Genomic DNA, 49,181 nt, shown 5'->3' with positions numbered 1-49,181 from the left:
GTAAACAATTTCAAGCTATAAACTGTAAATTATCAATACCATTACAGACATCCTTAAAACTTTAAGGTTTAGCGATCGCCTAATTTATGAAAAATACAGCTCATACAGTTACTTTTATATTACATTGCAAATATCTATGTAACATGTAAAGATGCCAGCGCTCATTGCTATATAGGCGTGAAAAAGATATAGACTTTTTGCACATAGCAGGCAACAGGCAACAGCTCCGGAAAGCAACAGGGAATAGATTTTTAGGAAAAAGGTACGAAATAGTAGGGGTTAACGGCCGTTAACCCTTACAAATGGTGTATAATTTCGTCTGCGTGCGTCAGCCCTGTTTCTAATCATTTTTTGTACAACAAAGCTATTGTCAAACTAACTTTTTACCAACATTTTTAACTCTTTTTCAAACACCGAATTGCCTCCAACAAACCTCTAGCTTTATTAATACTTTCCTCATACTCTGTTTCCGGCACAGAATCCGCAACCAAACCAGCTCCCGCTTGCACAGTTACCGTGTGTTTACCATCATTTTTCGGCCGAACAACCATAGTTCTAATCGTAATAGCACTATTCAACTGACCCTCAAAATCATAATATCCATAAACCCCAGAATAAGCACCCCGGCGACAAGACTCTAATTCATTAATAATTTCCATCGCCCGAATTTTTGGCGCACCGCTAACAGTACCCGCTGGAAAACAAGCCTTCAATAAATCCCAAACAGTTTTCTCATCTGCCAATTCTCCCACCACATTACTAACAATGTGCATCACATGAGAATAACGTTCAATTATCATTAATTCATCAACTTTTACTGTTCCCACTCGGCAAACACGCCCCAAATCATTCCGACCTAGATCGACTAGCATAATATGTTCTGCTCTTTCTTTCGGGTCTTGCAACAACTCCTCAGCTAAAGCATTATCTTCTGCATAAGTTTTACCACGGGGACGAGTTCCGGCAATTGGTCTCACCGTAGCAAGACGTTTGCCATCAGGGGTATTTTCTGCTTTTACCATAACTTCCGGACTCGAACCAATGATTTGCCAATCACCAAAATTAAAATAAGCCATGTACGGAGAAGGGTTTATTAGTCGCAGGGAACGATAAAGAGCAAATGGCTCCCCTGTATATTCCGTTGAAAGTTGTTGCGAAATAACTACCTGAAAAATATCTCCTGCTTTGATGTAGTCTTTAGCTTTTTCAACGTTGGCACAAAATTGTTCGCGGGGTGTATTACTACTATAGATATCTCCAACTTCTCGACTTTTTCCAGCAGGTGGTTGCCATTCTAGTAAAGTATCTTGTTGTGATAGAGGAGATTGCAATTTATCTACTAACTGAGAAACGCGATCGCACGCTTGTTGATAAGCTGCCTTTAAATCTACCTCTGGAGAGCGGAGGTCTGCATAGGCGATCGCCCAAATCTTCCGTTTTACCTGGTCAAAAACCAAAAGATTATCGACCTGCATCCACAAACCATCAGGCAAATCATTTTCAGTATATGGGTAAACAGGTACACGAGGTTCGATCCACCGAATCAACTCATAACCCCAAAAACCAAATAAGCCACCAATATCAGGTGGTAGTTGAGGTAGTTTGACAGGTTGATATTTTTGCAGACAGTTATCTAGAGTTTCAAAGGGGTCTCCCTCAAAAGTTTTAACTGTGCCATCGCGGTAAGTTTGGGTAGTATGTTCCCCTCTTACTTCCAATGTCCACAATGGGTCACAGCCAAGAAAACTATAGCGTCCGATTTTCTCCCCACCTTCAACTGATTCTAGTAAAAAATTGTATGGTTGACCCGCGCATACACGATACCAAGCAGAAACAGGAGTATCGAGGTCTGCTACCCATTCTTGGTAGACAGGAACAAAGTTACCTTGTTTTGCTAGTTGGGAAAATTTGGAGAAGTCTGGGAATATCATAAATTTTGAGGTTTTAGATTTGAGATTCAGCAGCGACTCTAATAAAATTAAAACCTCAGCTTCAGATGAGATATCTGGAAGCCAAGGTGATGATAGAAATTGACACTCTCGCCGTTAAATCACATGATTATAACGGAAAATTATTATTTTGCTGACGCAACGCTGCGCATTTAATGTCGCCGAGCTAAACACAGACTCTCAGCCTAGATATACAAATCAAACAAGTTGAGTTGCATCTCATATAAACAATCGACCCAAGCTTTTTTGCTCCGTCTTTACGCTGAGGAAGCCATTGACTAGCAAGCGGTGCGCTTTTATCTACTGATTAATCACAACCTATGAGTCGTATGGTTTCTTACCAGTAAACTTGAGAGCAGCAGGTTCTGGGTTACGACCAATGTTACGGTCGATCTTACCTGCATAAGGACGTCCTTCATTAACCTTTTCAGGGAAGACTCCATCTTTCGGATGTAGATACTCAGTAGAACCATCAGGGAAAACCCGATAGATTTTGAAGTCCTCAATTTTGGGCCTAAATTTAGTCCTTAGTTGAGTGCCGAGGGCCAAGCATTGCTCTTTGCGAGCTAAGTATAGTAGGTTTTCACCTTCATTCATAATAGCTGCACCACCTGTAGGCATCTCAAATACCTGCTCTTTTGAGCTAGTCCAGGTAATAGCGTACTTTTCTTCAACTTCGGCCTTGGTCAGTAAGCCACCAGTACTGCCACCGAAAATAGGGGGTTGACCTGTTAGTTCGTCTGCCATAGATTTTTTATATGAACCTTTTTATGGAATCCTATCACCACAGTTACCCAGGTTTAAGAAATTGTAAGGTTCTGTTACAAAAGGATATTTTAGGACTCTGGCCAGACTTGAGGCCATTAATTACTAATTGCCATCGACTAAAGATAGTATCATTCTTTTTTTTCGGTTATGGTTGAAGTTAAAAAAGAGGGTAATTGCAATAGTCCTCTTGAATTTTACTATGACTTGATTTTAGTCTAGATAAAGAATCGAATAATAAAACTATATTGTTAATTACTGTCAATAGAGTAATCCTAAATTATTTGTGAGAAATTAGCGACTTTCGACTCCTAGTTAACCTGTTCTCTAAAAGTCTACAATATCTTACAACTCAAATAAGATTGCTACATATAGCATTTTTTGAGTATTGTTACTTTTTGCTTTTTTCAGAATATTTTGACATAACCTAAAGAAAATTGCTATAGATATTTTTTCTCGAATAAAAAACGCAATTTTTTTTTTGTTTACTGGAAATACTATAGTAACTAACTTTTGGTTAAAGCCGATCATTACCCTTGATTATATTTATTACCTTTATTAGGCATTTTTAACACTATATAAGGAACAGCTATTTTTCACCTTCACTTATTGAATTATATCGGACTATATGGAAGCAATTTTATTTCGCCCTCAAGGCAACTTAGATTTAAAGAGAAGTCATCAACTCAAGCAAATAGTAGACAAACTAATCGACAAAACACGAAATTTATACTGGATAATAGATATGGGATTAGTAAACCAAATTAATAATTTGGGATTAACTACTTTAGTTATTATCCGAAAAATTTCTGAAAAAAGAGGATGTCTATTATATCTGTTCAATATCCAAGATGATATTCAATTGGTTTTTCAATTAACTGGATTGGACCAAGAATTTCATTTTTTAGAAGATGAATCATTTCTCTATTCATTAAAACCTAAACTACTACTTTGCTAGCTGCTAAGTTTATGAATTAGATTCCTTTCTTCTTGTTTGATTTTCCCTCTCCATTTTTTCACTATTACTAACAATTGGAATTGTAAAGTGAAACTTACTACCCCGATTTTTACCCGCTGACTCTGCCCAAATTTTTCCTCCCAAGCGAGTAATAATCTGCCGACAAATGGCTAAACCTAAACCTGTACCACCAACACTGCGCCGTAAAGCACCTTCCTCTTGATAAAAACGATCAAATACAGCTTCTAAGCGCTTAGGTTCAATCCCACGACCAGTATCAGAGACTGTCACTTCCAACATATTATCTCCATTAGAAGTAGCTCTAATCATTACTGTTCCTTCAGACTGAGTAAACTTACAAGCATTATCAAGGAGTTTTGACAATACCTCCACTAACCATTCTCCATCAGCTAAAACTAAAGGTAGTTCTGTCGATACCTCAGTAGTAATATTCGGTAAATCTCTTTGTAAATGATGGGCACGAATACTACTCAGAGCCAAATCAACACATTCTAATAGAGGCAGATATTCTACATTCCACTCAACCGTACCACTTTCTAAATGAGACAATGTTAAGAAATCTTGCACAAGATTACGCATTCTATCTGCATCTGCTAATGCAGTTTCCAACATAACTTGACGTAACTCTGCAGGCATATCTGGTTCTTGACTCAAACTTTCAAGGCAAACTTGAATAGTTGATAAAGGTGTCCGTAGCTCGTGGCCAGTAATTGCAATTAAATTACTACGAGTCCGGTCCAGAGCTTCTAATTGTTGATTTAATTCTTCTAAGTGGGCATAAGTTTCCGCCTGGATCAAAGTTATACCTAATTGAGTAGCGATCGCTTCTACCAAATCTATTTTGTCATCAGACCAATTATGGGGACACGATCCACAGTGGTGTAACTCCACCATACCTAAAAGTCTTCCTTGATAAAGCAAAGGTACCATTAACCAGCTCTTAATTTTCCATTGAGATATTAATGTTTCGATACAGTTTTTGGCCTGAACTTTAGAGCTTTGTGGTGTTTCTGTCAAACAATAATTAGGCAGTAAGCTTGTATCTTCTATAGAGACTTGCTCTTGAGTTTGAACAACCCTTTGAAATAAAGGATTATCTTGTAAAGGCCATTCTTGATTAACCACAGATGTAACTGACGAACTTAAATATTCATGCGTAATAGTTGCTGTGACATCTAAAGCTCGACATTGATAAATTAAGCATCGGCAAGCTAAAAGTGCTTCTCCCAATTCTTGCACTGCTACTTTGATAATCTCATCAGAGTCTAGCGATCGCCTCATGGCATTAGAAATAATATTAATCAGGCGCTGTTTTTGTTCCTGAACAGCGATCGAGCGATATGTTTTAAGTAACTTATATTGACTTGCTTGCAAATAAGTCACCAAACGTTGGGCAAAAGGATCGTTAAATTGAGGATTTTGAGTAACTACTTCTGAAGCTTTTTTTAGGTAACGACGATTAGAGCTAGATTTTCTTTTTGCAGATTTTCTTCCCATCTCTACATCAAGATTGATGCTATAAACTTCTCGTGCTGCTTGTACTTTTTCTTCTAACTGTGGCCTATATCTGAGTATTCTATTCAGTAATAATTCAGCAGCTTGGACACATACTTGACGGTCAAAAGTCCAGATACCTTCAAATCGACGTGCCTGATCCATGGCAATCAACTTAGATGTTTCATCACTTTTACCAGAATTAAAACGCTCATTACAAATCAAACAACTTGAATACTGTTGACCAAGTACCAGTAAATTCCATTCCTTACTTAGAGTCTCTTTAGTATTAAAAGCTATTGTTTCGTAATACTCAGAAGAATTTTTAAATGCTGTTTCTGGTGCTGCTAGTACATATACTTGGGATGTTAGGTTAGCAATTCGTCTATAACGATGAGCTTCCTGACGATAAAAACGCTCTTGCTGAAAAGTTGCAATTACCAGAGGTTGATCAGAGCTTGCTAAAACCTGGTCTTCCATTGCATGAGATAGAGCAGTCAGGGATGACTTAAAGTAAATTTGTGGTCTCAACTGCGGAATCTCTTGCACCAGTTCTGCCAATACGGACTTAGGGATGGTCATCTGGCGGTTAATCTTTACCCTACTGCACTACTAATATTAAATATACATTGTTAGTGTGAACACTGCAGAGGCTTTTATTCTTTAGTTTTGTCTGATCCCTGATTTATAACCGGGTGTTTGGTATAAGTATAAATTATTTTATCTCAAATATTTGGCATTTTAAAGTTATAAAAATAACTTGCTATTATCAGTTTTTTTGAAACAAAGCAATAGCAAGTTTTTAAGTTTTTATCAATTTTCTGCTACAGCAATTATGAATTTGATTGTACAGAAAATACCTGATAATTAGAGAATTAAAGACTTTAGACTTTTTATCATTTTCTTTGTGGGTTTAATACCCCACCGTCTACACGGTGTTCAAAATTATTTGGGGTGAGAATCCCCATGTAATTTTCCGACTATCTCCTGTCTCCTGTCTCCTGTCTCCTTCTTCAAGTATATCTTGTAATTTTTACAAATCTTGCATTATTTGTTGTAGTCTTTATTTATCCTTCTCGTCTCTAGTTTCACTACTAGATTCAAGCTCAGAATTATAAATAGCATCCAACTGTTGACGAGCTTCTTGTACATTAACGGAACGCATCACCAACAAAGGTTCATCAATAAAATTCCCAGATTCATCTAATAGTTCCGGATGTGGAATTCTACGAGACTTAGAATAAGAATCACCAGAAGACCATTCTCGGTTTGAGGGTAAAGATTGAGACTCAAGGCCCACAGTTAATAGACTACGGATTAAATTACGAACAGCCAAAACGGCAACAGTAGTAAAGGCTAGGATATAAAGCAGATGTAACATGGTTTTCTCCAGGGCCATATAGGCACTCAGCAAATTTTAAAAAAGTTTAAACAGTTTTTCTTATTTTATATCTACTTAACTCTGGATGAGTTTTATCCCCATAAATTATCTGGGTCAGTCATCATCAATTTCCAGAGAAGATAGTGCTTTTATCGAAAAATTAATAGTTATCAATTCCAAAACTGTTATAGTTAAAAGTTAACTAAATTTAATTTTTTGATTTATTGCTTGATACTTAAGTTTGAGCGTAATGAGCAATTCTATCTAGATTGTTCTTTGCGAAATCGCATTGAAACTTGCCAGCATTCCGTTAGTAAGTGATGCCAGGGCATAAGCACTGTAGTTTCTACCCCAACTTGACCTTCAGTTGCATGAAAAAGAGTTTGTGCTGTACTCACTTCCTGTTGAGCTTGCTTAACTCTGTTAAGTAGGTCGAATTGTTCAGTGCTACTCAGAAAAGGAATTTTTTCTCTCTCCAATAACTGACGGGAACGCTCAAAGCAATACTGAAAATCCTCTAACAAGGGTTTCAGCACTGCTTTAAGTAAATCTGGTTCGGGCAGTCTTGGATTTAGCATTTTTCTAAATTAATTTCTTATTCTAGATTTGATCTTAACACTCTTTACATTTTTTTACATTTTACTTAATAAATGTTTTCTAAGGGAGCTTGAGATTTGAAAACTAAAGGAGTAAGGATTTTAGAGCCAAAGCCAGTCACCTTTGATACTTATTTTATACCAAAAATATGATTAATTTATACATATTAAAAGTACAAAAAATGCTAAGGCTGACAAAAATTATTAGACATCTCCAGAAAAGAGGGAACAGAAAAGAGGGAACAGGGAACAGGGAGAAATAATTGATTTGATTTTTGATTTTTGGAGATGTCTATAAGTAATAACAAGTGCGAAAAAAGAATATTACAAATAATTTGAGTGAATCAAGAGATATTTACCGCTCAACTAAACTTACTCAAACTTACTCAAAAGCCTGAAAGCTTAGTTGAACGCAAGTGGATCGACCACTACAGGGTTAAACGGCAAACCCCAAGAAATACTTAAACACTATTCCTCCTGACTCTTGGCGAAACTGGAAGTATAGCAATGTGCGCTGGGATATTTACAAATTGCAGGAAGTGTCCAATAGCTATAAAGTCTTATATGATTCCTACGAAATGCTTGCGCAAACAGCTTTTTATTCCCCCTTCCGGAGCTGTTGCCTATTGCCTGTTGCCTGCGCGCAGCGCTATATTTGTAGCATTTTTAAAATTGGTCTTTCTTTCCTCGTAAACGGGCAAAAGTTTGTACTGGATCTTGGCTTTTAACCGCTAACTGTAGATTAGGTCGATCCCAACCCAGAAAAGGATTTGTGCGTTTTTCTATACCAATCATTGATGGTACAGTAGGCTTATTCCGACTGCGTGCTGCTTTAACCTCAGCAAAACGAGCTTGTAGGTCCAAATTTTGCTCATCGACTGTTATAGCAAACTGCAAATTCTTCAAAGTGTACTCATGGGCACACCATATTCGTGTCCTGTCAGGCAAATTACGCAATTTGCTCAAAGACTGTACCATCTGGGCTGGTGTTCCTTCAAATAAGCGGCCACAACCACCAGCAAATAAAGTATCACCACAAAATAATTCCCCCGGTTCTCCAGCAACTAGAGGAGGAAAGTAATAAGCAATATGGCCACTTGTATGACCAGGTACAAATAAAATCTCTCCTTCTCGGTCAGAAAATTGGACTCGATCGCCTTCCTGTAAAAATACCTTTTGTCCAGGAATTCTACCTCGGTCTTCAACTCCGGCATACACTGTGAGTTGAGGAAACTTCTGAATTAACTTTTGATTAGCTCCTACATGGTCTGAATGGTGATGAGTGTTGAAAATAGCCACCAACTGAGAACCCAATGATTCTAGTTTTTCAGTTACTGGCCTAACTTCTGCTGGATCGACTACAGCCGCAATCTTTTGATTTGGGTCATGTAGTAAAAAGATATAGTTGTCTGAAAGTGCTGGCAGTCGATAAATCTTCATAGAAACTAAATTAATGTTTTATATACAAAATTTTCACTTAGGGATATTATTGCCCTCTTAACTATTAAAATAACTTAGGAATGAGAACAAAGGTAATATTTATTTCTGAGACTACTTTGATCGGGTATATTACTGAACATATAATCAATATCAAAAGTTATATAGAGGATATCAAAGATTATGTTATGGAGTGAGCAAAATAAACCAAATGTGACAATTAATCAAATGGTGAACCGAGTTATTACATCAGGCAAACTTAGTCGCCGGGAACACCTACAACTTACTTCGGCAATATTATGTGGTAAAAACATAACAGATGAAGAACAACATCAAATTAATCAGATATTTGACTTTCTTCAAATTCGTAAAATTAAGTTAGTTGATGATAATTATTATTCATAGATATTTAAGAGTAAAAAATATTAGTAAATACTTGATAGCGTTTATTTCTTGGATTAAGTACAAAATTTAAAATTATAGGGAATAGACAACATGAAAAAGAAAATATAATGTATCAAAAAATGTAGCTATACTTAGGACATAAAATTATTCATATTCTTTGGTTTTTCCTGCGGAGTGCTACGCAAACAACTATTTCATAAGTCTTAGCAATAATTGTGAATGAGATATTTTACCTGCATTCAAATATTATATTTTTTTGAAATTAAAAATAGTCTCAATATTGCATTAATAGCTAAAGAAAGATATACACTGGCAAATTAAATTAATAAAGTACAGTAAGTAATAATTGGCAACTTGATATACAGCATATTTCATATCAGTGAGGTACATCTGTGGTGGGTAAGATGCCCTACCATGGTGGGCAAGATGCCCGCATTGGATCTTTAAAATTTGCACCTCATATACTACTGAATCTGCTGTAAATATAAACCTGACTATATTCTGATTTCTGTTAAACCCACAATTAACTAATACCTCAGATAGAGAAAATTGATAATGAGTGCAACTAAACCAAATTCATTACTAACAGTACCAACAGGTTTATTACAAGTTCCTGCTGTAGTAAAAAATACGATAAAACCAGATAGTCCAGAAATAAAACTTTCTCTGGTTATTCCCACATTTCAAGAAAGTCAAAATATCCCAAAGATTGTCCAAAGACTAACTCAGTTACTAGATACTCAAATTCCCGATGCTTATGAATTAATTGTGGTAGATGACAATAGTCCCGACTTAACTTGGGAGACAGCTCAGAATATGACACCAGAATATCCTCAACTCCAGGTAATGCGTAGGGAAAAAGAAAGAGGACTTTCCACTGCAGTCATTCGTGGTTGGCAAGTAGCAAAAGGAGAAATATTGGGAGTAATAGATGCAGATTTACAACATCCTCCAGAAACTCTCTTAAAACTATTGACAAAAATGGAGCAAGGTGCTGACTTAGCAGTGGCTAGTCGTCACTTTGAGGAAGGAGGTGTCAGTGAGTGGAATATTATTAGAAGATTATTGTCTCGTGGCGCTCAAGTTTTGGGATTAATTATTTTACCTGGAGTCGTAGGGAGAGTCTCAGATCCCATGAGTGGCTATTTTATGGTCCGCCGAAAGGCGATCGCAGAAAAAATTCTTAGGCCAGTAGGGTACAAAATTTTGATTGAAGTTTTGGGCCGAGGCAGTATTTGTTGGGTGGGAGAAGTGGGGTATGTATTTAATGAACGTTTAGAAGGGGAAAGTAAAGTTACCTGGAAACAATATATAGAATATTTACACCACCTACTAAATTTAAGGTTGGCTAGATGGCCTAGTCGATTTATCTGTTTCGGTACAGTTGGTTTTATTGTTTTTAATATATTCTCGCTGTGAAGCATATTAGTCTAAGACCAAATATCACGCATTTTTGTTACATTTTCTTGAAAGCAGAGAGTAAGGAGTAGGTAAATAACGAATAAGATATATTTACTTCATACAAATAATTGCTAAAAACATTACTGAACGTGACTTATTACTTAATAACTGAAGTATTCAATAACCATGGGATGATTTTTAGGAATTGTTATCAGACTACTTCAAAAATTAATAATTAATTATTAACAATGACCTTTACTTGAAAAGAATGAGGATTGATGAAAAGGAAAAATTTTTCTTGTTTGGTGCTTGTAGGGCGACAGTCCGTGGCGCAGTCAATCAGAGACTTTAAACCTTAATTATTAGGTAACATATATATATAAGTTAGAACTTACGCATTGCATTTTTTAGTTATGAACATTGTATTTAGTATAGCACTATAGTTTAACTAAATTTATGTAATGTTTTTGCGTAAGTTCTATAAGTAAAAGAAATTTATAAATTATTCATACTCCTTGTTGCCTCCCTTGATTACTAACAGACTTTAAAACAGATGTAGTATAAGTAGTTTTTCATCCCTGAAAGACAGGGCATTCAAATTCCCAATTACTCTTGGGCAATGATTTTTGGTAGTCCCACCATACCACATAAGACTTTTCTTCTAAGTCTTTAATTTGATCAATAGATACCAACATTGAATCACTCAAACGCACTACCATCTCTCCATTCAAAAGCGCCTGTCGCCATTGTTTTCCTGTCTTCCAAGCATAATATTTGACTCCACTCCAACGAGGATTAACTGGGTATCCGGCAAACCCAGAACGCAATGCAGGAATATAAGCGCTTCTGAGTTGAGTATGAACCAATATTCCTTCCTCTAGTTTAACTACTTTCAGATTTTGATGATCTTGCTTAAACACGGGACTCACCTCCTGCTTGAGAATATGCTTAATTTTTCTTAACTTATCAGACTACAGCCATTATATCACTGAGAATTTCAGATTTTTGATATTGAGGAAAATCTATCTACACAACTATACAAGTAATAATAATTTCCCACTTTCTCAGCCTTAGCATTTTTTGATTGAATAGTATTACACAAATTTAACTCTTATAGATGTAAATTTCATTCACCTTGATACTAATTCAGGAAAATAATGCCTCAATTTATAAGGGGGGATTGTTTATCTTTTTCTTTTAGGTTGAATACACCGCCGTCTATACGGTGTTTACAATTGGTTGGGGTTTGAGTCCCCATCCACTTTTTCCTTTTTCCTTCTTCCTTCTTCAATAAGTGGCGATCATCCACTCCTACGAAACAAAATAAATTTTTTATATTAGTCAGGAAAAAATAGTGATAGTATCATCAATAACTAGCAATAATTCACAGATTTGCGATTGAATATTAGGGAAAGATATGATTAATCAAAAATGGATTCAAGATCAGATTAAGCTACTAAGTAGGAATGTAACTCAATCTTTATTTTCCACTGTAGAGAAGTTAAATTTAACTATTATACATTTGTACAAAAATTGCTTTTTAATTAATTTTTTACCAAAGTGGATAAGTAAACTTGTATACCTTTCACTAATATTTATCGTCAGTTTAGGTTTGACTGCTGCAGCTATTAAATCTCCGACTGTCAAAATTCCGATTTTTGGTTTCCATGACATTATTGATTTACAGAATAAAGCTGATTTACCACCATATCGCCCTCTTTATGGTATGGATTATACTAAGCAAGATTTAGAAAAGTTTGTAGAGTATTTAGTACAGAAAAATTACTGGTTTTTATCCTCTCAAGATTTATTCGTATATTTTATTAATAAATCTCAACCTATACCAAGTAAACATATAGGTCAAAAACCTGTAATGCTTACTTTTGATGATGGCTATGAAGGAGTGCATAAAAATGGAATGCCCATCTTAGAAAGGATGGAAGAAAAATATGGTGAAAAAGTAAGATTTGTTCTGTTTATTAATCCTAAAACTCTGGGAGTTAATAATGGAAAAGATTTACCACATCTTAGTTGTCAAAATTTAATAGAAGGATATCAGAAAGATTTTTATGATATTCAATCTCATGGATTTACTCATAAAAATTTAACAAAAATTAGCTCCAAGGAATTAGAAGTAGAACTATATTTTGCGAAGTTAGCTTTGAGAAAATGTACTAATGATTTAGATAGGAATAAAATTGTCGCTGCTCATATTGCTTATCCCTATGGTGCCATCAATACAAAGGTGGAAAAAAAGTTACCTAAATATCATCTAACTGGATTTATTTATGATGATAATTTTTTGAAAGTAAATTATCTGAAAAATAAGTTCCGCATTTCTCGAATTACAGTTGGTAGTCGCACATCTCCTTATAAGTTAATCCGGTTAGCAACTCGAGCTTCAACACTCAAAAAAATTTCTAATGAACGAAGGAAGAAGGAAGAGGGAAGAAGGAAGAGGCAGGAAGGTTGAATATCAAGTCTCATTAACAGAACTTACGCACGGATACTAAATCCAGTGAGGGCGCAATTCGGAGCTTTGCGCCCCTAAATATGGCGTTTTAAAGGTGAATTTGCGTAAGTCCTGATTAAATTAGCAATAATAAAAATGTGTTCCCTAGACATCTCCAATAATAAAAAATAAAATCAATTATCGTAGATAAATCATCAATTCTTTTCCTTTACTCTGTAGGGACGTTCCATGCAACGTCCCTACTGCCTCACTACCCCTTGGGACAATTCTTACTCCTACCTCCTCTAAATTCCCCTAACTCCTATCTCCTGTCTCCTACCACTACTAAAAGACTTTTTCAGCAGACCCTATTTACGAGCGATCGCATAATAGCGCCAAGGTGCAGGATAACCTTCAACTGTCAACGAAGGGTCTTCAGGATTCAGAAATTCTGACAAACTATCAATATTTGCCCAAGAAGTGCGCCGTTGTTCTGCCACTGACAAAGGTTCGGCAAAAAAACAATTAATATCACTAAACCCCGCTCGCCCTATCCAACTCTCTAAACAGGACTGAGTGGGGAGAAACCAAATACCTCGTGCTTGAGCATAACGTTTCCGAGGTGTTAGAGCTACTGGTAAATCTCCTGGAATGCCTTGACAGTCAATAATAATTTCCCCCTTGGGCGCTAAAGCTTCTCGCATTTTGCGTAGTAAAGCAATAGGGTCAGTGTGATGATAGAGAATACCCAAGCAGAAAATGGTGTCAAAAAATTGAGGGTAATAGTGAATGTGTTCAACTCCCAACAGTTCAAATATCAGCATTTTTTGTTGCACAATATTTTGAATAAGTTGAAAATTCCAAAAATGTTTTGCGTAGGGTTCAAAACCAATAACTAACTCGGGTTGTTGAGCTGCCATGCGGAACATAAAATAACCATTGTGGCAGCCAATATCGGCGACTCTACGATTTTTCAGAGAACTAATATGTGGCAAAATGCGTTCCCATTTCCAATCAGAACGCCATTCAGCATCAATGTTTATACCAAATAGTTCAAACGGACCTTTTTTCCAAGGACAAAATGTTTGCAAACTGTTCCGGAACAGTTGTTGTTGCTCTGGGGAGAGTTCCTCAGCACGACCGACTTTTATTGCTGCGCAGGAAAAGTCGAAAAAATGACTTTTGATATCTGCAACTGTTTGTACTGCTTCGTAATACTTTTGAGTAGAGGTTTCAAATAATTTTTTGTGTTTTTCTTGACGGGTTTTTAATATTGCTTCTGTATTGATCGGGATGTCATATTTATATAAATAATCTGAGGGAATATGGCCGATACTATTATTAAACATGAGACTAAATTTAGAGTTGGTGATGGATCTACAAGCAGAGCCTTTAGTTATAACGATGCCTGATATCGAAGATGAGCGTTATTATACTGCCCAATTGGTTGACCTTTACACCTTCAACTTTGATTACCTTGGCACTCGGGTTGAGGGTAATGATGGAGGAAACTACCTCATCGCAGGTCCAGATTGGAGTGGAGAGCAACCCGAAGGAATTAAGCGAGTAATTCCGTCAGAAACAAATTTAGCTTACTCACTATTACGCACCCAGCTTTTTAATCCTGACGATATTGATAACGTTAATGCAATTCAGGAAAAATATAAGGCTCAACCCTTGAGCGAGTTCCTGGATACTCAGCGGCCAGAAGCTCCCCCAGAAATTGACTATCCTCCAATCTCTTCTGAAACCTTGAACGATCATTTCTTTGAGTATGTCAATTTCTTACTTCAATTTGCTCCTACCCATCCCACTGAAGTAGAACTGCGCGACGAGTTTAAGACAATTGGCGTGGAACCTGGAGCAGTATTTCCGCCAGAAGGTGTTTCTCAAGAGTGGCTTGATGCGATCGCATCCGGTCAACAGGCAGGAATAGACACTATTGATGAAACTGCCCAGGAAACTACATCATCCGCTGGCGTATTTGGAACGCGAGAAGAACTCAATAATGATTATCTCAAACGTGCAGTTGGATCCCTACTGGGTATCTACGGGAACTCAATAGCTGAGGCATTTTACCCAGGTTACATAGTAGATGAAAATGGAGAATTGCTTAATAGCGGGAACTATAATTATGTGTTACAGATTCCCCCAGAAGGCATACCTGCCCAAGCATTCTGGTCGGTGACCATATATGATGGAGTAACTCGTTATTTAATTCACAACCCGCTCGATCGTTACTTGATTAATTCACCGATGCTAGAAGAACTAGAAGAGAATGCAGACGGAAGCATCACCCTATATCTACAATACGAATCTCCTGGGACAGAAAAAGAATCAAACTGGCTTCCGGCACCGGATGGACCTATGTATGTTATCATGCGCATTTACATACCAGAAGAATATGTAATCAACGGTAGTTGGGAAGCTCCACCAATAGAAGCTGAGTAAAAATGTGTAGGAGCTATTTGACGGGAATATTCAGACCAGTTCGGATTTCTCCCTAGTAAACATTTTTGCTGCTGTCCATCCCAAAGCTAGCTTTATCGCCCTTTGGGATATGGCCTGAGATTGTGTTGTTAACCCATTTGATGAGGTTTTACCCATGTTCTTTAACCGTATTTTGAACCGGATGACGCTCTTGCACTTTCTTTTTCAGAAAAATCCACTTGTTAAGAAGGCTAAAGAGCTAATCCTTTCTCTGTCGATAGCCATCCTTTGCTTGGCGATCGTTGCGCCCTCTGTCGCCCTGGCGGATGCCAGCGTTATCGGCTCAAATCCATTTATTGGTGACGTTGAAACCCATATTGGAACGCTTGAGTTCGAGTCAAATGGTTATCCAACTTCAGAAACCATTACCAAGCTCTAGGATGAGATGGACTTCCAGCGAGCTACCCAACTGTATTTGTGGTCTTTGCCTATGGTGAGTATGGCTGAATGGCAAGCTGCCCACGAAGAGACTTTTGGGGTAGAAACGGGTGAAATTAAGGTGACGGAAAACTAAAGAATTTCAAAGTATTAAAAACGCTGAAGACGTAAGGCTGTTGCGAGTCCTCAATGACTTTGTAAAAGTTGACGGAAGACTCTAAATTCCTCAGTTGACTGAAATTCTCTCTGGGAAAAGCTTTTAGGTCAAAAGTGCAAAATTAATAGAACATGAGTTAGACGATTTTGAAACGCTGGAAGCTTTAACTGACAAAGATTATGTAGTCAAGCTTCCAGCTTTTTTGGCAATAGGGGAATTACTTCCGCACAGTAGGCGCCCCGTAGGAAACCTCGCCAATTAGCACTCGCTTTTAAAGGCATGACTTTTAACTTCCGGGTAGCGGCACTAGAACTTCACCCCTCACCCCCGAAAGTTGGCGGCAGCAGCAGGCCAGTTTTCATTGGCGCGGGCAATATTGCCTGGAATATCACGTTCCCAGCGATCGCGAACCCTTAAACTGAAATTGAGATATAGCCTCCCTTCGACAATGCTCCAGGCTTCTGGAACAATAGGAGCTGTGTATCCATTGGCAACGGCAAAAGCACAGAAACCGCCATACTGCGGGGCATATTCCTCTGGGTTTGCTGCAAACAAGTCGCGATTTTTGGCACTGGAAAACCACCAGTTGACACCCATCCAGTTGTGAGTAAATTGTTTATTTCCTTGGACAGGTTTACCTACTTGAAAATACGCAACTGGGTCAGCACCTCGAATGGCAACTCCGTTTTCCGCAAAAATCGGCTCTGTGACATTGGCGATTTGAGATTCATCAGCCTTGTTGGACGATACGGCAATAGCAGACGGTACAGGATCGGTGGATAGTTCTACTGATGGCTGAGGGGAATCTTTCGTTTGTAGGGAAGCACACCCTATGACCAACCCGAAACTAACTGAAGACAAGACAAAATATCGACGTTTCATTTAACTTTTTCTCAAAAGGATTTTGGGATTGCAGGATCGACATCCTCAACTTAAGCTAGTCAACTGAGCAGACTGTGAGAAATTCCTGAAACTCTTTTCATATTGATACTCCCCGCTCTAAAGATACGGAGATTCTTAAGCAATCCAAAACTGGATTCTTAAAGGCATTATCAAACTACCTCTACTGACTCCTTCGAGAGAAAACTCCAAAGTTGTCGCTACTTTTTTGAGAATATTAGCTGCTCCATTCACATCAGCATTTAGTGACAAACCGTTTTTGGTTTGATATAAACCTCTCTGTACTCGTTTTCCTGACGGCTTCCACCTCTCGGGTTTTTCACCGTAGTTTGGCAGGAAATCATCATCCAAAAAGCTTACTTGCGAGGTGTAAGATTCTTCAGTTGCAATAAAATCTATGCCGTACAATTCCCATAACTTACTAATTCGTTCTTTGAGTTTAGCTGTGGGAATTTGCACAAATTTTTGATTGTTTTTGGCTCCAATGTTAATAGCATTTTTTTGCCCCTTATTCCATCCAAAAACAATCCTACCAATACCATTTTCTAAGCAGTTATTTATAACTAATCTGGTCGCTTTATTCACAGCATCGCGCATTTTTCTGTTGCGTTTTTCAGTTATATTGGCTAACTTTTTTGACCAGAATCCTTGAGGTTTGTTATCTTTAATTGTTGCTATTTGTTTGTGATACCACTGGTTAACTGATTTTAAATATTTGCCATCTACAATCAAGCTTGTTCCTACATTGCTAACCCAAGTTAACCAATTACCAACTCCGTGGTCAATACCGAGAACTTTATCCCTGTCAAGTTCAGGTTAATCGACCTCTAACTGATAAACCCACTCAACATAAAAGCAACCATTACGAGGTAGAATCTTTATTTCTCGAATTTTTTTAAACTCAAGATTGCTGGGAAAATTTAGCCAAAAACTATCAATTTTAAAAGCAGCTTTAACTTTTTTCCCCAGAGGTACTCTCACCTGGTTTCCTTTCAGTCTCAAAGCTTGTTTTGGATAAGTTATAACTCCTAGTCCTCCCTTTTTTCGATATTTGGGAAGTTGAGGTTTATTTTTCAGTTTTTCTAGATAGTGTTTGTAGGAAAGCTCCTTGTAGGACTTAAAAGACTCTGTTACTCCTCTCAAGGTTTGCTGTGCTGCTTGAGAATGAAGAAATTGATAATTATGATTTGAGTTTAATTGCTTCTCTAAGTCGTGTTTTCCCGTGATGTATCCCTACTTAAAATACCATTGTCTAGCCAAATATAGCGCTGTGCGCAGGCAACAGGCAACAGCTCATCTGGGGGAATAAAAGACCGATAATACAAGACTTTTAGCTATTGGACAGTTCTTGTAATTTGTAAATATGCCAGCGCACATTGCTATAAATCCCACAATTAATAAGTCGGTTAACCGTGGTACATAAGGTAAGCATTCAGCCGTCAGCAATCAGCTATCAGAAGAGTGCTTTTAGTTGATGATCAAAGCAATATTTAATTCTCTTACTAAAAAAGTTAGCTCTCTTACCTTTAAAGTCTATATTAATTTAAATACTTTCCTATATGAGAGAGTCTTGTTGCATTAAGCAAACAGCTATTAGCTGTCAGTTAGAGCACAAAAAAAGGGGGTTTAAATGAATATAGACTTTGGAGCTGACTTTTGTAGTCATATTTTTCTAGCTCAATTAATAAAACTTTTATCACCTACTAAAAGAAATCGCTGATAGCTGACGGCTGAATGCTTACTTAAAAAGACGTGGCTTTCAAACTCTCGTCCTTCTTCCGTAATGTTCTGAGTTAAATGAAAGAAGAAATTAGAAACTTGACTCATTATAATTGGTTGAATTTTCTTTGATTGATTAAGGGGGGTATGGCAACCGAATTTAGAATAAATTATCGGATTCTTTCAGTATTTCATTTTTGATTTCAGACTTAATTCGGTAACTTCTAGCCTCTAACTTCTGACTTCAACTATAATCCCCACCAGAACCATATTGCCATTGTTCAATCAAACGGCGATAATAATAATTTTGCACCAGAGGAATTTTTGTCACTAAAAACCCCATCATATTTCCTATAGGAGATAATAAACTAAAAATTCCCAAATTAAAATAATGTCTCATCCAATCTAATAAATTTCCAATGCCAACTTGAGGAATAATTTTAATTACTAAACCTGGTTGCTTTAAAGAAGTCATGAATAAAGTTTGTGCTAAAGCGGGAAACTGCACCACATCTTGTAGAAAAGGTGTAAGTACAAATTCCCCTAATCTATCCATTACCTGAAATACACCTGCCAATAGTTGATTAATTTGATTTGGTTCAACTTTTTGGTCTACCCCTACACTCATAGAACGTTGAAACAACCAAGTGACTGATATACTAGGCTGATAAGGTTGCAAAAGTGCTAGAGCATTTGAAGAAAGATTGTCAGTTTTAAGAGCTTCATCAATACCCCCGGTTAGACGTTTCAAGTGACGTACCATAGCTCCAAAACCGCCAAAACTTAGAGGAGACTGACTCCCGCTACTATCTCCCACTGGCAAAATACGATTCCAAGGAGTTTGAAGGGGACTTTGACGATAACAAGGAAAAAAACCAAATAGCGCGCGTTGGAATGTAAGTTGACTAAGCTCCACTTTTTGATATTCAGGTAATAAGCGGAGGTATTCTTCAAAGAATGATTCTAGGGAAATTCTATCTGGATGAGCATCTAAGTAGGTAAATAGATAAGTAGTTCGTCCATCTCTAGCGGGAAATGCTTCCCAAAAGTATTGACATTGGTTTTGTATAGGAGTGAATGAGGCAAAAATGTCTCCTGTATCGTTTTTTGGGTATCCAGTGGCACAGGTACCAACTACTAGACACACTGCATCTGGTTTTTTGCCTTGGCGTGCTTGTTTCACAATAGGAGAAAAATGTCCCATTGCATCCAGAAGCAGTCGAGCTTTTAATGATTGGCCATTACTAACCTGGATATTTATCCCATCTGGATGAATGGTTGCTGCTTCGTAAGCTGTATTTTCAAATAGTTGACCACCTGCTTCAAGGAAACGCTGTTTGAGAGTTTCTAGGAGGTACACTGGATCTACACCTATATTGAGGACATCTTTTACCCAAATATCCTTGCTGTCTGGAAAGCTAATTCTCGCAGGGTTGTATTCAGTGGCGATCGCTGTTTCTAATTCTTCTGAGGAGAGAAGGTTTAATTCTATAAATGTTTCTAGTTCTTTGCGGGATATGTTCCATTCTTGTTTCCTACCTTTGAGGATACCTCGTTCTAACAGAGCTACCCGCCAACCTTTTTTTGCTAAGGTTGCTCCAATAAGTATACCCAGAGTTCCACCACAAATTACTACATCCCAGTCTAAAGTGTTTAATAATTGAGTTTCTTTTTTCACAGTAGTAGGAATAGAAATATTGTCTTCTCGAAGGTTTTGCCAAACCTGGTCAGCTTTCCGCAGACCTTGTAAAGGAGTTCCCGGAATTTGGGAGAGAATTTGTTCTGTTAAGGACATAATTTTTTTGATTAATTTTTGCCGTAATTATTTTATTGCTGATTTTTAAATATTCATTCAAATTATAAGCAATTTTGACGTTGCTGATTTGAGGTATTAAATCCTACTTTAGGTAAATTTTCAGCCAAAATAATAGTGCAAATTATACCTATTTCTTCCTATTTAGTCTCCGAAAAACTCTTTTCTATCTACTGAATTGCTCCTGATGAATCCTGTTAAATCATACATTTATTCACCAACGCCGTAATTTCATATTACAATTTCAATATAATTGTCATCTTTGTTATGAGTTTAAATAATTACAAAACAGATTTTTAGTTTGGAAGGCTTTTTTAGTAATTTGAAGTATTATAAGATTTTGCTTAACTATATTTAATATAACTATAACCATTTTTATTAATTGGTTAAGAAGCGTTGCACAGTAGACATCTCCAAAAATCAAAAATAAAATCAATTCTCACACATAAATTATCAATTCTTTCCCCTCCTGGGAGGGGGAGGGGCGAGGGGTGGGTTCCCTACTGCCTACAGCAAAGCTGCCTACTGCCTCTTTTCTGGAGATGTCTAGTGACGAATGATTTTAGATTTTTGATTGAATTAGATTTTGAATTTGAGAATTGCTAGAATTATTAATATTAGGTTTTTTTTAGTCAAACTCTAAACTAATTTTTGGCAATATTATTCCATAATTTGCAACCTCGTTAAGATAATTATATTGATACTATAGCAATCCTAAATTGGTTGTGACAATTTTTATAATAGCTAATTTGAACTGAAAACTTTTAAAATTATGACTCTTGACTCCTGAATCCTGTAGGGGCGAATGGCCATTCGCCCCTACCACCAAAATATTACAAGTTAAATAGGATTGCTATATTTATGATTATTTTTAATAATTATTCAATTTCATCTAAGGTAACTTATAACATTTCTCCAAAGTAATACTATAGTTTATCACTATTGCCTCTACTTCATATAGGGATTATTTCAGATATTTACACCTAAATCTCGAAGTAAATTCAACCCTATTTTTGTTATTTTTACCCACTTAACTTTTAAAATAGATGTAAAGAAACTCAATTTTTTTGCATTGTACACCTAATTTAATTAGATTATCTCATCATTACTATCTTATAACTGAGAGCAAATAACAGTTTCAATCCTAAGACAATTCAGTTGTTTCTAATCGCTCTTAACTTACTTAAAACCGATCAAAATTATACCTGACAAAGTTAAAAATAGGTTCACCCATATTTAGGTATTTTTGAAGATAAAAATACTCAAATTTGTCAACTTGTCTTTCAAAGTCTATTTGCTGCCAAAAACTAGGTTTCAAATACTGTAGATGACTCTAGTTTTTTGCAGCACTTTGGAATACCTAGATGATGATAATCGCAGATTTTAGAGACCATTACGATTACTACAAAATTTATCTATTCTTCCTCATTATTTTCATCTTCTTTTTCTACTTCTATATTAATCTGCCTAAGATGAATATGTTTATGTCCTAACTGGATAATAAATTCATCCCCTGGTTTTAATCCCATTTCTTGTGTATAGTTAGCGCCTATTACTAACTGTCCATTTCTATGAACACAAGCACGGTAAGTAGCAGCACGCCCTCTTCCATCTTTAACATTGTTATCATCTAAATTTAGCCCCTTTGCCTGTAAAACTGCATCGTAGAACTTAGCAAGATTTACTCGTTTCTGCTTATCTTTTGTATTTGAATAATATCCGCAAGCAATAGCAGTATCTTTCTTTGACTTGTGCGAGAGTTCTTTGACTTTCTTCAACAATGCTTTACCAGTCAGTGGAGTATTTGATTGTTCTGAAGTATTTAATTTTTCTGTTGTTGTTTTAGCCATCTTCTCCATCTACTTAAAATATTCTTCCATAAACTTTAACACTTACGTCGTCTAATATCAAGCCTATTTAACGTTTTCTTTGAGGATATTATCTAATCTCAACTTCAGCGGAGCAACCAACCCCTAAAATCAGACAGTTTTAAGATGTAAAAAAAACTAATGATTAATAGTTATGTACTACTTACCAAATAATTAAGTTTTAAAGACTCCGATTTCAATAATAAATAAATCAAAAAAATCATGTTCGCCAATCATATCCATTTTCAGGAGAGGTAATTATTAATTATTAATTGTTAATTGTTAATTATTTACAGTTAACTGTTCGATGATTTTTGCCTTTGTATAAATGGTGATTTAAATAATTCAAATTTATTTTTTCCCCAGCAATATATCCAAAAGAAAAACCTAAATCATTATTAACGGCAGTCGATTTCTGAACTTTACATTTTACACCTTCTTGCTTTAAATATACTTGAATAGCTAAAGAATATTTTTCAAACATTGAGCGTACAACCATAGCAGATGCCGAATTTCGATCGTCACTACTAGCAATACCTTTTTCCTCCATGGATTTTCGTCTTTGCTCTAATCTCTGTCTTAATCTAGTCGCACAACCAACTCGAAAAGCATTAATAAAAGTTCTTCCTTTACCCCTATGTTGTTTTACTAAACTGTCAACTACAGCAGTTAAATATTCATAAAGTGATTTAGAAACTGTAATATTAGTTTCTGTTCCTACTAATCTCATTTCACCACTGTAAGTAGAACGCATTGCTTGACATCCATTAGCATTAGCAATTCCTGCTAAAATCCACATTTTCCAGGTAACATAACGACCTGTTCTATCAATAATACCCTTAGTAATATCTTCATCCTTTTCTTTTCCTAAATCTGCTACAGATAAATTATGTTGAGCTAATAATTCTGCTGCCTTCTCAGCCGCTAATGCAGCTTCATGTTCATTAGGTGAATTGGCAAGAGCTAGGAGTTTACTAATCTTTTCCAGGAGATTCTTATTGACCATTTCTCTCAGCTTATTTCTAATGCTTTATTATAAATTTTTTATTATGCAACTATACTTACTCAATGTAATATTTATGGTGTTGCTGATGCGTAGGTATGATTTGTATTTGTTGGCGATAATGCTCTGCATAGCTACCGCGAACGCTAAACTATTAAATGACAAATACTTGAGATTATTCAGTTTTTATTTTCATACCTTGATTCAGCAATGGGATATTTACTAGATATTATGGTTTGTTTCAGAATAATTTTTTTTGATTATATTTAATTTTTCACAATTATTCTGTAGTGAATATCATATAGATTATAATAGTAATTAGCTTTGATGTAATCCTATATAATCAAAATTTATCAAGCTATAAATAACTTTATTGAATTACAAAATGCTATAGCTTCATAACTATCAAACTTTCAAAAATGTGTTTTACTATAATTCAACAAATGCTATTTTACTATAGTGCTTAAAACAGTGTTTTATTGAGTGATACATATCCAAATTTATTGTCTATTTTTTGTCCTCTAAATCTCAATTTTTTATCTCATCCAACTGATAAAAGCTATAGGTGGTGCTACATTGTAATGGTCGTGCATTGTCGGCAATTTTTGTTACGAGGCACGGCAGTGGGAGTCTCTTGCTGCCGTACCTGGTATTTCTGTTTGCTGTATACCACTACGCTCCGCAGGACTACCAAGCTATAAACTAGATTTAATTTTGCTTCGAGCGATGCTTGATCGCTTATACCGTTTCACTAAAGTCAGAAGTCAGAAGTGATATTTTAGGTATTTAAAACCTCTACTCTACAGTAATTTCTGTTTATTATTTGACTTCATCAGTTACCAACTATTGGTGAAATTATTTTAAGTGAATTGGTATGACAACATCACTTCCTGATATTTTGAATAACTCTATGGTAAATTTTATCCAGAAAAGTTTTGAATTATATAAAAGCTGAAAGATAATTTTCTTCCAGCTCTATACTTATATCAATTAATTATAACAGATAAAATCTATATCCTTTAAACTTAGTCAGCATTTTCTCGATACCATTCAATTGTATTCTTCAGTCCTTGCTTAAAATCTACATTAGCAACAAAACCAAACTTTTCTTTTGCTTTTTGTGTATCTAAACATCGCCTAGGTTGACCATTAGGTTTATCAGTTTCCCAAACTAATTCTCCCTTGAAATCCATTAATTCACAAATTAACTCTACTAAATCACGAATCTTTACTTCATGATTAGTTCCTAAATTAATAGGATCAGATTCATTGTAAAATTGAGTTGCCATAACAATTGCTCTTGCAGCATCTGTAGAGTATAAAAATTCACGACTAGGACTACCATCACCCCAAACAGGCAATTTTTTATCTCCTCTAACTTGAGCTTCATGTACTTTCCGAATTAAAGCAGGAATTACATGGGAACTCTTAGGATCGAAATTATCTTCAGGTCCGTACAAGTTAACAGGTAACAGATAAACACCATTAAAACCATACTGTTGACGATAAGCATCCAGTTGAACTAAAAGAGCTTTCTTGGCAATACCATAAGGAGCATTAGTTTCTTCTGGATAACCATTCCAAAGGTCTTCTTCTTTAAAAGGAACCGGAGTAAATTTAGGATAAGCACATATCGAACCCACACAAACAAATTTTTCTACATTTGCTTTATAAGCACAATCAATTAATTGCACTCCCATCATCAAATTATCGTAAAATAACTCACCAGGTTTTTCCTTATTCAGGCCAATACCCCCTACATGAGCAGCAAGGTGAATTATAATATCCTGTTCTTGGACAGCTTTTTGGCAAGCTTCCAGAGTCCTAAGGTCATAATCACGCGATCGCGGTACAGTAATCTTATCAGGATTAGCTCCTGCTTTATGAAGTTGATCTATAACTTGGCGTCCAAGAAAACCCGATCCACCTGTTACCAAAATTCTCTTGTTTTCTAACTCTAATTTACTCATTAAAAACCTCCAACATTGATACTAATTAGACTTTAGCTTTAAGGTATTGTGGATTAAAATCAGCCCAATAAAAATACGGTTATACTATAGGTCTTAGAGATAGAAAAATCTCTTATTTCCTATTACTGGGATTTAATTGCTACTCAAGATTTTTCCAGCTTTAGGGTGTAGAAGAAATTTTGGCTTTCCTGAGATGATATATAGCGGTGAAGTCAAAAGTTATAAGGTAATATCTGAGAGAGTTTTCGATGCCCAAATGCTTCCCTAGGGGATGCTACCCATTCATGTCGCGCAGCGTATCAAACCATTTTGCTCTGCAACATGAAAAGCGTTTGCGGAGCATGACCTAGGAAAGCTTTGCGCCAGCAAAAAAGCAAACAGGATTTACCAATATCCAAGTCCTATATGCATAGTGCTATAGAAGAAAATTTGACAATTTAAATTTCACCAAAAATTTAGGAATTATATCCAGCATTTGTACAGTCATAATCTCATAGACCTTAACTGTTAATTTTTAGTTTAACTAAACTTCTCACATTCTGCATTAGTAAACAGCTATTTATGATTGCTATAGTAGCATCTAAAAACAATCAATTCCTACTAGGACTGTAGCTAAATATCATCTTATATTGATGCCAGCTTTTTACTTCATACTTATTCTAGTGCTAGAAATATTTTTTCTTGAATTACTCTCTACTTTTACTCATTATATTATCTAGATACACCTGATAATTCTCTCTTTCTTTTTAGCTACTTTTTCATCATCAAGTTTATTTAATTTTGATAGTGCCAAAAGACCAATAAAAGCACTATCACCTCAAAAAAATTAAGGATTACCTCAAGAGTTAAATCCTCTTAATAACTTAGCCAAAAAATTTTAATCAAAACCATTGCTCATGGTAGTAGTTTTTTCCAAAGCTTTAATATCAGAATCAACCATTAAATTTACCAACTCTGTAAATGTAACTGATGGTTTCCAACCTAACTTTTCTTGTGCTTTTGTACAATCACCAATTAACAAATCAACCTCCGCTGGACGTAAATAACGGGGGTCAAACTCCACATAATCTTGCCAATTTAAGTTTACATAAGTAAATGCTATTTCTAGAAATTCTTTAATAGAATGAGTTTCATTAGTAGCAATTACATAATCATCTGCTTGCTCCTGTTGTAGCATCATCCACATAGCTCTAACATAATCCTTTGCATATCCCCAATCTCGTTTAGCATCCAAGTTACCAAGATAGAGTTTCTTCTGTTTACCCGCTACAATTCTAGCTACAGCACGAGTAATTTTACGAGTTACAAAAGTCTCACCTCGACGAGGACTTTCATGGTTGAATAATATACCATTACAAGCAAAGAGATTATATGATTCTCGATAATTTATTGTTTGCCAGTGGGCATAAACTTTAGCACAAGAATAAGGACTACGGGGGTAAAAAGGTGTAGTTTCTTTCTGAGGTACTTCTTGGACTTTGCCAAACATTTCCGAAGAACCAGCTTGATAAAAACGAACTTCAATTCCAGTACGTTGTTGATAGTCTCGAATTGCTTCGAGTAAACGTAGAGCGCCCATTCCCACGGCATCTACTGTATACTCTGGAGAATCAAAACTAACCCTTACATGGGACTGGGCACCCAAGTTGTATATTTCTACAGGTTTAACTTCTTCCAGAATTCGACGTAGAGTAGTCCCATCAGTTAAGTCTCCATAATGTAGAAATAATCTAGCATCAGGATTATGAGAATCTTCATATATATGGTCTATCCTATCTGTATTGAAGCTAGAACTACGTCTAATAATACCATGAACTTCATAGTCCTTCTCTAACAAAAGTTCGCTCAAGTATGAACCATCTTGACCTGTAATACCAGTAATTAGTGCTCGTTTCTTTTCAGTCATTGGAGTTAATATTTACTAAGGTAATAAATTGTCAGGGGAATGTCCATAATAATTAGCTCAATCGCTACAGTGCAAAAAAATAAATATATATATATTTTTTTGTTTGCTTATATAGTTTGGTTATACTCTCTACCATCCCCAGATTTCTAGACTAACCTAAAATTGTTCTCATAACCAAGTATTTTGAGTTAATATTTATCAACTTTACTCCTTGAAAAACACTATTTCTCTCAAGCAACTAAAACAGATGTTATTTAAGCTGATCAATTTTGGTTAGTAGGTTAGAAAGATAATAGTTGGAAAAATACTATCAACCTCTAACCCCGTAATAACTTCAATTGATTTTAAATCACTTAGTCATTAATGACAAGCCTTAGTAAGCACCATTGTTTTTTGGGAAAACAACAATACCAACTGTTTTAAACATGATCCATATATCTATCCAAAAATTTCTGAAGTTTACATAAAAAAGGTCAATTTGAACTCTCTTAGGATATGGAATATCATTGCGACCAGAAACTTGCCATAAACCTGTAATTCCCGGTTTGATTGTCAGAATTTTATCCATGTGATGACCATATTTTGGTAGTTCTTCAACCACTAATGGTCTAGGCCCTACAACGCTCATATCACCTTTCAAAACATTCCAGAATTGGGGAAATTCATCTAAACTCGTCACCCTAAGAAATTTACCTATCCATGTAATTCTAGGGTCATGTTTTAATTTAAAACTTTCTTGAAATTCTTGGCGCAGATGAGGATATGTTTCCATAATTTCTCCTAACATCTCATCTGCATTTTTCACCATAGTTCTAAACTTCAAACAACGGAAAAGCTTTCGATTTTTACCCACTCTTTCTTGAACATAAAAAACAGATCCTGGTGAGCTAAAGACAATTAGTAAAGCTATAAACAGGTAAACGGGGGCAAACAATATGAGAACCGACAGAGAAAACAGGATATCAAATAATCGTTTATAAAATCCTACCTCTAGGCCCTCTAGAAATCGACTTTTTTGTCTATCTCTGGGGAGGAAAGGTTGAAAACCATGTCCTGTAAACCCTCTAATTACCTTGCCAGAGATGAATTGGCTATCGGCAGTCATCTTACTCCTTCACTTCACACCACACACAGTCCTGATCATAAAGCTTATAGCGAAATAGAGGGCAAATTTAGTTACGAAAAAGATGACTAATTTTGGAAAAGGACAATTATTTGGCTCTCGCTTCGGATACTTGGGTGCCTCTATTGATAGATTTTATACAAATCTTTGATTTGTATTAATCTCAAGATTAACCATGAGGATTATGATAGTCCCATATTTATATGAAATACTAAAATTTTTGCTACAAATATAGCAATGTTCGCTGGCATATTTACAAATTCCAGGAGGTGTTCAATAGCTCAAAGTCTTATCTGACAAGCTTTTTCTTCCCCCAAATGAGGTGTTCCCTATTGCCTGTTCCCTGGGCGCAGCGCTATAATTAAGCTCTTTCAATGAGTCAGGAGGCATGATTTAGAAGTCAGGAGTCAGGAGGAATAGCCTACATATCATGTATTAGAGTAAAACTCTGTTTTTAGTCAAATCGACATTTCTGGGTAAAGTTTTTTAACCAGTTAAATTATTCGTATCATTCTTTTTTATATTTCATATGAAATATGAGATATTTACTATACCTACTTAGTTAATATTAGCCTATACCACCAGTCAATCGGCAATTATAAATAGTCAGTAGTTAAAATTCAAGTTGAATCTATTGCAATATGAAAGTATAGCAGTACGTTCTTTGGTTAGGACAATAAATTTAAGTGAAAAGGGAATAGGGAGCAGGGAGTTGGGAGTTGAGAATAGGGAGACTGTAGTAAAAAACATCTGAAAAATAGCCTCAAAAGCTTACGTAGCAATAATTTAACGTCAAATTAGCTTATTTGTCGATCTATCTAGGTTTTCCTCGGTCATGCTACCCAAAGAGGAATTTTGAGCCTATTGATGTATTTCCTTTGTCCTGTAAGGGTTTGAACTATTTTTACCCTCAAAAATATCAAAGTACCTATAGGAAATAGGAGAATCTCCGCACCCTATTTGCGTAGTGCTATAGTGTTATATTCTACATCTGGCATAGGTTAAACACTAACAGTCGTAGGATTAGCAGTCTCAATAATTATATTCTCAATTGCCTCAGCAGATAAACTAGGATTAGCCTGTTTAATTAAAGCTGCTACACCTGCAACATGGGGTGTTGCCATAGAAGTGCCAGCAAAAAAACTGTATAAGTTACCTGTTATTGAAGGAGCTACAGGTCCATAAATATCTCCTGCATCTTCAGGAAAACCATCTCCTCCTGGGGCCACAACATAATCCAGTTCACCTCCAGCTTTATTAGAAAAAGAAGAAAATTGGGCATTTCGATCTACTGACCCAACTGCAATTCCATATTCATTAGCTAATCTTGCTGGATAATCAGGACTGCTTAAACTACCATTACCTGCCGCAGAAACAAATACAACACCTCTATCAGCAGCATAACGAATAGCATCGAGTTCACTGGGGACTAAATTTCTCCCACCAGAACTAAAGTTAATTACATCTGCTCCATTGTTAACAGCATAGAGAATGGCTGATATTCCATCGCTAACCTTACCCACCCCTTCATCATTTAGTACCCGGAGAGACATAATTTTAGCATTTGGAGCTACTCCAGTTGTTCCTACTCCATCTCTCTTCGCAGCAATTGTACCTGCGATATGAGTTCCATGACTTTCTTCATCCATTGGGTCACTATCATTACTTACAAAATCCCAACCCCAGGTATCATCTATATAACCATTGTCATCATCGTCAATACCATTATTGGGAATTTCACCGCTATTGCTCCACATTTGGCCTGTTAATTCAGGATGGGTATTATCTACACCACTATCAATGACAGCTACCACAATACCTTCTCCCTGAAAACCTTGATTCCAAACTTCTGGTGCTTTGACTAAATCTAGTCCCCACTGATTTCCGCCGATATCTGGAATATCTGGAAAAGGGGCAGCTCCAGTAGCACTGGCCACTGCTGCTGAGGCATCAACTAAACCATATCCAAAAGTACTGTTAAAGCTTGACTGTATAGAACTAGCTGTTTGTGGAACTTCATTTATACTTATAGTATTATCAAAAATCAAGCGACTTTCAACAAGTTGTGTGTCAGATATTGCTTTAATTCTTGCTAAAATTAAACCATTTGTCTGAACCTGAATTAATGTATCCCCCGATAAAGAATCTGCTGTTAATAAGATATCATTTTCTGTTAAATTTTCTGGTATTTTAATTCTGTCAAAATTAGCATCAAAATCATCAATAATATCTGCCGTATCTATATTATTATTTTGAGGTTCTCGCAGCACAAATGTGTCATTGCCAACTCCTCCAATTAATGTATCTTTTCCTAAGTCTCCAGAAATTAGATCGTTACCATCTCCACCTAATAAAATATCGTTTTCTTTACCCCCAAACATTGTATCGTTACCAATTTCTCCATAAATTGTATCGCTACCAATTTCTCCAAAAATTAAATCGTTACCTTGTTCAGCATAAATCAAATCATTATCTCTACCTCCTCGTAAAGTATCAGAACCGTCCCCACCAAATAGGTTGTCGTTGCCTTTATTACCATTAATTAGTTCAGGATTTGATGAGCCTATTACTGTATCATTACCATCTAGAGCTTTTAGACCTTCTGGGTATGGAGTCAGTAAATTTAGGGGTACAATAAAGTTATTAGGATTGTTATCTAATAAATAAGATAAACCATCAGAGCTAGGACCAATCATTGCATTCTTTTCTTGATACTAATTTTTAGTATAGGCGCACTTTATTTATTTTGCGTTAAATCATATTTTCCCTTTTTCCCTGATTCCTTAAATTTCATTAATCTTAGGAAATTAATTATTTTGCTTTAGCAACTTTTCAAAGTTATTCTTTCTGATTATTCCTATTCATTAGGAGTCTTACTTATTCCTATTTTAATTATTTCCCATTTCATATTCAGCTTTTTTATAATTCTTTTTATTGAATCTTTACTTACCTCTATTTACAATTTTTTTTTATTTTAAACATCACTTTATTGAGAATTTTTGATTCATATTTTACCATCTATTTTGTCTAAAATTTTTAACCTAAATTCCGCACTTCAAAACTTAGTATAAATGGCAAGTAGTCAGTAGTCATTTAGGGGAGCAGTCTGATTGGCGACGTACATTAGTCAGTAGGCAATGACCCTGACTAATTAGGGCTTGCTGATTAAATCTAAAAGTATTTACAGATAAAGGTTTTCGCCTTTTTGGGATCGAAAAAAGTGCCTGATTTTCAGCTCTTCATGCTCAAAAAGGAGCGTATTTTAGGCGCATAGTTAGGCAGAAAAATCAAAGGACAATTCTTACTGCTACCTCCTCGTTCATTCCCTTTTCTCCTGTCTCCTGTCTCCTGTCTCCTGTCTCCTACCCTCACCCATAAGACTTTTTCAGCAAACCCTAATTATCTGACTTCATCAAATACTTATGCTTGATTGATTCAATTAAATTTTGCTTTCGTCTCAGTTAAATTATGATGATTTATAGACTATAAATACCGATAACACACTGAGATTTGTGCTACTTTTTATGTAAAAAATTGACGTGGCAAATCTGATTTTCAAAATTATTATCCCCTTTTAATGCCCAATTTTTTCGATTATTCTTTACTTTTTGTATGCAACGAGCAACTTTATTACTCTTAATAAACACCACCATGTGATAGTCTTAAATCTAATCTTTTCTTGAATTTTTTGATTTGCTATTCCCTTAAAATAGGTTTTTTCCTATTTGCTGTCGTTCGTTATTGTTTAAATTTTTGAGGAATCTATCTCCTTGATTATTGTATCTTGATAACAATTTATTTTTCATCAGGCAATGTAGCAAGAACAACATTAGTAGTGGAATGACCACTCTTAAATGTTGCTTTGGAAAAAATGCTCAAACTTTGCCAGAATAGAAATTAAACTCAAAAAGCTAATGCACTCTTTAAAAGTAATAATTCCAGTAGTGGATTGACACATCTAAAATGGTGTGTTGTGACGGATTGTAAAATACTATTCACAGATTATATTTTAGACGTCTAACGCACCCTAATGGACTGTTTGAGCTAAAATAGTGCATTAGATTTGTCATTTTAGCTAGAGGAAGTTATCTCTTAAAAATTTGCTATTGCAACATTTAAGATGAAACAGTCCACTACTGGATTGACACGCCTTAAATGTTGCTAAAAAAAAATGCTTAAACTTTTGCAGAACAAGAGTTACATCAAAACAGCTAATGCACTATTCTAGCTTTGTCAGTCCAGTAGGTTTTGAGCCAGAAGTTAGTAAATCTGTTCCAAATCACCTCAACAGCTATTCAAAAGGCCATTGAAGGAGGTGAAATTAAATTTATCCAGAAAAATGCTATCCAGAAAAATGCTGGTGGAGTTGGTGTTTGCTTTAGTTGTGTATAATTTCTAGAACTAAACAGTAAATAGGGAAAGCTGACAAGGACTAAACGAGAGACGGTGTTGAGGCGATAGCCCATAATTTAATATTCCTTGCTTGTGCTTATGAGTACCATAACCTTTGTTATTAGTCAAGTCATAAACAGGATACTTTTTTGCTAAACGTATAATCAATGTATCTCGCCAAACTTTAGCCACAATACTTGCAGCAGCGATCGCTAAACACTTACTATCTCCTTTAACAATGACTTTCTGAGGTATAGATAAATCTTTAATTTGCTGATTCCCATCAACCAAAACCAAGTTTGGCCTATATTTCAACTTGAGGACAGCTCGCTTCATAGCCAATAAAGAAGCTTGTAAAATATTCAAACGGTCAATCTCGCGCACGGAAGCTATACCAATTTTACAATCCAAAGCTATAGCTTGAATCTCACTAGCCAAATGACTACGACGCTTTTTTGTTAATTTTTTACTATCTGTTACTTCTCCCCCTTGATAAAGGGAAGCTAGAGGGGATGGCAAATCATCCAATTCTGGCAAAATTACTGCTGCTGCCACTACAGGCCCAAATAATGCTCCACGTCCTACTTCGTCCACACCAGCAGTGATAGGTTCAATTATATTAACAGGATATACCATTTATTCTTGAGTAGGGGAGTAGGGGAGTAAGGGAGAAGTCTTTTCAGTTATCAGTTATCAGTTATCAGTACCTCTGGAATAAGGAGGCTTGACATAAGGAATATTCTCTTTTTTTTATCCCCTTAAAAGGATAGGCTTTAGACCACAATTTATCGGTAAACATAAGAATAATTAACAATAACTGGTTAATAATTCTCAAAAAATTATTCATTAGATGTTAATTACTTAATAACTGAAGTGTCACTTAAGCGTGGCACTTTTTTTAAAATTGGTATTACAGAACTGAGGTTTATAGATATAGCAAGGAACGAGTTGGTGTTTGATAGAGATTGATGATGAACTTGAGACAGAGAAAAGCTTTTACCGAATAATTAAGGTTTAAAGCCTCTCATTTAAAGGAGAAAAAATTTTCCCTTTTGCGTCAATCCTCTTCTTTTCAAGGAGAGGTAATAATTAATAATTAATTATTAATTAATTATTAATTATTAATTGTTGAACACTGTTCCCTGTTCCCTACTATAAATATAAATTCTGTTTATTCTTCTGTAGCTGCCGAAGAACGACGACGACGACGCCTAATTGGCCCTGAATCATCAGAGTCATTGCTATCTGAACTGAGATCGACATCTGAATCACTCAATTCTGCCTCGTATTGACCATTTTCCTCATCACTATCAAAATCACTTTGATCTTCTGACTCTAAAGACATTGATGAATCAACCTCCTCTACTTCTAATTGCGGTTCTTCATCGTTATCTTCCTCTTCGTACTCTACTTCTGACTCAAGCTCAACATCTTCTTTTTTTTCTGTTGTTTCTCTAACACTATTCTCCCCAGGTTCCTGAATAGAAATAATTACTGATTTAGGATTTTTAACCGTTCCCTCCTCTAAAAGTGTTATTGGAGAAATACCCATCAAAGCATAAACATCTTGCTCATCAGGTGTCATTTCTACTGTCACTATCTCTGGAGGTTCAGTAATAGGTCTAATTATCTCTCTTCCCGGGCGTCGATTAGGTGTTGTTAGTGGATATCCTTCTGAAAGCATAGGATATTCCATATCTGTGCCCATTTCTCTTTCTTGCAATTCTAATGATTCATCTTGCATTGTTTCACCGACTCCTACTCGTCGCCGTCGTCGCCGTCGGTTAGATTCTTGATAACTAGGGTGATTCAACAATTCTAAATCTGAGGAATGATTAGTAGACTCTACTTCTTGATATCCTTGTGTAGTCTCCCCAGTAGAAGTTTGAGTTGCTGTTACCAAAGTTGGAGGAGCAATAGTTGGTCTCATAGTTTCTTCGACCTCTGGGGTACGACTAACCACAGACAAATTAACTTCCTCCATCGGAATTTCTGATTCCCCTGGTAAACGAACTAAATGTCCTAATCCATTACAGCTAGGACAAGTACGACCAAAAAGTTCATATACATTTTGACCTTGACGTTTACGAGTCAACTCAACTAACCCCAATTCTGATAACTGAGCTATTTGAGGTCTCGCTTTATCAGCTTTGAGAACTTGATTAAAGTGTTCAAGAACTTGCAATTGGTCTCGCCGTGAGTCCATATCAATAAAGTCCACAATAATGACTCCAGCAATATTACGCAGGCGTAACTGACGGGCTATTTCTGTAGCTGCTTCACAATTTGTCCAAAGTACTGTTTCACGAGCTGTAGCGGAGCGTGTGAAGGAACCGGAGTTGACATCTATCACAGTTAGTGCTTCAGTAGGTTGGATAATAATGTAACCACCAGATGGTAAGTCTACTCTAGGTCTAAGAGCTTCTCGAATGGCTGCATTAACCCGGAAATATTCTAGAATCGGGATACGATCGCTATGATAGTCAATTAAAACTTGTAGTGGTTTGCCCCCGCTCCAGTTAAGCAGGTGTTTTTTGACTCGCTTCACTGCCTCATTGGAGTCCACTACAATCCGATTTACATCTGTGCTATACATATCTCGCAGCACTCGTTGAATAAAGTCACTATCACGATTTAGTAGTGCAGGTGCTCTATTAGAGTTCCCCTCCGTTTGGACTGTTTCCCACTGTTGCTGCAATAGTTCTAAATCTTCTAGAATTGCTTCTTCTTCCATTCCTTCTGCTTCAGTACGGACTAATAGTCCCATTCCTGCTGGTTTGATTAAAATCGCTAATGCTCTGAGGCGATTTCTTTCGTTTTCAGAACTAATACGTCGGGATAGGTTGACACCCCGTCCATAAGGCATTAGGACTAAATAGCGGCCTGGTAGAGTTATGTTGCCTGTTAAGCGTGGTCCTTTTGTCCCAGTGGGTTCTTTCATCACTTGCACCAGGACTTTCTGTTGGGGTGTAAGTAGTTCTGTTATTGCACCGGAAGAACGCTTTAATCTTAATGGCCCTAAATCGCTAACATGAATAAATCCGTTGCGTTCGGGGTCTCCAATGTTTACAAATGCTGCATCTATCCCTGGTAGTACATTTTCTACAACTCCTAGGTATATATCACTAACTTGGTGGCTGCCTGTGGCAACGACAAGTTCTTGTATTTGGTCTTCAGAAAATACCGCAGCAATTCTATGTTGCTCGGCAATAATTATTTGCTTTGGCATTCAATTCCCTCTATTGCTTAATAAAAATGTGGCGCTATGGATTAAGTCACCTTTGGTGTTATTTAGGTTATTTGTAATCTTGAATATTCACTACAATGCTTGTTTTTTCGGTAAATTTTACTTCTTTTTTGGCGTTGGTGATTTGAGATATGAAATCAGTAATTTAGGTAAATTAAGAGTAATTCTTTGAATGGCAAGATTAGATACTGTCTTTATTTAGATTGACTGAAAAGCACTTTTCTTTATTCTTAATCCTGACTCCTGACTCCTGACTCCTAAGTAATTAAAATGAATATCATACACTAATTCACTAACGCCTCTTTTTTTTTGATAATGCTTGGTCTGGTGTTGAGTAGTTTAAGCTTCAGTTTACCCTTACCCAGTTGAATACTTCTACCAACTTATATCTTATTGTATTTTCAATTATTCACACTCAAAATAATCCAATTTTTTTACAAATCTTCATTTTTTGATCGGTTCTATATCAATCTAAATTGTATTGCTTATGATTCACATTTTTGTGATTTGAATGAAATTACAGCGTTTTTTATGACCTAAAGAAATACGTTAAGTCAGCTTTGCTAGAGGCATAAATAATCAGGTATATTTTTGCTGTAAACTCTATATTAGAGCGGAACTAAATTCATTAGTGAATCAAGGTAAAAAATGTTTTTTAGGTTTAGAAAGACAGTAAGCATTCAACTATTAGTAAGTCAGCACTTCCTTCCGAATGCTACGCAAACAGCAGTTAGTAATGAATAATTACTTCTAAGGTTCAGGAAAGGGACTTTGGCAGCAACTTTTATTCAAACTCAATTTCAAAGGTTGCTTTTACCTTTACCAAAATTAATAGCTGACGGCTGAATGCTTAGGAAAGATAAGAGAGTAAAGGTTTCCTGATTTAAATCCCGATCATTTATTTGTAGGATTTCTATTCCAACTTATACCTTCTTACCTTTTTCCTCCTTTGTAAAGTAATTTTATCAATTCTGACACTAAAAAAAACAAAAACCTAACTATAGATTCTTATTTAATTTATATCACCTCAAAAACAACTTTTTCCGGTGAGAATGCAGTAATTCAAACTCCTGTTTGCTTACTTGTTCCAGCATATAAATTATATGTTGTGGTCGTAGTAAAGTTCCATCATTCTGATAACTTCCTACATAACGAAGAATGCCATATATTTTAGCGTCCCATTTCGTTTCTAAAGAAAAAATATCAGTGGTTGAATACTCTATATACTCCAACTCAAATAAGCGATCGCGTAAGTTAATAACTTTTACTTTGCCTGACTTAGTTGTTTGTTCCCACAGAATTGACTCACTATTATTAATTACCTCTACCCACTTTTGCCAATTTGGCTTTTCTTCAGTTGTTTGATTGTAGAAATTTTCTGTTAAATTTTCTGAAGATTCAGCTATTTTCCGGACCTTCAAAACATATTCTGCTTTCTCTAATATCTGAGATACAGAAGGACTCTTTACCTCTACTTCTTCAACCTTATATATGGGTATATCCGTTGGTAAAGCAGCTCCCAATTTATTTTGAAATGTTACCACATCCATTGGTTCTGTCAACTCAAAATCCACAATTTCTCCTGTGCTAGTTGTTCCAAGAGATAAAGCACTAGCCGGAATAATTCGTGGACTTGGATGATATCCGCCTGAAAAAGCAATAGGTATAGAACTGCGACGAACTGCACGAGCGAATAGTCGAGCTAAATCTAAATGACTAACTAAAGCCATTTCTCCCAACTTCCCTAACCACACTCTTAGACGTTGTACCTTATTCTGGTTTGGCACAAATTGACCATCAAATTCTGGAATAGGCAAAGGCGGGACTACAATATTATGACCTAAATCTGGACCACATACACCACAATGAGAACAAGTTGCGAAAAAGCAGTCCGGAACAGTTATTGCTGCTAAAGCTTTGTGTAAATCTTCTTTGAGCCAATTTTTATCAATTCCAGTCTCTATATGATCCCAAGGTAGAGCTTGGTCAAGTCGAGATGATAAATTTTGAGCAGAAGTAATTTCAGTAGAATTTTCTGTATTATGAAATACATTCCACTCACCATTTTCTACTTGGCGATATTTCCAACTCAAGTCTGATTCTGCAATAGCTTCACTCCATGCAGCAAAAGCTCTGTCCAAACTTTCCCACCAAGAGTCCATTCCTGCTCCTCGTTCCCAAGCACGGCGAATTACGGATGCTAGACGGCGATCGCCTCTACCTAGAAAGTCTTCCATTGCTGAGATACGAACATCGGTATAATTTACCTTTACACCTTTCATTCTTCTAAATTCTGCCTTCAGTAATTCTTGCTTACGTTCAAATTCAGCTACTGAGACAGAATGCCACTGAAAAGGTGTATGAGGTTTTGGAGTAAAGTTGGAAATTGTCAGAGTCACCTGTAGTTTCTTCCGACCTTTAGTCCTACACTCTTGTTGTAACCAATGAACTGTTTCTGCAATACCCAATACATCCGCATCAGTTTCACCAGGTAAACCAATCATAAAATAGAGCTTAACTTTATCCCAACCTTGTTCATAAGCGGTTTTGACTCCTCGCAAAAGTTCTTCATTTGTCAATCCCTTATTAATAATGTCCCGCATTCTTTGGGTGCCTGCTTCTGGTGCAAAGGTCAAACTACTTTGCCTCGTACCACCAATAATATTGGCAATATTTTCATCAAATCTATCAACTCTTTGACTGGGTAGAGATAGAGAAATATTTTCATCTTTGAGGCGATTTCTAATTTCAGTGCCCACTGCTGGCAATGCTAGATAATCAGAACAACTTAGGGAAAGTAAAGAAAACTCATTATGTCCAGTAGCTCTCAAACCCTTTTCGATAGTATCTACTATTTCTTCTGGTTCTACATCTCTTGCTGGTCGAGTCAACATTCCTGGTTGACAAAAGCGACATCCTCTGGTGCATCCACGTCGTACTTCTATTACCAGTCGGTCATGGACTGTTTCTACATAAGGAACTAAACCTATAGAATAAGCTGGCATGGGAGCGGCCACTCGGCGCAATATTTTTTCTGGCACATCCTTACGAATGGGGAATACAGAACCATCTTTAGCCATTTCATAAAATTGTGGCACATACACCCCAGGAATTTGGGCTAAATCTAAGAGTAATTCTTCTCTAGTTAATCCATTAGTTTTCCCTTGCTCGACTATTAGTCCAATTTCTGGCAGTAACTCTTCTCCATCTCCTAAAGCAATAAAGTCAAAAAAGTCTGCATAGGGTTCTGGGTTTGAAGTTGCTGTTTGACCACCTGCAAAAATTAAGGGATAGGTTTGTTGTGCTTGAGGAGAGTGGGACGTTAATTTTCGTTCTTGCCAAGTGAGGGGAATACCTGCCAAACTTAGCATCTCTAAAATATTTGTAGCTCCTAGTTCATAACTGAGGCTAAATCCTAGAATATCAAAGTCAGTGAGCGATCGCCTTGATTCAACAGCAAATAGTGGGGTATCTGTAGCTCGTAATTTCTGTGCTAAGTCTGGAGCGGGTAAATATGCGCGATCGCATAGTTGTTTTGGTTGAGAGTTTAAGATATTATAAAGAATTATATGTCCTAAATTAGAAGCTCCTACTTCATAAACTTCTGGATAGGTGAGTACCCAGTGGACTTGAGTGTTGTCCCAAGGTTTATGGAATGCTCCCAACTCATTACCAAGGTAACGAGCAGGTTTTAATATTTCGGATGTTAGTAAATTCTCTACTGCTACTGCCACTATTCGTACCTAACTTGTATTTTTTGGACACACATATTTCGGCGTTGCTGAAATATGTGTATGATATTAATCTTAATTACTTAGGAGTCAACCCACCCCTAACCTCTCCCAGGAAGGGAAGGACCGAGTCAGGAGGGAAGAAAGAAGAAGAAACAGTAGTAGAAGGAGAAAGTTTTTTACTCGCGCTCTTATCCTGACATGATATCGTACCTCAAATCAGCAATGCCCATATTTCAAGATAACACCAAAAACTTACTACTGGCGTGACACGCCTAAAACTGTGTAATAGATTTTTGTTTCTAGTGTCTTTATCTACCATCTCCCCATCTCCCCATCTCCCCATCTCCCCATCTAATCCACCATTTTAGCTGTGTCACGCCACTACTGTGAAATTCTGATTTACAGATGACAAGTTACTGCTAATTTCAAGTCCAAATGATTCATATCACTCTCTTGTCTAGGATTAGATCACCTACAAGAGTAAGCATTTAGCAGAGAATTTAATTATGTAGGGTTTTTCTATTAGCAATGGAACCAAAATGTATGATTCAGAAACTTGTATCTAAAGCTCTTTATTTTCGCAGACTGACTCCTGAAATCGAAAATCAAATCAACTTAGAGTTGACACGACTTGGCTATATTTCTGATGTAGATTATGAAGCATTAGAATTATTAATGGAGGAGATGGATGCAGGCAGAGTCCAGCTTGTTCCCAGTATATAAACTGCAAATCATTTGAATTTTATTATGGTTGAAAATTTCAGATGTTTAACTGATATCTAACATCTATCAATTGTTGGTATTTGGTATATTATGTAAGTCTTTGATAGATAGCCTTGGTCTTTGAAAAATAAATGCTTTAATGGGTATAATTATTTAGTTGATTGTATCTGAGTCTAGTGAGTTAGTTGAATTATGATTATATTTTTTGTTAGGGTGCATAAATCTGAATTTTATATATAATTTTGATATTTTATCTAGATTTTGTGAAGTAGATTTATTTTATGTAGTTGGAGATAAATTTAAGAAGCATAAGTTAGGTGTATTAGGTTGAGATTTTGAGTGTTGATTAATTCTTTATTTGTTATTTTCATGCTATCTTCTCTACATCATTAACAGTTCTAAGCTTAATAAGTTTTCATAAAAATTTTTCATCACTAAATCCAGTTGAGATAGACCAGACAAAAGTCTACTATAATCCATCTCTATCAAGCTTTTTTCCATAATATACTTGGTCTATAGTAATCATATTTGGTATAACTTTAGTCAAATTCAATAACCTCTAATATTATGTCTCTTTAAATAACCACAATAAAAAATTTAGAGAGTAGGAAGTAGGGAGTAGAGAACAAGGGGAAGTTTGAAGAATATTATCTCTCATAAAGAAGAAAATTTTTATTATGGCTAATTAATGAGATTTAATATAACTCACAGTTAAATTTTTGGTAAAATTATCAATATATTTAATAACTATAGTATTTTTATCATTTTCTTTGTGGGTTTAATACCCCACCGTCTACACGGTGTTCAAAATTACTTGGGGTGAGAATCCCCATGTAATTTTCCTCCTGTCTCCTGTCTCCTGTCTCCTGTCTCCTGTCTCCTTCTTCAAAGCAATTCCCAAGAAGCATGAGGTACAAAATTTATTTTTTTTAGGGAGTAGGGAGTAGGGAGTAGGGAGTAGGGAGTAGAAAAGAAGAAAAACAACTGTACCTCAGTAACTTGAGAAACGCTATATTTGAGATGTAAATTATAGATTGAGGTTTTTTCTTATTAAAAAAAGCGGGCAGATTGAGTACTTATATCCTTGTGTTTGCTACTATTTAATACTGCTTTCCCTCCTTTACTATTCCCTCCATACCTTTTTCACAGCACTTGCTCTCCACATCCTAGTGTCGCTACCCGGAAGTTAAAAGTCATGCATTTAAAAGCGAGTGCTAATTGGCGAGGTTTCCTCAGAATGTAAGACGCACATCTGACAGTCAATCATTTTTGATTTGTAATTGTTTTAGGATTTTGTAAATAGTTTTCAACTAATAGTTTGGGTTGAAATATATTTTATAGCAGTCCTAAGGAAAGGAGGCGGAAAAATCGAAAACTTAAAACTCAGACAACGTAAGATTTTTCCTGATTCCTTCTTGCTTATGCTATAAATTATCTTTCTCTTGGTTTCAGTAGAAATCTAAACAGTTTGCGGAGCATTCCGTCAACAAAAGCTTTTTAATCTAAAAGAATAAAAAGCTTTTGTTGTAAAGAATAGTCTATTCAGTAAATTCTAATTTGTTAGATAATAATTTTAATTAAATCTACAAGAATAAAAAAAATCTGAACATTTTTAAATTTTTACTTTTGACTTGGAAAAACTCCTGACTCCTGTTTAATTTGATAAGATACACTTTGCTATTGTAGATTAACTTAGTTCAGGAGTCTATATAAATCACCATGCAGCTTGCCAAAAGGTTAGAACGAATACCACCTTATCTCTTTGCTGAAATTGACCGTAAACGGAATGAATTAGTTGAAAGAGGAGTTGACATCATTAATTTGGGGGCAGGAGATCCAGATCGACCCACACCAAAACATATTATCCAGGCAATGCATGAGGCAATTCAAGACTCTACCAATCATCATTATCCGCCCTACAAAGGTATAAAGGAATATAGACAAGCAGCAGCAGATTGGATGAAACGTCGGTTTGCCATTGAAGATTTAAACCCAGAAACAGAAGTAATTTCTTCAATAGGTTCTAAAGAGTCAATTCACAATACTTTCCTAGCTTTTGTCAACCCAGGGGATTATACCATAATTCCTGACCCTGGCTATCCAGTTTATCGCACCTCAACAATTTTTGCGGAGGGTCAACCCTATCCAATGCAGCTTCAGAGTGAAAATTGGTTGCCAAATTTAAAGACTATTCCTCAAGAAGTGGCTCAAAAAGCAAAATTGTTGTGGGTGAATTATCCTAATAATCCTACTGGTGCGACAGCTAATTTAGATTTTTTTCAGGAATTAGTAAACTTTTGTCGCCATTATGACATATTACTATGTCACGACCATGCTTATTCTGAAATGGCTTATGAAGGTTATAAACCTCCTAGTATATTACAAATTCCTGGTGCAAAAGATGTAGCAATTGAATTTCATAGTTTATCTAAGTCTTACAATATGACAGGATGGCGAATTGGTTTTGTAGTAGGAAATAGTTTAGGAATAAAAGGATTAAGTCAAGTTAAATCTAATGTAGATTCTGGAGTATTTAAAGCAATTCAAAAAGCGGCGATCGCTGCTTTTTCTACTACTGAAGAAGAGTTGCAAAGTTTAGTAGCTGTTTACCAAAAGCGAAGAGATATTCTAATAGAAGGTTTACAATCTTTAGGGTGGCCGATTAAACCTAATTTAGCAAGTTTATATGTATGGGTTCCGGTTCCCAAAAATTATACGTCTCAAGAATTTGTTAACTTATTGTTAGACAAATGTGGCATTATCGTGCCTCCTGGAAATGGATATGGTGCTTCTGGAGAAGGGTTTTTTCGTATTGCGTTAACAGTGGAAGAAGAGCGGATTTATGCAGCATTAAAAAGAATGAAAGATGCAGGCATTAGTTATCAATTAAAGCAAGAAGGAAGAGGGAAGAGGGAAGAGGGAAGAGGGAGGAAGGTTATTAAGCAAGAAAAAACTTAAATTTCCTGTAGATATTCACCAAAGAATAAGGTCTGAAGCCTCCCCCTTTCAAGGGGATAAAAAAATGGGGATAAAAAAAATAAAGTTCAATATTTCAAACCCCTGACTTTCCTGCGGAATGCTGGGCAAACAAGTAGAGGTACTGATAACTGAAATAACCTTTGGGTTTACACAAATAATTGCCTTCGGACATGATATTAAGGGTGAAAAAAACTGATGATTTTCAACTAATAAAGGAAGAAGGAGGAAGGGTATTGAGCAAGAAAAAAACTTAAATTTCCTGTAGATATTCATCAAATAATAAGGTCTGAACCCTCCCCCTTTCAAGGGAATAAAAAAATAAAGTTCAAGATTTTAAGCCTCTGACTTTCCTGCGTAATGCTGTGCAAACAGGTAGAGATACTGATAACTGAAATAACCTTTTGGTTTGCACAAACGATTGCCTTCGGACATGATATTAAGGGTGAAAAAACTGAGTATTTTCAACCAATAATTGTGTTTGAAAAAAAAAAAATTACCAAATAATTAAGGTTTAAAACCAAATTTATAAATGTTTGCTACAAATATCTAGAGTATTTCTTAGGAGTCAGAAGTCAGGAGTCCTATGGGAATGCCTTTAATACGATTTTTTAGGTCGTAAATTATCTTTTTTTTCAAAGGGACATCTCCTGTAAAATCTTTTTATCGTTCTTACTATTCGTAACATTCTTTTTGAAAATTGGTATCAAGCCTCTTTTGAGTTGAAAAAAGTGCTAGATATCACGCCCAAAACCCTCAAAAAGTTACCATCAAAGGCAGGGGGGATTACAGAAAAATTTAGTAACTTGATATTCTGCGGAAAAATCTGCAACATAAATAGCTTTAAGATTTTGAACGTCTTTAGCTTGATTAATATTTACTTCAATTTATGAGGAATTTATTCTGAGATATTTATCGACATTTCTCGTACTTTGAACTTCAACCTGTTTATTATCAATCCACTGATAATATGTATATGGTTCTTCTACTACATAACGAACTTTTGGAGCCATTTGTTCGAGGCGTTCTCCTGCCACACCCGCAGCAATTTTGGCAATTTTTGCTTGTTCCCAATGATGATAACGATTACTGATAGTTGAACAGAGAAAAAATCCTCCCACTAACAAAATTAAAACTAGAATTAGATGTGGCAGCTTTTTCAGTAAACTTGAATATTGAGACACTAATTCATTAATCAAAATATTTGGTTCTGATTTTTGATTACGGATAGTAAAACTGATAATAGCTATACTTAAACCAAAGAAACCAATGAAAATAATTAATATCAGAGATAGTTTCAGAATGTGATTGCCAAATTCAATTAATTCTTGGGGATGAGTAAGATCGGGAATATTGGGAATGCCTTGAGTAGATTGCCACATATTTTAAAAGTATAGTAGGTTTTAAGTCTTAAATTATAGTTCTTAGGTATGGGGTAATTCTGCAAAACTTAACGACAGGAGATAGTTGATTAAATCAACATTATTAATTGTCCGTCTGGAAAGACTCTATAGCAATTCTAAATAGGCTGTAAAAACTCAAAAAATAGATAAAAACTCTGAAGCTGTTACTCCGTTTGTATATTGTTTTTCAGAGCTGTTGCGTTTTTCAACGTTATTTTTTACATAACCAAAATAGGACTACTATAATAATAGCTACAAATTTAAAAATTTAATTCCGCTACTCTAACTAATTTGAATTAACAATTTTGTAAGTAGGCTAAATTTATGGAAAATCAGACATTAGAAAATCTTTTTAACTCCGCAGTAAAGAATTATCAAAAAGGAAATTTAAAATTAGCGAAAAAAATCTGCCATCAAATCTTAGAAAGAGATACAGAAAATTGGCAGTTGCTGAATTTATTAGGGGTTATTGCTGGTTTAGAGGGGCAAGCAAAAGCAGCATTTGCCTACTTTGATCAAGCTGTGAAACTGAATCAAAATAATGCCGAAATCCATAGTAATTTGGGTCTGGCACTGAAGGAGAACCAGCAACTTGAAACAGCCATTAAACATTATCAAAAAGCTATTGAACTTCAACCAAATTATGCTGAACCGTATAACGGTTTAGGGAACATATTTTTAGAGCTAGGAAAACTTACAGAATCTCAACTTGAAGCTGCCATTGAATATTATCAAAAAGCCCTTGAACTTAAGCCAAATTATGCTCAAGCATATAACGGTTTAGGGAACATATTTTTAGAGCTAGGAAAACTGGTGGAATCTCAAAAATATTATCAACAAGCTCTGAAATTAGATAAAAATCATGCAAATGCTCACTTTGGTCTGGCAAGTATCTTGCTGAAACAAGGAAATTTTATTCAAGGATTTAATGAATATGAATGGCGTTGGCAAAAGAAAGGTTTTAGCTCTCGTAATTTCTCTCAACCTCTGTGGGATGGTTCAAATTTTCAGGGTCAAACTTTGTTAGTTTATACCGAACAAGGATTAGGAGATTCCATTCAATTTATCCGCTATATTCCTCTAGTGAAAAAACTAGGAGGGCGGGTAATTGTTGAATGTAATCAAGCAGGACTAAAATTATTATTTACTACTGTCTCAGCAATAGATGAATTATTTGTTAAAGGTGAAACTTTACCAGATTTTCACCTGCAAATTCCATTAATGAGTTTACCTCGAATTTTAGGAACTACCTTAGAAACTATACCTGCTAAAATTCCTTATTTATCTGTTCCTGAATCTACTGATTTTCAGATGCCACCTGCTCCAGAAAAAAATCTCAAAATCGGCATATGTTGGCAAACAAAGAGTAACATTAACACCAGTCAAAAACGCTCTTGCCCAGTTGAATATTTAGAGGGAATTCTCAGTATAGGTAAAGCTAATTTTTATATTTTACAAAAGGAAGTATCTCCAACAGATTTAGAATGGCTGAACTGTCAAACTCAAGTATATAATTTAGGTTCATCTTTTAAGAATTTAGCTGATACAGCAGCAGCAATAAAACAATTAGATTTAGTAATTACAATAGATACAGTTATTGCTCACTTGGCAGGAGCATTAGGTAAACCAGTTTGGATTTTATTACCTTTTGTGTCTGATTGGCGATGGATGTTAGATAGAAATGATAGTCCTTGGTATCCGACAGCGCGATTATTTAGACAGGCTAAAATAGGAGATTGGGATAATGTATTTGAACAGGTGAAAGATAATTTAAAACATTTCCTGGAGAATAGTTATCCTCAAAAGCAAATATCAAAAACTATGGATATAAAATTTGATGATAGTGAAATCAAACAAGCTTTCAAAAAATACCAATTAGGAAACTGGGAAGAAGCAACAAATATTTGCCATAAGATTATAAAAAGACAGCCTAATAATTTTTTAGCTTTAGAACTTTTGGGTATATGTGCTTATCAAAAGAATGAAATAAAACAGGCGATCGCTTATTATCAAAAATCTTTAAAAATTAATCCTAATTATGCAAAAACTCATAATAATTTGGCTGTTGCACTTAAAAATAATCAGGAAATTGATGCTGCACTTAATCACTATCAAACTGCAATTAAATTGCGTCCTAATTATGCTGAGGCATGGTATAATTTAGGAAATATTTTGCAATATCAAGGTCGATTTGAGGCAGCTATTGATCATTATCAAAAAGCCCTTGAACTTAAGCCAAATTATGCTGAAGCATATAATAGTTTAGGGAGTATATTTTTAGAGCTAGGAAAACTTACCCAATCTCAAAAATATTATCAAGAGGCTATTAAATTAGATGAAAATCATGTCAATGCACACTTTAGTTTATCTAGTATCTTGCTGAAACAAGGAAATTTTATTCAAGGATTTAATGAATATGAATGGCGCTGGCAAAAGAAAGGTTTGAGTGCTCCTAATTTCTCTCAACCTGTGTGGGATGGCTCAAATTTTCAGGGCAAAACTTTGTTAGTTTATACTGAACAAGGTTTGGGAGATTCCATTCAATTTATTCGCTATATTCCTCTAGTAAAAAAATTAGGAGGGCGTGTCATTGTTGAACTTAATCAAGCTGGGTTGAAATTATTATTTACGACTGTTTCAGGAATTGATGAATTATTTATTAGAGGTGAAAGTTTACCAGATTTTCACCTGCAAATTTCATTGATGAGTCTACCTCGAATTTTAGGAACTACCTTAGAAACTATACCTGCTGAAATTCCTTATTTATCTGTACCAAAGTTAACCAATTTTGCCATCCCACCTGCTCCTGAAAAAAATCTCAAAGTAGGGATATGTTGGCAAACAAGTAGTAACGCTAACACCAGTCAAAAACGCTCTTGCCCAGTTGAATATTTACAGGAAATTATCAGTATAGGTAAAGCTAATTTTTATATTTTACAAAAGGAAGTATCTCCAACAGATTTAGAATGGCTGAACTCTCAAACTCAAGTATATAATAATGCTTCATCTTTTAATGATTTAGCTGATACAGCAGCAGCGATCCAACAATTAGATTTAGTAATAACAATAGATACAGTTATTGCTCATTTAGCAGGAGCATTAGGTAAATCAGTTTGGGTAATATTAAATTTTGATTCTGATTGGCGATGGATGTTAGATAGAAATGATAGTCCTTGGTATCCGACAGCGCGATTATTTAGACAGGCTAAAATAGGAGATTGGGAGAATGTATTTGAACAAGTTGGGGAAAGTTTAAAAAAATACCTAGTGCATGATTATTCTGCGGAGCAAATGCCAAAAATTAGGGAGACAAAATTTACCGCTGCTCAGATAAAACAAGCTTTGGCAGAATACAAGTCGGGAAACTTTCAAGAAACAGCAAATATTTGTCAAAATATTATTCAAAAGCAGCCCCATAATTTTCGAGCTTTAGGAATTTTGGGTTTATGTGCTTATCAAGCAGGTGAAATAGAGCGGGCGATCGCTTATTATCAAGAGTCATTAAAAGTTAATCTTAATTATGCTCAAACTCATAATAATTTAGCTGTTGCACTTCAGGATAAACAGGAAATTGATGCAGCTATTAAACATTATCAAAAAGCTATTGAACTTCAACCACATTATGCTCAAGCATATAACGGTCTAGGCTTTATATTTTTAGAGCTAGGAAAACTGGTGGAATCTCAAAAATATTATCAACAAGCTCTGAAATTAGATAAAAATCATGCAAATGCTCACTTTGGTCTGGCAAGTATCTTGCTGAAACAAGGAAATTTTATTCAAGGATTTAATGAATATGAATGGCGTTGGCAAAAGAAAGGTTTTAGCTCTCGTAATTTCTCTCAACCTCTGTGGGATGGTTCAAATTTTCAGGGTCAAACTTTGTTAGTTTATACCGAACAAGGATTAGGAGATTCCATTCAATTTATCCGCTATATTCCTCTAGTGAAAAAACTAGGAGGGCGGGTAATTGTTGAATGTAATCAAGCAGGACTAAAATTATTATTTACTACTGTCTCAGCAATAGATGAATTATTTGTTAAAGGTGAAACTTTACCAGATTTTCACCTGCAAATTCCATTAATGAGTTTACCTCGAATTTTAGGAACTACCTTAGAAACTATACCTGCTAAAATTCCTTATTTATCTGTTCCTGAATCTACTGATTTTCAGATGCCACCTGCTCCAGAAAAAAATCTCAAAATCGGCATATGTTGGCAAACAAAGAGTAACATTAACACCAGTCAAAAACGCTCTTGCCCAGTTGAATATTTAGAGGGAATTCTCAGTATAGGTAAAGCTAATTTTTATATTTTACAAAAGGAAGTATCTCCAACAGATTTAGAATGGCTGAACTGTCAAACTCAAGTATATAATTTAGGTTCATCTTTTAAGAATTTAGCTGATACAGCAGCAGCAATAAAACAATTAGATTTAGTAATTACAATAGATACAGTTATTGCTCACTTGGCAGGAGCATTAGGTAAACCAGTTTGGATTTTATTACCTTTTGTGTCTGA

General features: G+C 35.6%; 34 protein-coding genes and 1 pseudogene. 11 read left to right on the top strand and 24 right to left on the bottom strand.

What is annotated here, in order from left to right:
* Positions 1-395 precede the first annotated feature (395 nt).
* Positions 396-1,931 carry an anthranilate synthase component I gene (gene trpE / locus F6K27_RS10480; protein ID WP_287275918.1) on the bottom strand — a complete coding sequence of 512 codons (1,536 nt, stop codon included), beginning with the start codon at positions 1,929-1,931 and terminating at the stop codon, positions 396-398.
* A gap of 336 nt (positions 1,932-2,267) precedes the next feature.
* Complete coding sequence (locus tag F6K27_RS10475; RefSeq protein ID WP_124143703.1) at positions 2,268-2,696, bottom strand: photosystem I reaction center subunit II PsaD; 429 nt, start codon at positions 2,694-2,696, stop codon at positions 2,268-2,270.
* A 646-nt stretch (positions 2,697-3,342) separates the two neighbouring features.
* Between F6K27_RS10475 and F6K27_RS10470 the strand changes: the two genes are divergently transcribed.
* Positions 3,343-3,672 (top strand): STAS domain-containing protein, encoded by a 330-nt coding sequence (locus F6K27_RS10470; RefSeq protein WP_124143704.1) that lies wholly within the window; start codon positions 3,343-3,345, stop codon positions 3,670-3,672.
* 9 nt (positions 3,673-3,681) lie between these two features.
* On the opposite strand, the gene F6K27_RS10465 is transcribed toward F6K27_RS10470, so the two are convergent.
* The 4 genes from F6K27_RS10465 to gloB all read right to left on the bottom strand — a co-directional run bounded on the left by F6K27_RS10465 (position 3,682) and on the right by gloB (position 8,604).
* Complete coding sequence (locus tag F6K27_RS10465; protein ID WP_287275916.1) at positions 3,682-5,769, bottom strand: DICT sensory domain-containing protein; 2,088 nt, start codon at positions 5,767-5,769, stop codon at positions 3,682-3,684.
* Positions 5,770-6,250: 481 nt separating this feature from the next.
* Positions 6,251-6,568 (bottom strand): DUF2973 domain-containing protein, encoded by a 318-nt coding sequence (locus F6K27_RS10460; protein WP_287275914.1) that lies wholly within the window; start codon positions 6,566-6,568, stop codon positions 6,251-6,253.
* Between the two features lie 260 nt (positions 6,569-6,828).
* Positions 6,829-7,146 (bottom strand): DUF2605 domain-containing protein, encoded by a 318-nt coding sequence (locus tag F6K27_RS10455; RefSeq protein ID WP_287244538.1) that lies wholly within the window; start codon positions 7,144-7,146, stop codon positions 6,829-6,831.
* Positions 7,147-7,830: 684 nt separating this feature from the next.
* Complete coding sequence (gene gloB, locus F6K27_RS10450; RefSeq protein ID WP_287275912.1) at positions 7,831-8,604, bottom strand: hydroxyacylglutathione hydrolase; 774 nt, start codon at positions 8,602-8,604, stop codon at positions 7,831-7,833.
* A 180-nt stretch (positions 8,605-8,784) separates the two neighbouring features.
* On the opposite strand from gloB, the gene F6K27_RS10445 reads away from it, so the two are divergent.
* Positions 8,785-9,006 carry a hypothetical protein gene (locus F6K27_RS10445; protein ID WP_124143708.1) on the top strand — a complete coding sequence of 74 codons (222 nt, stop codon included), beginning with the start codon at positions 8,785-8,787 and terminating at the stop codon, positions 9,004-9,006.
* A 555-nt stretch (positions 9,007-9,561) separates the two neighbouring features.
* Positions 9,562-10,398: pseudogene (locus F6K27_RS10440) on the top strand (polyprenol monophosphomannose synthase); the annotation flags it as partial.
* Between the two features lie 581 nt (positions 10,399-10,979).
* Here F6K27_RS10440 and F6K27_RS10435 read toward each other — a convergent pair.
* Positions 10,980-11,327: a hypothetical protein gene (locus tag F6K27_RS10435; protein WP_192901056.1), complete on the bottom strand. Its 348-nt coding sequence runs from the start codon at positions 11,325-11,327 to the stop codon at positions 10,980-10,982.
* Positions 11,328-11,824: 497 nt separating this feature from the next.
* Between F6K27_RS10435 and F6K27_RS10430 the strand changes: the two genes are divergently transcribed.
* Positions 11,825-12,880: a polysaccharide deacetylase family protein gene (locus F6K27_RS10430; protein WP_287275910.1), complete on the top strand. Its 1,056-nt coding sequence runs from the start codon at positions 11,825-11,827 to the stop codon at positions 12,878-12,880.
* A 347-nt stretch (positions 12,881-13,227) separates the two neighbouring features.
* Here F6K27_RS10430 and cmoB read toward each other — a convergent pair whose 3' ends face one another.
* The gene (cmoB, locus tag F6K27_RS10425) at positions 13,228-14,208 is read right to left on the bottom strand and encodes a tRNA 5-methoxyuridine(34)/uridine 5-oxyacetic acid(34) synthase CmoB (RefSeq protein ID WP_287275909.1); all 981 of its coding nucleotides are present in this window, start codon (positions 14,206-14,208) and stop codon (positions 13,228-13,230) included.
* Between cmoB and F6K27_RS10420 the strand changes: the two genes are divergently transcribed.
* From F6K27_RS10420 to F6K27_RS10410, 3 genes are all read left to right on the top strand, one after another.
* Complete coding sequence (locus F6K27_RS10420) at positions 14,207-15,310, top strand: DUF1254 domain-containing protein (protein ID WP_287275908.1); 1,104 nt, start codon at positions 14,207-14,209, stop codon at positions 15,308-15,310. The two genes, cmoB and F6K27_RS10420, sit on opposite strands and share 2 nt — an antisense overlap.
* Before the next feature lie 154 nt (positions 15,311-15,464).
* A complete protein-coding gene (locus F6K27_RS10415; protein ID WP_287275905.1) occupies positions 15,465-15,728 on the top strand; it encodes a hypothetical protein in 264 nt (87 codons plus the stop codon).
* A 6-nt stretch (positions 15,729-15,734) separates the two neighbouring features.
* Positions 15,735-15,863, top strand: a complete 129-nt coding sequence (locus F6K27_RS10410; RefSeq protein WP_287275903.1) for a hypothetical protein — start codon at positions 15,735-15,737, stop codon at positions 15,861-15,863.
* A gap of 342 nt (positions 15,864-16,205) precedes the next feature.
* On the opposite strand, the gene F6K27_RS10405 is transcribed toward F6K27_RS10410, so the two are convergent.
* From F6K27_RS10405 to F6K27_RS10360, 10 genes are all read right to left on the bottom strand, one after another.
* Complete coding sequence (locus F6K27_RS10405) at positions 16,206-16,766, bottom strand: YHS domain-containing (seleno)protein (protein WP_287284285.1); 561 nt, start codon at positions 16,764-16,766, stop codon at positions 16,206-16,208.
* A 135-nt stretch (positions 16,767-16,901) separates the two neighbouring features.
* Positions 16,902-17,570, bottom strand: a complete 669-nt coding sequence (locus tag F6K27_RS10400) for an RNA-guided endonuclease TnpB family protein (RefSeq protein WP_375339676.1) — start codon at positions 17,568-17,570, stop codon at positions 16,902-16,904.
* Positions 17,571-17,600: 30 nt separating this feature from the next.
* Positions 17,601-17,927, bottom strand: a complete 327-nt coding sequence (locus tag F6K27_RS10395) for a hypothetical protein (protein WP_287275900.1) — start codon at positions 17,925-17,927, stop codon at positions 17,601-17,603.
* Positions 17,928-18,747: 820 nt separating this feature from the next.
* Positions 18,748-20,298 (bottom strand): NAD(P)/FAD-dependent oxidoreductase, encoded by a 1,551-nt coding sequence (locus tag F6K27_RS10390; RefSeq protein ID WP_287275898.1) that lies wholly within the window; start codon positions 20,296-20,298, stop codon positions 18,748-18,750.
* 1,433 nt (positions 20,299-21,731) lie between these two features.
* Positions 21,732-22,166: an AbrB family transcriptional regulator gene (locus F6K27_RS10385; protein WP_124147613.1), complete on the bottom strand. Its 435-nt coding sequence runs from the start codon at positions 22,164-22,166 to the stop codon at positions 21,732-21,734.
* A gap of 304 nt (positions 22,167-22,470) precedes the next feature.
* Complete coding sequence (locus tag F6K27_RS10380) at positions 22,471-23,190, bottom strand: DUF2786 domain-containing protein (RefSeq protein ID WP_124147614.1); 720 nt, start codon at positions 23,188-23,190, stop codon at positions 22,471-22,473.
* Between the two features lie 1,022 nt (positions 23,191-24,212).
* Positions 24,213-25,157: a GDP-L-fucose synthase gene (locus F6K27_RS10375; protein WP_124147616.1), complete on the bottom strand. Its 945-nt coding sequence runs from the start codon at positions 25,155-25,157 to the stop codon at positions 24,213-24,215.
* An 877-nt stretch (positions 25,158-26,034) separates the two neighbouring features.
* Positions 26,035-27,063 carry a GDP-mannose 4,6-dehydratase gene (gene gmd / locus F6K27_RS10370; RefSeq protein WP_287275896.1) on the bottom strand — a complete coding sequence of 343 codons (1,029 nt, stop codon included), beginning with the start codon at positions 27,061-27,063 and terminating at the stop codon, positions 26,035-26,037.
* A 373-nt stretch (positions 27,064-27,436) separates the two neighbouring features.
* The gene (locus F6K27_RS10365) at positions 27,437-28,168 is read right to left on the bottom strand and encodes a sugar transferase (protein ID WP_287275895.1); all 732 of its coding nucleotides are present in this window, start codon (positions 28,166-28,168) and stop codon (positions 27,437-27,439) included.
* A 1,019-nt stretch (positions 28,169-29,187) separates the two neighbouring features.
* Positions 29,188-30,882 (bottom strand): S8 family serine peptidase, encoded by a 1,695-nt coding sequence (locus tag F6K27_RS10360; protein ID WP_287275892.1) that lies wholly within the window; start codon positions 30,880-30,882, stop codon positions 29,188-29,190.
* A gap of 1,552 nt (positions 30,883-32,434) precedes the next feature.
* On the opposite strand from F6K27_RS10360, the gene F6K27_RS10355 reads away from it, so the two are divergent.
* Positions 32,435-32,578, top strand: coding sequence for a hypothetical protein (locus F6K27_RS10355; RefSeq protein ID WP_287275890.1), 144 nt, complete (start codon positions 32,435-32,437; stop codon positions 32,576-32,578).
* Positions 32,579-32,587: 9 nt separating this feature from the next.
* Here F6K27_RS10355 and F6K27_RS10350 read toward each other — a convergent pair whose 3' ends face one another.
* The 4 genes from F6K27_RS10350 to F6K27_RS10335 form a co-directional block, all read right to left on the bottom strand.
* On the bottom strand, positions 32,588-33,214 hold the full coding sequence (locus F6K27_RS10350; RefSeq protein ID WP_124147620.1) for a ribonuclease HII: 627 nt from the start codon (positions 33,212-33,214) through the stop codon (positions 32,588-32,590).
* A gap of 535 nt (positions 33,215-33,749) precedes the next feature.
* Positions 33,750-35,807 carry an Rne/Rng family ribonuclease gene (locus F6K27_RS10345; RefSeq protein WP_287275888.1) on the bottom strand — a complete coding sequence of 686 codons (2,058 nt, stop codon included), beginning with the start codon at positions 35,805-35,807 and terminating at the stop codon, positions 33,750-33,752.
* A 1,040-nt stretch (positions 35,808-36,847) separates the two neighbouring features.
* Positions 36,848-39,559, bottom strand: a complete 2,712-nt coding sequence (locus tag F6K27_RS10340) for a TIGR03960 family B12-binding radical SAM protein (RefSeq protein ID WP_287275886.1) — start codon at positions 39,557-39,559, stop codon at positions 36,848-36,850.
* A 211-nt stretch (positions 39,560-39,770) separates the two neighbouring features.
* Complete coding sequence (locus F6K27_RS10335) at positions 39,771-39,902, bottom strand: hypothetical protein (RefSeq protein WP_287300862.1); 132 nt, start codon at positions 39,900-39,902, stop codon at positions 39,771-39,773.
* A 200-nt stretch (positions 39,903-40,102) separates the two neighbouring features.
* On the opposite strand from F6K27_RS10335, the gene F6K27_RS10330 reads away from it, so the two are divergent.
* A complete protein-coding gene (locus tag F6K27_RS10330; protein WP_287242750.1) occupies positions 40,103-40,282 on the top strand; it encodes a hypothetical protein in 180 nt (59 codons plus the stop codon).
* 761 nt (positions 40,283-41,043) lie between these two features.
* Here the strand turns inward: F6K27_RS10330 and F6K27_RS10325 are convergent.
* Entirely contained in the window at positions 41,044-41,190 is a 147-nt protein-coding gene (locus F6K27_RS10325) for a hypothetical protein (RefSeq protein ID WP_287300861.1), read from the bottom strand.
* An 811-nt stretch (positions 41,191-42,001) separates the two neighbouring features.
* Between F6K27_RS10325 and F6K27_RS10320 the strand changes: the two genes are divergently transcribed.
* Entirely contained in the window at positions 42,002-43,240 is a 1,239-nt protein-coding gene (locus tag F6K27_RS10320; protein ID WP_287275885.1) for a pyridoxal phosphate-dependent aminotransferase, read from the top strand.
* Between the two features lie 905 nt (positions 43,241-44,145).
* On the opposite strand, the gene F6K27_RS10315 is transcribed toward F6K27_RS10320, so the two are convergent.
* A complete protein-coding gene (locus F6K27_RS10315; protein WP_287275884.1) occupies positions 44,146-44,640 on the bottom strand; it encodes a hypothetical protein in 495 nt (164 codons plus the stop codon).
* Between the two features lie 345 nt (positions 44,641-44,985).
* On the opposite strand from F6K27_RS10315, the gene F6K27_RS10310 reads away from it, so the two are divergent.
* On the top strand, positions 44,986-49,181 hold a 4,196-nt coding region (locus F6K27_RS10310), incomplete at its 3' end, for a tetratricopeptide repeat protein (RefSeq protein ID WP_287275882.1).

It is taken from the genome of Okeania sp. SIO2F5 (assembly GCF_010692685.1).
GTDB classification, from domain to species: domain Bacteria; phylum Cyanobacteriota; class Cyanobacteriia; order Cyanobacteriales; family Microcoleaceae; genus Okeania; species Okeania hirsuta.
The sequence above is the reverse complement of the archived record's forward strand: the minus strand, read 5'-3'. Positions and strand labels throughout refer to the sequence as shown.

Coding starts and splice junctions, on each gene's coding strand:
- trpE (WP_287275918.1), bottom strand. CDS start 1,931: ATGATATTCCCAGACTTCTCCAAATTTTCCCAACTAGCAAAACAAGGT.
- F6K27_RS10475 (WP_124143703.1), bottom strand. CDS start 2,696: ATGGCAGACGAACTAACAGGTCAACCCCCTATTTTCGGTGGCAGTACT.
- F6K27_RS10470 (WP_124143704.1), top strand. CDS start 3,343: ATGGAAGCAATTTTATTTCGCCCTCAAGGCAACTTAGATTTAAAGAGA.
- F6K27_RS10465 (WP_287275916.1), bottom strand. CDS start 5,769: ATGACCATCCCTAAGTCCGTATTGGCAGAACTGGTGCAAGAGATTCCG.
- F6K27_RS10460 (WP_287275914.1), bottom strand. CDS start 6,568: ATGTTACATCTGCTTTATATCCTAGCCTTTACTACTGTTGCCGTTTTG.
- F6K27_RS10455 (WP_287244538.1), bottom strand. CDS start 7,146: ATGCTAAATCCAAGACTGCCCGAACCAGATTTACTTAAAGCAGTGCTG.
- gloB (WP_287275912.1), bottom strand. CDS start 8,604: ATGAAGATTTATCGACTGCCAGCACTTTCAGACAACTATATCTTTTTA.
- F6K27_RS10445 (WP_124143708.1), top strand. CDS start 8,785: ATGTTATGGAGTGAGCAAAATAAACCAAATGTGACAATTAATCAAATG.
- F6K27_RS10430 (WP_287275910.1), top strand. CDS start 11,825: ATGATTAATCAAAAATGGATTCAAGATCAGATTAAGCTACTAAGTAGG.
- F6K27_RS10420 (WP_287275908.1), top strand. CDS start 14,207: ATGAGACTAAATTTAGAGTTGGTGATGGATCTACAAGCAGAGCCTTTA.
- cmoB (WP_287275909.1), bottom strand. CDS start 14,208: ATGTTTAATAATAGTATCGGCCATATTCCCTCAGATTATTTATATAAA.
- F6K27_RS10415 (WP_287275905.1), top strand. CDS start 15,465: ATGTTCTTTAACCGTATTTTGAACCGGATGACGCTCTTGCACTTTCTT.
- F6K27_RS10410 (WP_287275903.1), top strand. CDS start 15,735: ATGGACTTCCAGCGAGCTACCCAACTGTATTTGTGGTCTTTGCCTATG.
- F6K27_RS10405 (WP_287284285.1), bottom strand. CDS start 16,766: ATGAAACGTCGATATTTTGTCTTGTCTTCAGTTAGTTTCGGGTTGGTC.
- F6K27_RS10390 (WP_287275898.1), bottom strand. CDS start 20,298: ATGTCCTTAACAGAACAAATTCTCTCCCAAATTCCGGGAACTCCTTTA.
- F6K27_RS10385 (WP_124147613.1), bottom strand. CDS start 22,166: ATGGCTAAAACAACAACAGAAAAATTAAATACTTCAGAACAATCAAAT.
- F6K27_RS10380 (WP_124147614.1), bottom strand. CDS start 23,190: ATGGTCAATAAGAATCTCCTGGAAAAGATTAGTAAACTCCTAGCTCTT.
- F6K27_RS10375 (WP_124147616.1), bottom strand. CDS start 25,157: ATGAGTAAATTAGAGTTAGAAAACAAGAGAATTTTGGTAACAGGTGGA.
- gmd (WP_287275896.1), bottom strand. CDS start 27,063: ATGACTGAAAAGAAACGAGCACTAATTACTGGTATTACAGGTCAAGAT.
- F6K27_RS10365 (WP_287275895.1), bottom strand. CDS start 28,168: ATGACTGCCGATAGCCAATTCATCTCTGGCAAGGTAATTAGAGGGTTT.
- F6K27_RS10360 (WP_287275892.1), bottom strand. CDS start 30,882: ATGATTGGTCCTAGCTCTGATGGTTTATCTTATTTATTAGATAACAAT.
- F6K27_RS10350 (WP_124147620.1), bottom strand. CDS start 33,214: ATGGTATATCCTGTTAATATAATTGAACCTATCACTGCTGGTGTGGAC.
- F6K27_RS10345 (WP_287275888.1), bottom strand. CDS start 35,807: ATGCCAAAGCAAATAATTATTGCCGAGCAACATAGAATTGCTGCGGTA.
- F6K27_RS10335 (WP_287300862.1), bottom strand. CDS start 39,902: ATGGGGAGATGGGGAGATGGGGAGATGGTAGATAAAGACACTAGAAAC.
- F6K27_RS10330 (WP_287242750.1), top strand. CDS start 40,103: ATGATTCAGAAACTTGTATCTAAAGCTCTTTATTTTCGCAGACTGACT.
- F6K27_RS10325 (WP_287300861.1), bottom strand. CDS start 41,190: ATGCTTCTTGGGAATTGCTTTGAAGAAGGAGACAGGAGACAGGAGACA.
- F6K27_RS10320 (WP_287275885.1), top strand. CDS start 42,002: ATGCAGCTTGCCAAAAGGTTAGAACGAATACCACCTTATCTCTTTGCT.
- F6K27_RS10315 (WP_287275884.1), bottom strand. CDS start 44,640: ATGTGGCAATCTACTCAAGGCATTCCCAATATTCCCGATCTTACTCAT.